Source organism: Psychrobacter namhaensis (assembly GCF_016107545.1).
Lineage (GTDB): Bacteria > Pseudomonadota > Gammaproteobacteria > Pseudomonadales > Moraxellaceae > Psychrobacter > Psychrobacter namhaensis.
On the sequence record NZ_JABASS010000002.1, the window covers coordinates 1 to 57,671 of the forward strand.

The 57,671-nt window shown below is 45.7% G+C and carries 41 protein-coding genes, 1 tRNA gene and 1 pseudogene (1 of these 43 running past the window's edge); 33 read left to right on the forward strand and 10 right to left on the reverse strand.

Annotation, left to right across the window (positions count from 1 at the left end):
* Window positions 1–374 precede the first annotated feature (374 nt).
* The 11 genes and pseudogenes from JFC06_RS01925 to JFC06_RS01975 all read left to right on the forward strand — a co-directional run bounded on the left by JFC06_RS01925 (window position 375) and on the right by JFC06_RS01975 (window position 14,321).
* Window positions 375–450: transfer RNA gene (locus tag JFC06_RS01925), tRNA-Trp, on the forward strand.
* Window positions 451–501: 51 nt separating this feature from the next.
* Window positions 502–987 (forward strand): preprotein translocase subunit SecE, encoded by a 486-nt coding sequence (secE, locus tag JFC06_RS01930; protein ID WP_193006697.1) that lies wholly within the window; start codon window positions 502–504, stop codon window positions 985–987.
* 87 nt (window positions 988–1,074) lie between these two features.
* Window positions 1,075–1,605, forward strand: a complete 531-nt coding sequence (nusG, locus tag JFC06_RS01935) for a transcription termination/antitermination protein NusG (RefSeq protein ID WP_193006698.1) — start codon at window positions 1,075–1,077, stop codon at window positions 1,603–1,605.
* 92 nt (window positions 1,606–1,697) lie between these two features.
* Window positions 1,698–2,129 (forward strand): 50S ribosomal protein L11, encoded by a 432-nt coding sequence (gene rplK / locus JFC06_RS01940; protein WP_193006699.1) that lies wholly within the window; start codon window positions 1,698–1,700, stop codon window positions 2,127–2,129.
* The gene (gene rplA, locus JFC06_RS01945; protein WP_193006700.1) at window positions 2,129–2,830 is read left to right on the forward strand and encodes a 50S ribosomal protein L1; all 702 of its coding nucleotides are present in this window, start codon (window positions 2,129–2,131) and stop codon (window positions 2,828–2,830) included. The genes rplK and rplA overlap by 1 nt, the downstream gene beginning before the upstream one ends.
* Before the next feature lie 109 nt (window positions 2,831–2,939).
* Window positions 2,940–3,002 (forward strand): annotated as a pseudogene (locus JFC06_RS12445) (hypothetical protein); the annotation flags it as partial.
* Between the two features lie 263 nt (window positions 3,003–3,265).
* Window positions 3,266–3,793 (forward strand): 50S ribosomal protein L10, encoded by a 528-nt coding sequence (gene rplJ, locus JFC06_RS01955; RefSeq protein ID WP_193006701.1) that lies wholly within the window; start codon window positions 3,266–3,268, stop codon window positions 3,791–3,793.
* Between the two features lie 126 nt (window positions 3,794–3,919).
* Window positions 3,920–4,291, forward strand: coding sequence for a 50S ribosomal protein L7/L12 (gene rplL / locus JFC06_RS01960; protein ID WP_057761722.1), 372 nt, complete (start codon window positions 3,920–3,922; stop codon window positions 4,289–4,291).
* A gap of 740 nt (window positions 4,292–5,031) precedes the next feature.
* Window positions 5,032–9,150 (forward strand): DNA-directed RNA polymerase subunit beta, encoded by a 4,119-nt coding sequence (rpoB, locus tag JFC06_RS01965; protein ID WP_193006702.1) that lies wholly within the window; start codon window positions 5,032–5,034, stop codon window positions 9,148–9,150.
* A gap of 152 nt (window positions 9,151–9,302) precedes the next feature.
* Window positions 9,303–13,520: a DNA-directed RNA polymerase subunit beta' gene (rpoC, locus tag JFC06_RS01970; protein ID WP_193006703.1), complete on the forward strand. Its 4,218-nt coding sequence runs from the start codon at window positions 9,303–9,305 to the stop codon at window positions 13,518–13,520.
* A 273-nt stretch (window positions 13,521–13,793) separates the two neighbouring features.
* A complete protein-coding gene (locus JFC06_RS01975; RefSeq protein ID WP_198333789.1) occupies window positions 13,794–14,321 on the forward strand; it encodes a DUF6586 family protein in 528 nt (175 codons plus the stop codon).
* Window positions 14,322–14,420: 99 nt separating this feature from the next.
* Here JFC06_RS01975 and JFC06_RS01980 read toward each other — a convergent pair whose 3' ends face one another.
* A complete protein-coding gene (locus tag JFC06_RS01980) occupies window positions 14,421–17,063 on the reverse strand; it encodes a PBP1A family penicillin-binding protein (RefSeq protein ID WP_198333790.1) in 2,643 nt (880 codons plus the stop codon).
* Window positions 17,064–17,255: 192 nt separating this feature from the next.
* Between JFC06_RS01980 and JFC06_RS01985 the strand changes: the two genes are divergently transcribed.
* The 11 genes from JFC06_RS01985 to JFC06_RS02035 all read left to right on the forward strand — a co-directional run bounded on the left by JFC06_RS01985 (window position 17,256) and on the right by JFC06_RS02035 (window position 34,152).
* On the forward strand, window positions 17,256–18,311 hold the full coding sequence (locus JFC06_RS01985) for a pilus assembly protein PilM (RefSeq protein WP_198333791.1): 1,056 nt from the start codon (window positions 17,256–17,258) through the stop codon (window positions 18,309–18,311).
* Complete coding sequence (locus JFC06_RS01990) at window positions 18,311–18,958, forward strand: PilN domain-containing protein (protein WP_198333792.1); 648 nt, start codon at window positions 18,311–18,313, stop codon at window positions 18,956–18,958. The genes JFC06_RS01985 and JFC06_RS01990 overlap by 1 nt, the downstream gene beginning before the upstream one ends.
* Window positions 18,955–19,671: a type IV pilus inner membrane component PilO gene (pilO, locus tag JFC06_RS01995; RefSeq protein WP_198333793.1), complete on the forward strand. Its 717-nt coding sequence runs from the start codon at window positions 18,955–18,957 to the stop codon at window positions 19,669–19,671. Before JFC06_RS01990 ends, pilO begins: the two co-directional genes overlap by 4 nt.
* Window positions 19,671–20,204 (forward strand): pilus assembly protein PilP, encoded by a 534-nt coding sequence (locus JFC06_RS02000; protein ID WP_198333794.1) that lies wholly within the window; start codon window positions 19,671–19,673, stop codon window positions 20,202–20,204. Before pilO ends, JFC06_RS02000 begins: the two co-directional genes overlap by 1 nt.
* A 27-nt stretch (window positions 20,205–20,231) precedes the next feature.
* The gene (locus tag JFC06_RS02005; protein ID WP_198333795.1) at window positions 20,232–22,589 is read left to right on the forward strand and encodes a type IV pilus secretin PilQ; all 2,358 of its coding nucleotides are present in this window, start codon (window positions 20,232–20,234) and stop codon (window positions 22,587–22,589) included.
* Between the two features lie 154 nt (window positions 22,590–22,743).
* Entirely contained in the window at window positions 22,744–23,298 is a 555-nt protein-coding gene (aroK, locus tag JFC06_RS02010) for a shikimate kinase AroK (protein WP_198333796.1), read from the forward strand.
* A gap of 75 nt (window positions 23,299–23,373) precedes the next feature.
* Window positions 23,374–24,483, forward strand: coding sequence for a 3-dehydroquinate synthase (aroB, locus tag JFC06_RS02015; protein ID WP_198333797.1), 1,110 nt, complete (start codon window positions 23,374–23,376; stop codon window positions 24,481–24,483).
* 129 nt (window positions 24,484–24,612) lie between these two features.
* Entirely contained in the window at window positions 24,613–25,722 is a 1,110-nt protein-coding gene (locus JFC06_RS02020; protein ID WP_198333798.1) for a hypothetical protein, read from the forward strand.
* A 904-nt stretch (window positions 25,723–26,626) separates the two neighbouring features.
* Window positions 26,627–31,096, forward strand: coding sequence for a glutamate synthase large subunit (gene gltB / locus JFC06_RS02025; protein ID WP_198333799.1), 4,470 nt, complete (start codon window positions 26,627–26,629; stop codon window positions 31,094–31,096).
* A 194-nt stretch (window positions 31,097–31,290) separates the two neighbouring features.
* Window positions 31,291–32,712, forward strand: coding sequence for an FAD-dependent oxidoreductase (locus tag JFC06_RS02030; protein ID WP_193006715.1), 1,422 nt, complete (start codon window positions 31,291–31,293; stop codon window positions 32,710–32,712).
* 240 nt (window positions 32,713–32,952) lie between these two features.
* Window positions 32,953–34,152, forward strand: coding sequence for an FUSC family protein (locus JFC06_RS02035; protein WP_198334024.1), 1,200 nt, complete (start codon window positions 32,953–32,955; stop codon window positions 34,150–34,152).
* A gap of 244 nt (window positions 34,153–34,396) precedes the next feature.
* Here the strand turns inward: JFC06_RS02035 and JFC06_RS02040 are convergent, their stop codons facing one another.
* A complete protein-coding gene (locus JFC06_RS02040) occupies window positions 34,397–35,533 on the reverse strand; it encodes an ABC transporter substrate-binding protein (protein WP_198333800.1) in 1,137 nt (378 codons plus the stop codon).
* A 326-nt stretch (window positions 35,534–35,859) separates the two neighbouring features.
* Here JFC06_RS02040 and JFC06_RS02045 point away from each other — a divergent pair, with 326 nt between their 5' ends.
* Window positions 35,860–36,657 carry a 3-oxoacyl-ACP reductase gene (locus JFC06_RS02045; protein ID WP_198333801.1) on the forward strand — a complete coding sequence of 266 codons (798 nt, stop codon included), beginning with the start codon at window positions 35,860–35,862 and terminating at the stop codon, window positions 36,655–36,657.
* A gap of 90 nt (window positions 36,658–36,747) precedes the next feature.
* Window positions 36,748–37,011, forward strand: a complete 264-nt coding sequence (locus JFC06_RS02050; RefSeq protein WP_198333802.1) for a hypothetical protein — start codon at window positions 36,748–36,750, stop codon at window positions 37,009–37,011.
* 61 nt (window positions 37,012–37,072) lie between these two features.
* Here the strand turns inward: JFC06_RS02050 and JFC06_RS02055 are convergent, their stop codons facing one another.
* Window positions 37,073–37,903, reverse strand: a complete 831-nt coding sequence (locus JFC06_RS02055) for a Cof-type HAD-IIB family hydrolase (protein WP_227670096.1) — start codon at window positions 37,901–37,903, stop codon at window positions 37,073–37,075.
* Window positions 37,904–38,424: 521 nt separating this feature from the next.
* Here JFC06_RS02055 and JFC06_RS02060 point away from each other — a divergent pair.
* On the forward strand, window positions 38,425–39,018 hold the full coding sequence (locus JFC06_RS02060; RefSeq protein ID WP_198333803.1) for a hemerythrin domain-containing protein: 594 nt from the start codon (window positions 38,425–38,427) through the stop codon (window positions 39,016–39,018).
* 267 nt (window positions 39,019–39,285) lie between these two features.
* On the opposite strand, the gene parC is transcribed toward JFC06_RS02060, so the two are convergent.
* Window positions 39,286–41,604: a DNA topoisomerase IV subunit A gene (gene parC, locus JFC06_RS02065; RefSeq protein WP_198333804.1), complete on the reverse strand. Its 2,319-nt coding sequence runs from the start codon at window positions 41,602–41,604 to the stop codon at window positions 39,286–39,288.
* 625 nt (window positions 41,605–42,229) lie between these two features.
* Here parC and JFC06_RS02070 point away from each other — a divergent pair.
* The 5 genes from JFC06_RS02070 to JFC06_RS02090 all read left to right on the forward strand — a co-directional run bounded on the left by JFC06_RS02070 (window position 42,230) and on the right by JFC06_RS02090 (window position 48,905).
* Entirely contained in the window at window positions 42,230–43,957 is a 1,728-nt protein-coding gene (locus JFC06_RS02070) for an AMP-binding protein (protein WP_193006721.1), read from the forward strand.
* Between the two features lie 614 nt (window positions 43,958–44,571).
* Window positions 44,572–46,269 carry an AMP-binding protein gene (locus JFC06_RS02075; protein ID WP_404672246.1) on the forward strand — a complete coding sequence of 566 codons (1,698 nt, stop codon included), beginning with the start codon at window positions 44,572–44,574 and terminating at the stop codon, window positions 46,267–46,269.
* Window positions 46,270–46,480: 211 nt separating this feature from the next.
* Window positions 46,481–47,197, forward strand: a complete 717-nt coding sequence (gene rph, locus JFC06_RS02080) for a ribonuclease PH (RefSeq protein ID WP_193006723.1) — start codon at window positions 46,481–46,483, stop codon at window positions 47,195–47,197.
* 119 nt (window positions 47,198–47,316) lie between these two features.
* Window positions 47,317–47,820: a hypothetical protein gene (locus tag JFC06_RS02085; RefSeq protein ID WP_193006724.1), complete on the forward strand. Its 504-nt coding sequence runs from the start codon at window positions 47,317–47,319 to the stop codon at window positions 47,818–47,820.
* Window positions 47,821–48,086: 266 nt separating this feature from the next.
* Complete coding sequence (locus tag JFC06_RS02090; protein WP_193006725.1) at window positions 48,087–48,905, forward strand: hypothetical protein; 819 nt, start codon at window positions 48,087–48,089, stop codon at window positions 48,903–48,905.
* Window positions 48,906–49,039: 134 nt separating this feature from the next.
* Here the strand turns inward: JFC06_RS02090 and hemJ are convergent, their stop codons facing one another.
* The 6 genes from hemJ to serB all read right to left on the reverse strand — a co-directional run bounded on the left by hemJ (window position 49,040) and on the right by serB (window position 54,680).
* Window positions 49,040–49,474, reverse strand: coding sequence for a protoporphyrinogen oxidase HemJ (gene hemJ, locus JFC06_RS02095; RefSeq protein WP_198333806.1), 435 nt, complete (start codon window positions 49,472–49,474; stop codon window positions 49,040–49,042).
* Between the two features lie 93 nt (window positions 49,475–49,567).
* On the reverse strand, window positions 49,568–50,728 hold the full coding sequence (gene bioB / locus JFC06_RS02100; RefSeq protein ID WP_198333807.1) for a biotin synthase BioB: 1,161 nt from the start codon (window positions 50,726–50,728) through the stop codon (window positions 49,568–49,570).
* Between the two features lie 274 nt (window positions 50,729–51,002).
* Window positions 51,003–51,509, reverse strand: coding sequence for an SCP2 sterol-binding domain-containing protein (locus JFC06_RS02105; RefSeq protein WP_198333808.1), 507 nt, complete (start codon window positions 51,507–51,509; stop codon window positions 51,003–51,005).
* A 171-nt stretch (window positions 51,510–51,680) separates the two neighbouring features.
* Window positions 51,681–52,082, reverse strand: coding sequence for an AciT family ciprofloxacin tolerance protein (aciT, locus tag JFC06_RS02110; RefSeq protein WP_227670095.1), 402 nt, complete (start codon window positions 52,080–52,082; stop codon window positions 51,681–51,683).
* A 228-nt stretch (window positions 52,083–52,310) separates the two neighbouring features.
* A complete protein-coding gene (locus JFC06_RS02115) occupies window positions 52,311–53,306 on the reverse strand; it encodes a DUF368 domain-containing protein (RefSeq protein ID WP_198333809.1) in 996 nt (331 codons plus the stop codon).
* Window positions 53,307–53,489: 183 nt separating this feature from the next.
* Window positions 53,490–54,680 (reverse strand): phosphoserine phosphatase SerB, encoded by a 1,191-nt coding sequence (serB, locus tag JFC06_RS02120; protein WP_198333810.1) that lies wholly within the window; start codon window positions 54,678–54,680, stop codon window positions 53,490–53,492.
* A gap of 416 nt (window positions 54,681–55,096) precedes the next feature.
* Between serB and JFC06_RS02125 the strand changes: the two genes are divergently transcribed.
* The 3 genes from JFC06_RS02125 to JFC06_RS02135 all read left to right on the forward strand — a co-directional run.
* Window positions 55,097–56,578: a hypothetical protein gene (locus JFC06_RS02125; RefSeq protein ID WP_193006731.1), complete on the forward strand. Its 1,482-nt coding sequence runs from the start codon at window positions 55,097–55,099 to the stop codon at window positions 56,576–56,578.
* 184 nt (window positions 56,579–56,762) lie between these two features.
* Window positions 56,763–56,996, forward strand: a complete 234-nt coding sequence (locus JFC06_RS02130; protein ID WP_021815424.1) for a PA3496 family putative envelope integrity protein — start codon at window positions 56,763–56,765, stop codon at window positions 56,994–56,996.
* 279 nt (window positions 56,997–57,275) lie between these two features.
* Window positions 57,276–57,671, forward strand: partial view of a UPF0149 family protein gene (locus JFC06_RS02135; protein ID WP_198333811.1) — the 5' portion only. It continues 162 nt past the right edge of the window; 396 of the gene's 558 nt are visible here — the first part of the coding sequence; it begins with the start codon at window positions 57,276–57,278; its stop codon lies off the right edge, out of view.

Consider the following 57,671-nt stretch of genomic DNA (forward strand, 5'->3'; position numbering starts at 1 on the left):
TTGAACTAATCGATAAGTCTCAGCAATGAGATTTTGAGTTAGTCATAAAAAAGCCGTTCTCTTAGAGGATGGCTTTTTTTGTGGGGGTGTGGAAGTGCTACATACGTGATAAAGCAAAAATAGAGTGCTTATTTTTCAAACACACTACCGGCTCACATCCACGTTTATTTGTTCTCATTGGTATTGTAATCTGTGACGTTGCTTGCTATATTAACGCTGCTTCTTATAAGCCGTGCAGGTTAGCGGTTTTGACAAAAGACTGACTGACAAACAGCAGTCTGGTATAAGAGGCAAGTTAGGGTAATAAAACAATTTTACCGCTAAGGGCTTGCATTTTATGCTAAATATTGTATAATGCTGTCCTTTACACCCATAGGCGATTGGCTCAATTGGTAGAGCATCGGTCTCCAAAACCGAGGGTTGTAGGTTCGAGTCCTACATCGCCTGCCATCTTCTTATCATTTCTTTGTTGTACCTCACCATCTCCGAAGCGAGTTCTTTATGAGCAATAATCAAGATAACCTCGAGACTAAGTTATCTGATGCCAAGGCGGTTGCTGGTGGAATGCTGTCTAAAGATAAGCATGTTTCAGCGGGTAATAATTCTGCTGTTGAAGTTGCTAAGACGGGCTCAATAAAAGATTTGATTTTGTGGCTTCTTGCCGCAGTGCTTTTGATAGGCGCAACGTTAGTTAATCAGTATTTACCCGGTTATTGGCAACCCGCCAATGATGTCTGGGTACGTATTGGTATCATCGTTGCCCTCATTGTAGTTGCAGTTGTGTGCTTGGCGTTAACGCATCAAGGTCGCGCTTTTAAAATATTGTTAAAAGACGCCGCTGTTGAGCTTCGCCGAGTGACATGGCCAAGTAAAGACGAAACCTTCCAATACACATGGCAAGTTATTGTCGTGATTGCTATTGTCGGGTTTTTCGTGTGGTTACTAGATAACTTTTTTAATTGGTTCGTTGGCATATTTATTGGTTAAGTGTTTTGAAGTTGATCGTGTATTACGATTGCCTTTCATTTAAATACTGCCACTCAAATTTTTACTTATAACGATTAGGAGCGTGATATGCGTTGGTATATTGTCCAAGCGTTTTCAGGATATGAAAAACAAGTACAACGTTCATTAACTGATCGTATTAATCGTAGTGACTTCGCTGAGTCGTTCGGTGATGTGTTGGTTCCTACTGAAGAAGTCGTTGAAATGAAAGACGGCAAAAAACGTAAGAGCGAGCGTAAGTTCTTTCCAGGATACGTATTGATCCAGATGGACATGAACGATAATACTTGGCACATCGTTAAAGACTGCCCACGTATTATGGGCTTTGTAGGTGGCACACCTGAAACGCCAGCGCCCATTACGCAAGTAGAAGCCGATCGTATCTTAAATCGTCTCAATCAGACTGAAACTGACCCACGTCCTAAGACGCTATTTGAGCCAGGCGAAGAATTGTTGGTTATTGATGGTCCATTCACTGACTTTAAAGGGTTGGTAGAGAAAGTGGACTATGAGAAATCTAAGCTACATCTAACGGTAAACGTATTTAATCGACCGACTCAGGTTGAGCTTGAGTTTAGTAAAGTTGAGAAACTGGACTAAACCCGCAAAAATTTCATCAACCGGGGAGCTGTTAATCCGCACTGTGTCTACACAGGATTGATTTGGCGCTATCACCCATTTAGGAGAGTATCATGGCTAAGAAGATTGATGGTTACATCAAACTGCAAGTGCCTGCAGGCAAAGCAAATCCTTCACCACCTATTGGTCCAGCATTGGGTCAAAAAGGCGTGAACATCATGGCGTTCTGTAAAGAATTTAACGCTGCAACCTCAGGTCAAGAGCCGGGTCTACCGATTCCAACTGAGATCACTGTATACAGCGATAAGTCTTTTACCTTCATCATGAAATCACCACCAGCTGCGTACTTACTACGTAAGGCTGCTGGTATTGCTAAAGGTTCAGGTACACCAAACACCGCTAAAGTCGGTAAAGTTGATCGTGCGCAATTAGAAGAAATCGTTAAGACCAAAGATGCAGATTTAACTGCTGCTGATCTTGATGCTGCTGTCCGTACCATCGCTGGTACCGCTCGTTCAATGGGTATTACCGTGGAGGGTGTATAATGTCTAAGCTAACCAAACGTCAAAAAGAAATTCAAAGCCGTATTGATAATGAAAAACAATACACTATGGAAGAAGCCGTTCAAATCTTAAATGATTTACCTGCGCTAAAATTCAAAGAGTCTATTGATATCGCAGTAAACTTGGGCGTTGACCCACGTAAATCTGATCAAGTGGTTCGTGGCGCTACCAACCTACCTGCTGGTACTGGTAAAACCAAACGCGTTGCTGTATTTGCTCAAGGCGCTGCTGCTGAAGCCGCTAAAGAAGCTGGTGCAGACATCGTTGGTTTTGAAGATCTTGCAGAAGAAATCAAAGCTGGCAACATGGACTTTGATGTTGTTATCGCCGCTCCTGATGCGATGCGTGTTGTTGGTCAGTTGGGTACGATCCTAGGTCCACGTGGCCTGATGCCTAACCCAAAAGTCGGTACAGTAACGCCAAACGTTGCTGAAGCTGTGACAAACGCGAAAGCTGGTCAAGCACAGTACCGTGTAGATAAAGCGGGTATTATTCATACCACTATCGGTCAAGTTGGTTTTACTGCTGAGCAAGTAATCCAAAATGCTGAAGCACTAATTACCGATCTAAAACGTGCTAAACCTGCTACTTCTAAAGGTACTTTCATCAAGAAAATCACCTTGTCTAGCACGATGGGTCCTGGTCTAAGTATTGACCCAGTTCCATATCGCACAGCAAAATAATTAAGTATGTGCCTTTATTTGACAATTTCAAATAAAGGCGACAAAAGTCTTTTAAAGAATTAGGTCAGTGTAGCACACGCTATGCTGTCTAAGACCGTAGGTAGAGAGCGGTTTTGCGTTATTAATAGTGATCTTTGGATTATTAGTAATAACCACGAGCTGCTTTTGTTAATCGACAAAAGATGAAAATCTTAGTTGTCCTACGCAGACGGTGACCCACCCAGTTGTTGATAAGAGCCGATAGTTCAATCTATCACTTGATGTCATTCTGATAACGGTGCCGTAATCAGTCGTTATGAGTAGATTTTATTTTTATATTATTTACAAATAACGTGTCGTATCAAGTCAGTCTAAGCCAGACGTTTAATACGTGAAAACTTAGGTTTTTAAGTATTGAAGTACTGAGCTGATTGATAAGATTAAAGGAGTCAACTTATGGCATTAACGCTAGAGCAAAAACAACAAGTTGTGGCTGAAGTGTCTGAAGTTGCGGCTAATGCTTACTCAGCAGTAGCTGCCGAATATCATGGTATTGGTGTTGCAAAGCTTACTAAGCTGCGCGAACAAGCCCGTGAGAAAGGCGTGGTTTTGAAAGTGGTAAAAAATACCCTAGCAAAACGCGCTTTTGAAGGCACTAAGTTTGAGAGCATGTCAGACCGTATGACTGGTCCATTACTTTTGGCTTTCTCTATGGAAGATTTGGGATCTGCAGCTCGAGTCGTTTTCGACTTTAGCAAAGAGAACAAAGCTTTAGAGACCAAATTGGTATCAGTCGGTGGTGAAGTTTATGGTCCAGAAGAGCTAGAGCGCGTATCGAAGCTACCAACTCGCGACGAAGCAATCTCTATCTTGATGGCTACTATGAATGCACCAGTGACCAAGCTTGTCCAGACTATGAACGCTGTTCCTGGCAAGTTCGTTCGCACGGTAGCGGCAATCAAAGACGCAAAAGAAGCTGCTTAATTGCTTGTTTTAACGTAACTTTGACATCGCTGGTTACATTTTTTTGTCAACCCTATTTTTAAATTTGGCAAGTAATCAAAGCGATATTAAAATCAATTAATTTTTATCAGATAACGGAGAGTTCTCATGGCACTATCTAAAGATGATGTGTTAAACGCAATCGCTGAAATGTCAGTAATGGATATCGTTGAATTAATCAGCGACATGGAAGAAAAATTCGGCGTAACAGCTGCTGTTGCTGCTGCACCTGCTGCTGCTGGTCCTGCTGCTGCTGCTGCTGAAGAAAAAGACGAGTTTGACGTTGTTCTTGCCAGCTTTGGCGAGAAGAAAGTTGGCGTAATTAAAGCCGTACGTGAAGCTACTGGTCTTGGCCTAAAAGAAGCGAAAGATTTGGTTGAAAGTGCTCCAGCACCAATCAAAGAAGGCGCATCTAAAGCTGAAGCTGAAGAGTTGAAAAAGAAACTTGAAGAAGCTGGTGCAACTGTTGAACTAAAATAAGTTTAACGCTGTACGAAAAAAAAGCTGGTAATGCCTTGCATTGCCAGCTTTTTTTTACTATAATTCGTAGCTTGACCTTTTGTGTCTGCCAACATACGTATGCAACATCACGGTGGATACCCATCAAAAGGACAGACGATATACATGCAAGCACACATGCCAGTTTTTGAAATCAGTTAATATGAGCTAAACGTCCGTAGATGTTTGGCATTTTTTTGTGTCTGCATGCTTTCCCATTAACACTATAGTTTATACTGATTCTAAAAGTTATAGTTATCCCTATTATTAATTCTAAAAAGCTACTGATCTTAGGTTATCCATTTAGCATGGTTTGCTGTCAGTATGTAGCCTTGTAGACGGTACCCGTCAGTGATGACATGAGTTTTCCATGACGAGCTGTCTAAATGCAAAATGGGGCTTGATGACAGATAGCTTGGAAAAATCCGAGTAGTCATATTTTTTTGTAAGGTTGTTTGTGACTGATGCCGTAAGGGCAATAGACTGTATGATATTGAATTTTTTGGTATGCGTAGTCATATAGACTTATTTACATACCGATTATATGATTAAGTGCAGTGTGCTAAACAAGCACTGATTAGTAAAGTAGTCGTTGATAAAAAGATATGAGTTGAACACGAACACCCGTTTTATATTATCGTTTACGTCGCTAAGTTTGCATTGTATTTATGCAGGTTGGCCGCGCTTTTAATTTGTTTCCACGTTTACTGTAAGGACTCTCGATGGCATATTCTTATACTGAAAAAAAGCGTATTCGCAAAAGTTTTGCTGAATTGCCCACTGTGATGGACATTCCCTATTTGCTGTCTATCCAAGTAGATTCTTATGAGCAATTTTTGCAAGAGCATAAAAAGCCAAAAGCTCGTGAGAATACTGGTTTGCAAGCTGCGTATTCCTCTATTTTCCCAATTGAGAGTCACTCTGGTAATGCTGAGTTACAATTTGTTGAGTACTATTTAGGTACGCCAGAATTTGATGAGCGCGAGTGTATCTTGCGCGGTTCAACGTTTGCTGCGCCTATGCGTGTCAAAATCCGCTTAATCATCAAAGATAAAGACAGTAAAGACAAAGACAGTAAAGCTGCGATCAAAGACATCCGTGAACAAAGCGTTTACATGGGTGAGATCCCGTTGATGACAGCGAACGGTACCTTTATTATCAATGGTACTGAGCGTGTCATCGTATCACAGCTACATCGTTCACCAGGTGTCTTCTTTGATCATGATAAAGGCAAGTCACACTCAAGTGGTAAAGTACTGTATAACGCCCGCATCATCCCTTACCGTGGCTCATGGTTAGATTTTGAATTTGATGCGAAAGATTTAGTATTTGCTCGTATTGACCGTCGTCGTAAGCTATTGGCTTCTATCATTCTGCGGGCACTGGGTCTGACGACTTCTGAAATCTTAGATCTGTTCTTTGATAAAGTAAGCGTTTACAAAGGCGAAGAGCAGTTTGAGATTGATCTGGTGGCTGATCGCTTGCGTGGCGAGATGGCACAGTTTGATATTGTTTCACCTGAAGGTGAGGTGATTGTTGAGCAAGGCAAGCGTATTAATGCACGCCGTATTCGTCAGCTTGAAGAAGCAGGTATGACGAAGATTGCTGTGCCTGATGAATATCTCTATGAGCGTATTTTGGCGGAAGATATCGTCGTGAATGATGAAGTCATCGCTCGCGCCAACACGCTCATTGATCATGAACTATTGGTTAAATTAAACTCGTTTGAAGCCAGTGGCGCTATTAAAGAGTTCAGCATTCTATTCACGAATGACATCGATCAGGGTAGTTATATCGCAGATACGCTACGTGCTGACAGTACGTCAACCCGTGAAGAAGCGCTGATTGAAATCTATAAAGTCATGCGTCCAGGTGAGCCACCAACGGTTGAGACGGCTGAAAAATTATTTGAAAGCATGTTCTTTAATGCCGATCGTTATGACTTATCAAATGTCGGTCGTATGAAGTTCAACCGCCGCCTTGGTTTAGAGTTTGATAATACGGATGATCCGGATGTTCAACGCGAACGCAGTGTGTTAACCAACGAAGACATCGTTAATGTCCTAAAAGAGCTGATTGAAATTCGTAATGGTCGCGGTGATGTTGATGATATTGACCATCTTGGTAACCGCCGTATTCGCTCAGTAGGTGAGATGGCAGAAAACCAATTCCGTGTTGGTCTAGTACGTGTTGAGCGTGCGGTCAAAGAACGTTTAAGCTCAGCGGAATCAGATAACTTGTCGCCACAAGATTTGATTAACTCTAAGCCAGTTGCGGCTGCGGTGAAAGAATTCTTTGGTTCAAGCCAGTTGTCACAGTTTATGGATCAGAACAACCCGTTGTCTGAAGTTACCCATAAGCGCCGTGTATCAGCACTAGGTCCTGGTGGTCTGACGCGTGAACGTGCAGGCTTTGAAGTACGTGACGTACATGATACGCATTATGGCCGTGTCTGCCCGATTGAGACTCCTGAAGGTCCAAACATCGGTCTGATCAACTCACTAGCGACATTTGCTAAAACCAACAGCTTTGGTTTCTTAGAAACGCCTTATCGCCGTGTGGTTAATGGTCAAGTGACCGATGAGATCGAGTATCTATCAGCGATTGAAGAAGTGGGTACGGTCATTGCACAGGCCGACTCCCCAATGACCAAAGACGGCGCGTTAAGTGACGAGATGGTTAGTGTACGTAGCTATGGTGAATTTGTTCGTATGCCAGCTGACAAAGTGACGCATATGGATGTGTCGCCAAGCCAGGTTGTATCGGTCGCAGCAGGTCTGATTCCATTCCTAGAGCATGATGATGCTAACCGTGCCTTGATGGGCTCGAACATGCAGCGTCAGGCTGTTCCTACGCTACGTGCTGATAAGCCGTTAGTAGGTACTGGTATGGAGCGTCACGTTGCTCGTGACTCTGGTGTTTGTGTGATCGCTAAGCGTGGCGGTGTGATCGAAGATGTTGATGCGTCACGTATTGTCGTTCGTGTCAACGAAGACGAGATGACTGCTGGTGAAGCGGGTATTGATATCTATAACTTGATTAAATACACACGCTCTAACCAAAACACCTGTATCAACCAACGTATCATTGTTAACCAAGGCGACGAGATTGCCTTAGGTGATATCTTAGCTGATGGTCCATCAACGGATCTTGGTGAGCTAGCACTTGGTCAGAATATTCGCATCGCATTTATGCCGTGGAATGGTTACAACTTCGAAGATTCAATCTTGCTGTCTGAAAAAGTGGTGAAAGAAGATCGTTTTACCACCATTCATATCCAAGAATTGACGTGTGTGGCTCGTGATACCAAGCTAGGTACAGAAGAGATTACAGCTGATATTCCAAACGTTGGTGAAGCAGCACTATCAAGCCTTGATGAAGCAGGTATCGTCTATATCGGTGCTGAAGTTGACGCTGGTGATATCTTAGTTGGTAAAGTGACGCCAAAAGGTGAAACGCAACTAACGCCAGAAGAGAAACTACTCCGGGCTATCTTTGGTGAAAAAGCGGCTGATGTGAAAGACACGTCACTACGTGTACCGACTTCTAGTAAAGGTACGGTTATTGATGTACAGGTCTTCACCCGTGACGGCGTCGAAAAAGACGCGCGTGCAAGAGCGATTGAAAAGTCGCAACTTGACAGCTACCGTAAAGATTTAAAAGAAGAGCTACGCATCTTTGAAGAGGCGGCTCGTGGTCGTATTGGTACGCTGTTAGATGGTCAAAAAGTCAGTGGCGGTGCGGGTCTAAAAGCTGGTACGGTGATGGCATTGGCTGATATGAAAGACATGAGCCTTGAGACGTTATTGGATATTCAACCAGTAGAAGAGGAAATCTCTGAGCGTCTCACGCAAATCGCTGATTACTTGGTTGATAAGCAAAAAGACATCGATGTGAAATTTGCTGAGAAAAAGCGCAAATTGACCGCTGGTGATGACTTGCAACATGGCGTACAAAAAATCGTTAAGGTTTATCTAGCGGTTAAGCGTCGTATTCAGCCGGGTGATAAAATGGCTGGTCGTCATGGTAACAAAGGTGTGGTATCGCGCATCATGCCAGTTGAAGACATGCCTTATGATGAAAATGGTAATACCGTTGACATCGTATTGAACCCACTGGGTGTACCATCTCGTATGAACATCGGTCAGGTTCTAGAGACGCATTTGGGAATGGCAGCAAAAGGCTTGGGCGAGAAGATTGACGGTATGCTCAAATCTCAAGCAGCGATCAAAGAGCTACGTGACTTCTTGGACAAAATCTATAACCAAGTCGGCGGTGAGCAAGTTGATCTTGATAGCTTGAGTGATGATGACATCATGGCGCTAGCAGACAACCTACGTGGCGGTGTACCGATGGGTACGGCAGTATTTGACGGCGCAAGAGAAAGCCAAGTCAAAGACTTGCTAGAGCTTGCTGGTATGGATCGCGATGGTCAGCAAACCTTATATGATGGTCGTACTGGTCAGAAATTTGACCGTAAAGTGACGGTTGGCTACATGTACATGCTCAAATTGAACCATTTGGTTGATGACAAAATGCATGCGCGTTCAACGGGTTCTTACTCACTAGTCACGCAGCAGCCACTTGGCGGTAAAGCTCAGTTTGGTGGTCAGCGCTTTGGTGAGATGGAAGTGTGGGCACTAGAAGCTTATGGTGCGACCTATACGTTGCAAGAGATGTTGACTGTGAAGTCAGATGACGTTGAAGGCCGTACCCGTATGTACAAAAACATTGTTGATGGTGAGCAGTACATGGATCCAGGTATGCCTGAATCGTTTAACGTATTGACCAAAGAAATCAAATCACTGGGTATTAATATTGAGTTAAAACAAAGCAACTAACCCCGTTGTTTAACTTAGTTGTCCACTAAAGGCAGCCTGCTTTATTGCTGCTGCTTTTAGTGATTTGTCTCAACCCTATTCATTGCCTTCATTCATCTTATCTGCGTCAATAGATTGCAGTCAGATGATTATAAAGATAACGGAGAAGCAACTTGAAAGATTTACTCGATATCATGCAAAGCCCTGCCGGCAACGGTAATCAAGAGTTTGATAGCATTCAAATTACTTTAGCCTCACCTGACGTGATCAAATCATGGTCACATGGCGAAGTAAAAAAGCCTGAAACCATTAACTATCGCACGTTTAAGCCTGAACGTGATGGTCTGTTTTGTGCCAAGATTTTTGGCCCAGTAAAAGATTTTGAATGTCTATGTGGTAAGTACAAGCGCCGTAAGTTCCAAGGCGTTATCTGTGAAAAATGTGGTGTTGAAGTCACCACCGCTAAAGTCCGCCGTGATCGTATGGGTCATATTGACCTAGCCAGTCCTGTGGCACATATTTGGTTTTTAAAGTCATTACCTAGCCGCATCGGTCTATTGCTAGACATGACGCTTCGTGATATTGAGCGCGTACTGTATTTTGAAAGCTACATCGTCACTGAGCCTGGCCTGACTTCTTTAGAAAAGTACCAGTTGCTGGATGATGAAGATTATTACAAAGCCCTAGAAGAATTTGGTGACGAATTCACGGCCAAAATGGGTGCTGAGGCGGTTCAAGACTTATTAAAAGATATCGACATGGATATCGAAATTGATGAGCTGCGTGAAGCGATTCCGCAAACAGGTTCTGAGACTAAGCTTAAAAAGATGTCTAAGCGTCTTAAACTGTTAGAAGCGTTCCGCGATTCTAATAATAAGCCTGAGTGGATGGTAATGAACATCTTACCAGTACTACCACCAGATTTGCGTCCGCTAGTACCGCTAGAAGGCGGTCGTTTTGCGACATCAGATCTAAACGATCTTTATCGCCGCGTGATCAACCGTAACAACCGTCTAAAGCGTCTGCTTGAGCTGAGCGCGCCTGACATCATCGTACGTAACGAAAAGCGTATGTTGCAAGAATCAGTGGATGCGTTGCTTGATAACGGTCGCCGCGGTCGTGCAATTACCGGCAGTAACAAGCGTCCATTAAAATCTTTGGCTGATATGATCAAAGGTAAACAAGGTCGTTTCCGTCAAAACTTACTTGGTAAGCGTGTTGACTATTCTGGTCGTTCGGTCATCGTTGTTGGTCCAACACTACGTCTGCATCAGTGTGGTCTACCGAAGAAAATGGCACTAGAATTATTCAAGCCATTTACTTATAACAAGCTATTGTCTCATGGCCTCGCGACCACGATTAAAGCGGCCAAAAAGATGGTAGAGCGTGAAGAGCCACAAGTGTGGGACATGCTGGCCATGGTTATCCGTGAGCATCCAGTACTGCTTAACCGTGCGCCAACGCTTCACCGTTTGGGTCTACAGGCATTTGAGCCAGTATTGATCGAAGGTAAAGCGATCCAGTTGCATCCGCTTGTTTGTACCGCGTTCAACGCTGACTTTGATGGTGACCAAATGGCCGTTCACGTGCCATTGACACTAGAAGCACAGCTTGAGTCACGTGCCTTGATGATGTCTACCAACAACATCTTGTCACCTGCGAACGGTGATCCGATCATCGTACCATCACAGGATGTGGTACTAGGTCTGTATTACATCAGCCGTTCATCTATTAATGCTAAAGGCGAAGGCATGGTTTTTGCCACCGTCAATGAAGCATTGCGTGCGATTGGCTCAAACGATTTACATGTAAACGCTAAAATTAAAGTGCGTGCGACCGAAACGCATGTTGATGAAGATGGTAACGAAACCAAAGAAATCAGCATGAAAGAAACGGTTGCTGGTCGTCTACTTATCTGGAACATCATGCCTAAAGGTATGGCGTTTGATGAGTGTAACCAAGAGATGACGAAGAAAAATATCTCTCGTCTGATCAACTCTTGCTACCGTAAAGTCGGCGTGAAAGAAAGTGTCATGTTTGCTGACCAATTGATGTATCTTGGTTTTGCTCAAGCGACGCTATCTGGTGTGTCTATCGGTATCGATGACATGGTCATTCCACCGCTGAAAAAGCAAATCATTGAAGTGGCAGAAGGCGAAGTGCGCGAGATTGAAGATCAATTCGAGCAAGGTTTTGTGACCGCTGGTGAGCGTTATAACAAAGTGGTTGATATCTGGTCACGTACCAATGACAAAGTCGCAAAAGCGATGATGGACAACTTGGCGACCGATAAAGTCATCAACGCCCAAGGTGAAGAAGACGAGCAGAAGTCATTCAACTCAATCTTCATCATGTCAGACTCTGGTGCTCGTGGTAGTGCGGCTCAGATTCGTCAGCTCGCAGGTATGCGTGGTCTAATGGCGAAACCAGATGGCTCAATCATTGAGACACCCATTAAGGCTAACTTCCGTGAAGGTTTGACCGTACTACAGTACTTCATCTCAACTCACGGTGCGCGTAAAGGTCTAGCAGATACGGCACTGAAAACGGCTAACTCAGGTTACCTGACCCGTCGTTTGGTTGATGTGGCACAAGATTTGGTTATTACTAGTGATGACTGTGGCACAGAAGAAGGCTTGCTCATGAAGCCGCATATCCAAGGTGGTGAAATCATCGAGAAACTCGGTGAGCTAGTACTTGGGCGTGTGACTGCTCGTGATGTGACTTATAACGATGATGACTCAAAAGTCTTGATCCCAGCGGGTACCTTGATCGATGAGCATTGGGTAAATGTACTTGATAATAATGCGATCGATGACATCTGGGTACGCTCAGTCATTACTTGTGATGTTGAGCATGGCGTGTGTTCACAGTGCTATGGTCGTGATCTTGCCCGTGGTCATAAAGTGAATATCGGCGAGTCAGTCGGTGTCATGGCAGCGCAATCTATCGGTGAGCCTGGTACTCAGTTAACCATGCGTACTTTCCACGTGGGCGGGGCAGCAAGCTCAGCGTCTGTGGACAACAGCATCTCTGTACGTAATGCTGGTCAAGCGCATTTTGAAAACATGAAAACGGTACAACACACAGACGGTCACTTGGTCATCGTATCGCGTTCAGCGGAAATCGCCTTGACCGATGAGCTTGGTCGTGAGCGTGAGCGCTATAAAGTACCATATGGTTCAAGCGTACTTGTGAAAGATGAAGAGCAGGTCGAAGGCGGTCAAACCATCGCTAAATGGGATCCGCACACGCATCCTATTATTACAGAATTCGCTGGTACAGCACGTTTCAGTGATATCATTGATGGTTCAACGGCGACGGTCAAAGTCGACGATGCAACTGGTATGAGCTCATTTGAGATTCTAGCGACTCGTGACCGTTCAAGCTCAGCGAAAGACTTACGTCCTGCGATTATCTTGAACACTGACGAAGGCAAAGAAGTGGTTTACTTCTTACCAGCTGAGACCATCATTCGCGTCAGCGATGGTGAAAAAGTTGCAGCAGGTTCGATCTTGGGCCGTGTACCACAAGCATCTTCTGGTACCAAAGATATTACCGGTGGTCTGCCACGTGTGGCTGACTTGTTCGAAGCACGTCGTCCAAAAGATCATGCCATCATGGCAGAGATGACTGGTGTGGTGAGCTTCGGTAAAGAGACCAAAGGTAAAAACCGCTTCATTATTACCAATGAAGATGGTGAGGTTCATGAAGAGCTGATCCCGAAATGGCGTCAAATCAACGTCTTTGAAAACGAGACAGTAGCACGTGGTGAGATTATCGCTGATGGTCCACAAAACCCGCACGATATCCTACGTCTAAAAGGTCAGACTGCGCTTGCTGATTATATCGTTAACGAAGTACAGGACGTTTATCGTCTGCAAGGTGTAAAAATCAACGACAAGCACATCGAAGTTATTATTCGTCAGATGTTGCGTAAAGTTGAAATCACCGATGGCGGCGATTCAAGCCACTTCAAAGGCGATCAGGTAGAGTATGCGGATATCAAAGCATTGAATGCGAAGCTAGAAGCGGAAGATAAATTCCCAGTACAGTATGAGCGTCAATTGTTAGGTATCACCAAAGCCAGCTTGGCCACTGAAAGCTTTATCTCAGCGGCTTCGTTCCAGGAGACAACCCGTGTCCTAACTGCTGCTGCCGTGACTGGTAAAGTGGATGAGTTACGTGGCCTGAAAGAAAACGTGGTCGTTGGTCGCTTGATTCCTGCCGGTACTGGTCTTGCTTATCACAAGACACGTAAAGAAAAAGCGGATCAGAAACTACAAGATAAAGATCTGAATGCCGCCTTTGATATGGGCGCAAGCACGGATAGCAAAGATTTTGCTAGCTTTGATGAAGCCTTTGCTCAAGAGTTAAATCAAGACAATTAATCGTATTAACTGTTCTTGATACTTTCTTAATGTGATAAAAAAGCCAGCTTGCAAGCTGGCTTTTTTGCGTTTTTAAACATTTAAACCGTCAAAAAATTGATCCTAACTCTACATTTGGTAGGCTGAGTAGAGATGACGTGGTCACGTTGTAGTTCGGCTGTTATAATTTCTAAGAAAATCGGTCCAGTTAATAGTACACTTAGAGCATCACGTGATAAGTTATGACTGTACCAACTGGTCAGTGTTTATTGTCAATACAAGGATAAATAGCAAATGGCAGGTAAAACCCGTGTTGCCAAATATCAAGCAGATCGAACCAATCAAAAACTGTATTTCTGTCGTCTGTCCTGCCAAGCGGCAGGCAGTACCAATGACAAGCAACTGTATCAAGCGCACTGTGAGACCGCGATTTTTCATCTGCACGGCGCTTTTTTAGCATTCATACAAGAGCTTGGTCATTTTTATAGTCTAAACATGACAGCGCCCACATTAATAGATATCGAGCAAGCCTTAAGCGAGCGGACACAGGTGTCGCCGGAAATTCAGCGCTTGCAGCAGTTACAACAACAAGGTTTTCTGGCCAATATAGAGCGTGCTTATCAGCGCTGTTTATATGCGGTACCGCCCGATACTGTCGTTGATGAAAAGCCAAGTGGTGATACGGCGGGATCAGCGGATCTGATTGTCAATGTTGTGACTTTGTCAAACCAGTGGTTACCGGATGAGGCGACCATACGCGAATGGCGCCAGCAGCTTTTAGAGCTTATCGAGCAGTTACGTGCTGGTATGGTTGAGTTTTAGGAGGGATAGAATTTTTAAGGGTTAAAAAAAAGGCGTGTTTAGTGTTTACTAAACACGCCTTTTTTTAGTGTGAGTTGCCACCGTGCTTAACGGTATGATTTACTCGGGTATTGGCGGCATCTCATCAACGGGTGTCACCGAGAGTGGATTTTGCGGGGCACTATCATTATTACGGTTGTCACTTGATTTTGCTGCCTGTAGGTTACCTGTCTCTTCAGTTGCTTCAGGGGCTGATGGTTTACGCTGCTGAGTTTGGGTTTTGACGGGCTGTAAGGTGCTGGTGTCAGAAGCCTCATTATCACTCGCCACACCATCATCAGTCATTTCTATCACTTTTTGCTGCTGCTTTTGAGACTTTGAGCGGTTATTGATAGATACCCACTGATTCGGTGTGTCTTTGAGCTGAGCTTTCATAAAGTCCATCCAGACGGGCAAGGCTGCCACACCACCATACTCACGGCGGCCCATAGTGGCTGGTTGATCGAATCCCATCCATACCACGGTAACATTGGTAGGATGGAACCCTGCAAACCATGCGTCTTTAGCTTCGTTGGTTGTGCCGGTTTTGCCGCCGATATCATCACGACCCAGAGCTTTTGCTCGTACGGCTGTACCGCGTTGCACCACATCGCGTAAGATATCGGCCATCTCAAACGCTACTCTAGGCTTTAAGATTCTCGGGGCTTGTTTGGCCACTGTATGCTGCACAGCAGGCGCTTGTAAGCGATCTGCCTGTGGACTAGCATCAGTTACGTCTACATTGATTTGGGTGTTTTGGGCGTTTTCTTCATTGCTCTTTAATGCTTGGCTTTCAGCAGTTATTGCCGCATCAGTAGTACTGTTTTCGCCTTCATTTGACTGACGACGCTCTTCGATTAGCGTTTTATTGAGGGTTTCGAGCTGTTCGTTAAAACATAAAGAGCACGCTTGGCGCGGGTTGGCTTGAAATAACAGCTCATTCTTATAGTTATAAATTTGTTCAATAAAGTAAGGTTGTATGCGGTGACCACCATTGGCGAAGGTGGAGTAGGCCGTTGCCATCTGTAATGGCGTTGCTTGCCCTGCCCCTAGTGCTAATGACAACGTCGTCGGCAACTTCTCTTTATCAAGACCAAACTCATCCAACAGGCTGCGCACATCAGAGATACCGATGGCTTGTAGCAAGCGAATAGAAACCAGATTGCGAGACAAATACAGCCCGCGCCGTAGCGTGATGTCTCCTAAAAAACGTTCGTCAGAGTTTTTAGGTTTCCAGTCTCCTACTTGGATTGGGCGATCCGAGACAATACTGTCTGGACGATAGCCTTTTTCTAACGCCGCTGTATAGACGAGGGGTTTAATGGTTGAACCAGGTTGCCGCCAGCCTTGTAAGGCGCGGTTAAACTTACTATGGTTAAAGTCAAATCCACCGACCAAGGCATTTACCGCCCCAGTTTCTGGATCTAAGGAGACCAGACTGCCTTGTATGTTTGGTATTTGACTCAGCTGCCAACTGCCATTAGCGGTAGGTATCACTCGAATGATATCGTTTTGACTGACAATTTGACTGGCGCTCGTAGGAGGGTAGCCGATACGATCAGCAGAAATGTATTTGGCGGCCCAGCTCATCTCAGGCCAGTTAACAGTTATATTTTTACCTGATTGCAAGGTTGCATCAAAGCTTTGAGCGCGAACCTCAGTGACTTTGGCAGGATACATATTGCTATAACGGCGGAAATTCTCTAAAGGCTCGTCATTTGCTTCTGCCCCGCGCCAGCCGTGACGATGCTCGTAAGCGACCAAGCCTGTTAGAATAGCCGCTTCTGCCGCTGTTTGTGCTTCGCTATCTACGGTAAGACGTACGCGCCAACCACTGTGCATCACTTGCTCACCGTAGCGTTCGACCAAGGTAGCGCGAGTCATTTCTGCCAAATATGGCATATTAACGTCAAGCTTCTCTTGATAAAGGTTGATACCTACTGGTGAATTAACGGCTTCGTCATATTGAGCTTTGGTGATATAGCCTAGCTCGTGCATACGGCCAATGATCCAGTTGCGACGAGTCAGCGCGCGGCTAGGATTGGCCACAGGGTTGTATTTAGATGGCGCTTTTGGCAGACCGGCCAACATGGCCATCTCAGCAATAGTCAGATTTTCTAGTGATTTACTGTAGTATTTTTTGGCAGCAGCGCGGACGCCATAAGCGCCTTCACCCAAGTAGATTTTGTTGACATAAAGCGTCAAGATCTCATTTTTACTGAGTTCATCTTCGATCTTACGAGCCAAGAACAGTTCAGTCAGCTTACGATTTAGGGTGCGTTCTGGACTCAAAAAGTAATTTTTGGCCACCTGCATGGTGATGGTAGAGCCACCTGTTTGGCTATCATCATCAGTCACCACTTCGGTAACCGCACGGCCAAGACCCTTAATACTAATACCACTGTGCTGAAAAAAAGAGGCATCTTCTGCCGCTAAAAAAGCATGGGTGAGATCTTCAGGAATCTCATCAAAGGTAACAGGGAGCGATAAGCGATTGCCGTATTGACCGATTAATTTATCGTCACTACTATAAACCTGTAATGGCATCTCAAGATTTGCTGTCTTAATCTCTTGTGTGCTAGGCAAAGTAGGGGATAAATACATTGCCATACCGTAAAAACCGATAGGCACAGCAAGCGCTAAAACCACTGCTAACGCTAAGCAGGCGATAAAAAGTCCCACTAAAAAATGAATGAGACGTGCGGTAGCAATTTTTTTGGTCATAGTAAGGCTTATCAATTAAAATTTGCAACAGGTAAGGCATTATACCTTGAACAAAATAAGAGGTCATAATAAATGTGTAAGTTAGCCTTAACAGCCAATTTAAACGCTTGAATCTATCTATTAAGTAAAGTATTGTGTTCAATTATTACAAATAACTATCAAAGTGTACACTTAATATAAGGTATAGAGCTTGTGAGGCTATTTACTTCCAAAAGTCAACATTTGATTGGCGTGGATATTTGTGCCACCTCAGTAAAGTTGGTTGATATACAGCGCCAACAGGGCATGTTTCACTTAAAATCTTATGGTATAGAAGGACTTCCGGAAGGAGTAGTCGTCGATAAGCTTTTAGTAGACACTGAAGCGGTTGGCAATGTGATTGCGACTTTGGCTAGGCGATGTCAGGCGACGGGTAGTCAGGCCGCCACGGCAGTATCAGGATCCGCAGTAATTACTAAGATTATTGATATGGACGCGGCGTTAAGTGATGTTGAGCGTGAAGCTCAAATACGTTTGGATGCCGATCAATACGTGCCGTATCCTTTAGAAGACGTGAATTTGGATTTTGAGGTGTTAGGCCCGTCTTTGTTAAGTGATGAGATGGTACAAGTATTACTTGCGGCCTCGCGCTCAGAAAATGTCGATCAACGTGTCGATGCTTTAACTTTCGGTGGTATGCAAACCAAAGTGATGGATATTGAATCCCATGCGATTGAGCGTGCGTTTGGACTGATGGTTGATAACTTACCAAATAATCCAGAGTTGGTGGCCTTGGTAGATATCGGCCATAATCAAACGACTTTGTATGTTGCTAAGAATGGCGAGTTTATCTATAGTCGCGAGCAATTATTTGGTGGCGTACAGTTGACAGAAGCGATTCAAAACCGTTATGGGCTCACGGCTGAAGAGGCAGATATCAGTAAGCGTGAGCGCACCTTACCTGATGATTACTATATTGATGTACTAACCCCATTTATCGAAAATACCATTCAACAAATCACTCGTTCACTACAGTTTTATTTCTCCTCAAGCCAGTACAGTAGTATCGATCATGTGGTACTGGCTGGTGGCAGTAGCTCTATCGCTGGTCTGGCAGGCATGGCACAACAAAAACTTGGTGTGACGGTCAGTATCGCCAATCCGTTTGTCAATATGACCATTGCGCCAAATATCGACAATGAACAACTGGCTATTGAGGCACCAAGCTTGATGGCGGCGTGCGGTCTTGCGTTAAGGAGCTTTGACTAATGGCTCGTATTAACCTTTTACCTTGGCGACAAGAAGAGCGCGAACGTCGCAACAAAGAATTTATAACATTGGTGGTCGCGGTGACTTTGCTCACTCTGTTGGTCGCCTTTGCTTCGTGGAGCTATTTTAACAATGAGCTTGATGAACAGCTTGATGCCAACGCGTTGATCGAACAAGAAAATGCTCGTTTAGACACAGCCCTCACTGAGATTGATAGTCTGGAGCAGCGCCGTGAAGACATTATCTCACGTATGCAGGTGATCCAAGACTTGCAGGGTCGACGCCCTGTGCCAGTACGTTTGTGGGATGATCTTGCTAAAGCCATTCCCCCAGCATTGTACCTCAACAACCTCAAACGTGAAGGTGATACGCTCACTTTGACGGGTCTGGCAGACAACCCAAACGTAGTCTCAAGCTTGATTCGCAATCTTGATAACAGTAAGTGGATGGGTAACTCTGCGGTGAGTAACATTCAACAAAATATCAGTGCGTATGAAACAGCGCCAGCGCTTAATAATACGGTTACTGCTGGCGAGGCGCCGCGCCCTGTTTATCCTGAAGACAGTTATGTACAGTTTGTGGTAACGACGAAAGTGCAGTCAGAGACAGCCACATCTGCTGATGCTGAGCTGGGAGGTGATCTATGAAGCTTAGCCGCAAAAAAAGCCTGATCAAAACCAGAAAAACGGCGGTGACACCAAAGAAGCAGTTTGATCTAAATGAGTTTCGGCGCAGTTTTGAGTCTTTAGATTCCGAAAACTATGGCAGCTGGCCCCTTTCAGTAAAAATAACCGTTATTGGGCTTATCATTGTCTTTATAGCGGCACTAGCGTGGGCGCTACCGATTAGCAGCAAGATTGATGAGATCAGCGCTGCCGAAAGTCAGCAGCAGACCTTGCTTGAGAGCTACCGTGAAAAAGAGTCACGCGCGCGCCACTTAAAAGCGTATCAAGCACAAGTTATCCAAATGGAGACGGAATTCAACACCTTACTCGATCAGCTACCAAAAGATACCCGTGTGTCAGAGTTGGTAGAAGGGATCAATATGACAGGGGTGGGCAGTAACATCCGTTTTCAAGACATTTCCGTCGAACCTGAGATTGAGAACGAGTTCTTTATTGAGCAGCCTATTCGCATTGCAGCTTTAGGTGAATATCATCAATTTGGCAGCTTTATCAGTGGTCTTGCGGCCCTGCCACGAATTATTACCATGCACGACTTTGAGGTGAGTAATCCGCAGCCAACACTGGACGTCTTACCAGAGCTTAATCTGGTGCTACAAACCAAAACGTATCGCTCAAAAGAAGCGGCGCCTGAGGATGAAACTGGCGCTGCGACTGATAATGCAGGAGGCAACTAATGAGTAGCCACAAATTGCCCATGCTACTGGTGTTAAGCGTTACTGTGTTATCAATGACGGGTTGTACTGACCGTATTGCCATGGCAGAGCAAGCAATGACTGACATACGCAATCAGCCTGCACAGCCTATTGAGCCGCCGCCCAAGGCGGAGCTGGTAGAGGACTTCGTTTACAGTGCTAGTGCGCAGCGTAGTCCATTTTTGCCACCAAGTTTGGTCAATGTAGAAGGCCCGACTACCTCAATTGACGGTGTGCGCCCTGATATTACTAGGGTAAAAGAACCGCTTGAGCAGTATGAACTATCGCAACTGGTTTTTCGTGGTGTGGTGGTTTCCCCCGAGGGACAGCGCTATGCGCTGATACAACGTCCTGATGGCTCGGTTGCTAGTGTTAAAGTAGGTGATTATCTTGGATTAAATGACGGCCGTATTGTTGAAATCACGCCGACCCAGATTAATTTGATTGAAATTGTGCCAGACAGCCGTGCAGGGTTCATTGAAAAACCCCAGTCGCTGGTATCCCCCATAAGCTAAGTCGGCAGATTTTTTGAGGAATAAGTAATGACAGTACGCAATAACAAGGTAATGATGATGAGCAACCGCGTGTCCTCTGCTTTTGCCATTTCAGCATTGGCAATCAGCATGGTAGCAGTGAGTAACAGTGCCCATGCTGTACAGCGTATTAACAACGTCACTGTGGTACAAACAGCGCCCGCGGTGACGCAACTGCGTTTGGGCTTTGCAGGCTTACCAGTATTACCGGCGGCTTATCAGCTGGATGATCCTAGCCGTTTGGTACTAGATTTCGAACAAGTGCAAAACGGGCTGGCCAGTCGTTTCAATGAGTACAATGTTGGCGTGGTCAATGATGTTACGACGTTAAGTAGTGACAGTACCACGCGTCTTATCATTGGCCTCAAGCAGTCAGGCAATTATACGACAGCGATTGAGGGCAATGATTTGTTGCTGACCATTACGGATCCCAATCGTCCAGTCGTGACCAGCGACCCTATTCAAGACGTGCTCAACGACAGTGACGATCTGACGACCACAGCTGTTGTCACACCAATCGTTGAGACCAGTGTGGCGCCTGTGGCTGCCGTCCGCACCACCAGTCGGGCAGTAGAAAAAAAGACCGTACCAGCCGATACGATGGTGGTTAGAGTCAATCCTCTACTCAATCCGCAGCTTGCCGCGTCACAAGTGAGTAAGCAGTACAGTTATGATGGTCTAAGCGCGGTCAATTTTTCGGCCGGGAATGATGGTGGTGGCAATGTCAGTATCGCCCTTGCCAACGAAGCCATTCCTGTAGATGTACAACGCCAAGGTAATAAGCTGGTCGTACGTTTGACAGGCAGTACGGTTCCAAGAAATTTACTACGTCGATTAAATATTAATAGTGGTCTTGTTAGTAGTATTGATACCAAGAACCAAGGCCAAAACGGTGTCATCACTATCAATATGGTCGATGATTACGAGTATCAAGCTTACCAATCGGGCAATCAGTTAAACATCAGTATTAATAAGCCTGAACTGCTACGTGAGCCGACGCTTGAAGAAAAAGTGTATAGCGGTGAGCGACTGTCTATGGAGTTTCAAGACGTTGAGATTCGTAGCGTTTTAGATATTTTAGCGCAGTTTACCGAGATGAATATTGTTGCTAGTGATTCGGTGTCTGGTAATATCACCTTGCGCCTGATCAATGTCCCATGGGATCAAGCACTTGACATTATTTTGAAAAGTAAAAACCTAGGGAAACGTGAAAATGGGAATGTCATCTTGGTGGCGCCCGCGACTGAGCTTGCTGAACAAGAAGCACGTGAGCTTGAGGCACAGCAAGCAGTTGAGTCTTTTGCCCCCCTACGCACTGAGTACATTCGCTTAAGTTATGCAAAAGCCCAAGATGTACTGACTCTTATTTCTCAAGGTAGTGGCGCGTCTAGCGGTGGTAATAGTGGTATTGCCAATCGCGTTGACGACAATAATACGCTGTTATCCAATCGTGGAACGGTCACGGTCGATGAGCGCACCAATACGTTAATCATTAAAGATGTGGCTAAAAGTATTGAGAATATCCACAAATTAATCAGTAAAATCGACATTCCAGTCCGTCAGGTAATGATTGAAGCACGTATTGTTAGTGCCACTGATAGTTTTAGTAAAGAGATTGGGGTGCGTTGGGGTATCTTGTCAAATGGTGCGGCCAATAATCGTAATCTATTGGTTGGTGGTAGTAATCAAACATTGGCGGATCTAAAAGACTTTGACATAGAAACGACAACGGTCAATGGCCAAACGGTTTCTTACCCTTCTTATGATATTACCCGTCCTGACAATCTAAACGTGGATTTAGGGGTGGCCAACCCAGCGGGTAGTATCGCTTTTGGTTTGCTCAGTATGTCTGATGTGATGCTCGATCTTGAGCTGTCAGCATTGCAAGCCGACAACCGCGGTGAAGTGATCTCTACGCCAAAGATTTTGACCGCAGATAAGCAAACAGCGAAAGTGTCTTCTGGTACCCAGATTCCTTACCAAGAGGCATCCGCCAGTGGCGCCACGACGACCAGTTTTAAAGAGGCGGCACTCAGCCTAGAAGCCACACCAAACATCACGCCTGATGGTAAGATTGGTTTGCAACTGGTCATTACAAACGGCACACCAACTATTATTAACAATCAGGTCGCCATCGCTGAGGACTCTATTTCAACCAACGTTATTGTTGAAGACGGTCAAACGGTTGTACTGGGCGGTGTCTTTAAAAACCGTACCAATAACGGCGTCGATAAGGTGCCTTTTTTAGGAGATTTGCCGTATATTGGTCGTGCGTTCCGTCGTGATGTGCGCAGTAACAATAAAGAAGAGCTGTTGATATTTGTCACACCAAAATTAATCAACGATGGTATCAGTCGCTTGGATTAAGCCGTCTTTGATTGTTTTTTGTCCAAAAAAGCAAGCCGAAACGCTTGCTTTTTTTATGTATAAATTTTTAAAGTTTGCGAACAATAATCACAGCGCATTACTAGCCAGAATATCAATGACGTTGTATCATACCTAATTTAGCTGAGTGAGTGTTATGGTGGAGGAATTACCGTCGGTGTTTTTAGTAGGACCGATGGGAGCAGGGAAGACGACGATCGGCAAATTGCTTGCCAAGCAGTTAGGACGCACCTTTGTAGACAGCGATTGGTATATTGAGTCACAAACAGGTGCCGATATTGCTTGGATATTCGCTAAAGAAGGTGAGGCTGGGTTTCGGGAGCGTGAGACGCGAGCCATTGATGAGCTCACTCAGAAACCCCACATTGTCTTAGCCACCGGTGGCGGCGCCGTGATGAGTGCTGAAAACCGCGCGTTTTTAAATCAACGCGGCATTGTGGTTTATCTGAATGCACCAGTCGATGTGCAAATGGCTCGTACGGCCAAAGACAAATCACGACCATTGTTACAGCAGCCTAATCCCAGACAAATACTGCAAGACCTGTATAGCACACGCGATCCACTATATCGTCAAGTTGCGCATATCATAATGCCCACTGGGCACACGTACCCGCGGCACATGGTCAACCAACTCTTACAGCAGCTAGCGTCCTTTAATATCTCTAGCGCAGCAGGCTCTAAAAAAGAGTGATAAGAGACAAAGATAAACCGAGTTATTAATTACAGTCAGCTACTTTTATCTCATTAAAATGCTTAGGGAGTGCTCATGGCCAAGCCACTGTTTCATGATGGATTAACCGTTCATACGCAAAGTCATGACTATCCAATTGTCATTACTGAAAAAATGGCGACAGAAAAAAACAGCATGGCAAAGCAAGTCGCACCCTATATCAGCGGTCGCCAAGTATTGATTGTCACCAATGACACCGTTGCGCCTTTATATTTGAATGCTTTAGCAGAAGAGCTGGCAGAGCAATTTACCGTCAAGGTTTGCGTCCTCCCTGATGGTGAGCAATATAAGAACCAGACCAGTATCAACCAAATCTACGATGCCTTGATGGCGGCGCATTTCAATCGTGATGTCACACTGATTGCGTTGGGTGGCGGCGTGGTTGGGGACATGACAGGTTTTGCGGCGGCCAGTTTTATGCGGGGGGTGAGTTTTATCCAGATTCCAACCACGCTACTGTCGCAAGTGGATTCGAGCGTTGGTGGCAAGACGGGCATCAATCATGCGCAAGGCAAAAACATGATTGGCGCTTTTTGGCAGCCGCAAATGGTGCTTGCGGACATGAGCACGCTCAAAACACTGCCCGCGCGTGAGCTGTCGGCAGGACTTGCTGAAGTTATTAAATACGCGCTTATCATGGACGAAGCATTTTTGACGTGGCTTGAAAACAATTTGCCTGCGATGATGGCATTGGATTTGGCCATACTTGGCGATGCAGTAAAGCGCTGCTGTCAGTATAAGGCCGATATCGTCGCACAGGACGAGAGAGAGTCAGGCGTGCGGGCGTTGTTAAACTTTGGGCATACTTTTGGGCATGTGATTGAGACGCACCAAGGCTACGGTAACTGGCTGCATGGTGAAGCAGTCGCTGCTGGGATGGTACAAGCCGCCGAACTGTCGCAAAAAATGGGCTGGTTAACGGCCGAGGAAGTTGCCCGAGTTAAACGTGTGTTAACCTTGGCCAATTTGCCTATCACACCGCCGTCTATCGAGGTGCAAACTGCTTTAGATTTGATGGGTCATGATAAAAAAGTGAAACACGGACAAATCCGCCTTATTTTGTTAAAATCACTAGGTAAGGCCGTATTGACCAATGATTTTGATGCCAAACTACTAACTGACGTATTGTCACCACCGAGAGCATAACGCCTCAACATTTCATGGCTCCTCATTGCTCACTGACTATAAACATACCTATTATACTGGTTAGCCGTCATTTTACTCAAACACGCATTGACGTGTGCGGTTGAACATATTCTCACCAAGGACATTTCCATGGCAGCCTCAAGATCGACGACTCGTACCGCTCGCCAATCATATCGCCGGCAAGCACTGATTTGGCTGATAATGACCTTGCTGTTGGGGGTAGTGACGGCGCTAGTCTGGATGCTTAGTCAAACGCCAGCGCTGGGTGCTAAGATCGAAAATGCCCCGATATCAGCACCGGAGACATTAAGTAATGAGCTTGAACAGCCCTTAAAAATTGAGTCGCTACATGAGCTTGATACCGATGTGCAGCCCATCAGTTTTGATGCGACGGTTCGTGACTTGCGCAACTATCCTGATGAGTTTAAAGACAAGCGTTATTTGCTGGCCAATAAAGGCAAATGGACGGTGCAGGTAATGAATGTCACTGAAAACGAGGTGATTGTCAGTTACCTAGAAGGCCGCGAGGACCGTGATAAATTTGCTTACTTCCGATATCTCGATGATGCAAATCAAGTACGTTATATGCTGACTTATGGGATCATGAGCAGTCCACAAGAGGCTGTCGGCGCCGCAAAACTCATAGACTTTAAGTTGCCTGATAACGTGCGGGTGTTACCAGAAGAGATCAATCGCTACGTCAGTATTATCGATAATTATGAACGCCCTGATCCAGTAAAAGACTTAAGCACAAAACGCACACGTTCCGTGAATTTGAACCCAACTAAACGCGAAGTCCCCGTGCGTCAGCAAACGCAAAATGCTAGCAGTGGTGATAGTAACCAAGCAGCAAGCAACAATGAAAATCGTAGTAGCCAAGACACCGAAAATGACAATAATGAGGAAAGTATTCGCCAGTCAGCTGATACTTCTGCTACTTTATCCGTGAGTGAAGAGCGTATCGTCGGTTATGAAGGACAAGCGCCAGCTGATAAGACGTCTAAAGACAAAGACAGTGTGAAAAAACCTGCGCAGGACACCAAAAAACCAGCGGCATCCGCGACTGATAGTAACAGCACGAAAAAACCCCCAGTAGTGCCAACGCCTAAGCCGCCAAGTAATACGAATAATACAAATTCTGTCAGCAAAAGTGATAACACCAACGCCTCTAAAGCGAATAGCTCTCCTAAGACGAGTAGCGATAGTATAAAAACCCTAATAGAAGATAAAAGTAACTAGTGGCTAGCTGGTAGTTCACAGCAGTGACAACGTCGCGGTGATGATAAAAGGTAAAACCCACTAACAAAAACAGTTGGTGGGTTTTTTTATGCAAGTTTATCAATGTTTGATCAACGCTATAATAAGTGTGCAGGGATAACACAGCTACCTGAGTTAGGGTAACCAAGCCTTGCAATTATTACTTTACGTTAGAGAGTAACTGCGATTTTGAGATATCCTATAACCAATAGTAATAAGTTCTCTTACAAAATATGGTCGATGAATCGAGAGAAAAGACTAGATTTTTTGCCCATCATTAACTAATATAACTGTGGGCGACGTTCTGTATAGTTATCGTAAAAAACTATTTATCTAACAATCATTTAGTAAGACTCTTTTATTCATAAGATATTTTACTAAAACTTGTTGTCTCAAGCGCAGCTGCTTGTCATGCATAGCGAAGCTACTGCAAGTGGCGCAACCTCTCTTATTGTCACTCTTTTTAGGGTTAATAAAGCGCTTGAATACAGAGCGTCAGATATTCAAAATTAATCAAATGTACTGTTGTTCGATGCCCAGCCAATCAGCTTGAAACGCTAGGCATAATACAATGACAAGCGACACTCATAATAACGACGTTACGTTATTGATGATTAAGTAACTGGCATATAGGGACGTGTTTCGCCCCATTGCCACGGGCTACTACTTACTATCTGTTAATACACTAATTACCTGTTAAGACATCATCTACTGACTAGGAGGGTCAAGGATTTTACCTTACTCTCAAAGCATGATGGCTATGAGCGTCACACCATTTATTAATTCGGATATACGAATATTAATTACCAGCCCGTTCTGCCTACGGGTGTCAGCTTATGTGCCGCATTGGTTACCTAAGTTACCCGTTTACTTAAAAGGACCAGCTATGTCAATGATTTCCTCGCAAACCCACCTGGCCACGCCAGATGACTTTTCTGATAATTGCGGTTTTGGTTTGATTGCTCACATTGAGGGTGAGGCCAGCCATGATTTGGTAAAAACTGCTATTCATAGCCTCAGTTGTATGACTCACCGCGGCGGTGTTGCGGCTGACGGTAGAACTGGTGACGGTTGTGGTTTATTACTGGCAACGCCTACTGAGTTTTTTAAAAAAATCGCAGCTGAGCAGCAGTTCACACTTACCGAGAATTTTGCAGTGGGTATGGTGTTCGTCAATTTAGACGAGGCTAAGGCCAAGCATAGCCAGCAAGTACTAAGCGAGGAGATCGAGGCACAAGGACTAGAGGTTGCAGGTTGGCGCGATGTGCCGCTTGATTTAAGTATTGTTGGTGAGATTGGTCGTGAGACACTACCAGATTTTAAGCAAGTGTTTGTCAATGCCCCCAATGACAATGAGCTGGCAGCGGACGATTTTAACCGTAAATTGTTTGTCGCCCGTAAAAAAGCGGAGCAACGTTTGGTCGATGATGAGCTGTTTTATGTTTGCTCATTGAGTTGCCAGACGATTATTTATAAAGGTTTGGTGATGCCATCAGACTTGCCAGCGTTCTTTTTAGATCTACAAGATGAGCGTTTGGCGTCGCATATCGTGGTGTTCCATCAACGCTTCTCAACCAATACCTTGCCACGCTGGCCGTTGGCACAACCATTCCGTTATCTTGCCCACAATGGCGAGTTGAATACCATCACAGGTAACCGCAACTGGTCGGAAGCACGTACGCCAAAACTAAAATCAGAAAAATTGCCCAATTTGAATGAGTTGACGCCTTTGGTAAATCGCACGGGTTCTGACTCATCAAGCTTGGATAACATGCTTGAAGTGCTGATGTCAGGCGGTATGAATTTGTTCCATGCGATGTCGATTCTAGTGCCACCCGCTTGGCAGAATGTCGATAGCATGGACATGGACTTGCGCGCGTTTTATGAGTTTTACTCGCAGCATATGGAAGCGTGGGACGGCCCAGCAGGTTTGGTGATTCAAGATGGACGCTATGCCGTTTGTATGCTCGACCGAAATGGTCTGCGTCCGTCGCGGTGGGTGACCACCAAAAATGGGTATATCACGGTCGCCTCTGAGGTTGGCGTTTGGGATTACTCGCCGACAGACGTATTGGCAAAAGGCCGCGTTGGACCTGGTCAGATGCTGGTCATTGATACGTTGACCGGTCAAATCTTAGATACTAAGGCAATTGCAACCTTACTTAAAGAAGCCCATCCGTATCGTAAATGGTTACGTGAAGAAGCCACTCGTGTTCGTGATGATGAGCGTTTAGAAGAAACATTGGCGGCGCAGTCTTGCCGCGGTGAAAAGCTAAAAGCCTTGCAAAAAATGTATCACATTACCAATGAAGAGCGTACTGAAATCATTCGTCCCAATGCCGAAAATGGTCAAGAGCCAGTCGGATCGATGGGGGATGATACGCCCATGGCGGTACTATCGCAGCAAATTCGTCATGTTGGTGACTTTTTCCGCCAGCAGTTTGCACAGGTGACCAATCCACCGATTGACCCACTGCGTGAATCCATTGTGATGTCGCTACAGACGTGCTTAGGTGCTGAAACCAACGTGTTTGCGCCGTCTGCGAGAGATGCCCATCGTATTATTCTATCGTCACCGGTGTTATCAGCCAGCAAGATGCAGCAGCTTGAGACTTTAGAGGATCCTGCGTTCAAGATGGATCGTATCGACTTGAACTATGATCGTACGCTAGAGTTGTCTGATGCCATTACTGCCATCTGTGAGCAAGTGGCGAGTAGCATTCGTGCGGGCAATACACTGATTGTGTTGTCTGACAAGGCCATTGATGTAGATAAAGTACCGGCCAACGCTATCATGGTGACGGGTGCCGTACATCATTACCTCATTGCCCAAGGTATTCGTACCGATGCCAATCTCATCATTGAAACAGGTCTTGCTCGTGATTCGCATCAAGTAGCCGTATTGATTGGCTTTGGTGCGACCTGCGTTTATCCATACTTAGCCTACGATGTCATCGATGACTTGGTCGCAACGGGCGAGCTGCTTGGTGATCCGATTCAAGCGCGGGTGAATTTCCGTAAAGGCTTGGATAAAGGCTTATTAAAAATCTTATCAAAAATGGGCATCTCTACCGTGGTTTCTTATCGCGGTGCCCAGTTGTTTGAAGCCGTCGGCCTCTCAGAAGAAGTCGTAAGCTTGTGCTTTAAAGGTGTGCAAAGTCGTATTAAAGGCGCAACCTTTGCAGACTTGGCGGCGGATCAAGCACAACTGGCTGCTAATGCCTTTAAACGCCGCGCACCACTCGATCAAGGTGGGTTGCTCAAGTTTGTCTTTAACAAAGAGTATCATGCCTTTAATCCAGACGTAATCAACAGCTTACATACAGCGGTACGAACGGGCGATTATGTCAATTATCGTCATTATGCAGATCTGGTCAATAGCCGTCCAGTTGCTACCTTGCGCGACTTATTGCAGTTAAAGACGGACAACAGTATCGATGTCAATGAGGTCGAAGACATCTCCAAAATTTTGACCCGTTTTGACTCTGCTGGCATGTCGCTTGGCGCCCTATCTCCTGAGGCCCATGAAGCCATTGCTATGGCTATGAACACCATTGGCGGACGCTCAAACTCTGGTGAGGGCGGGGAAGATCCGGTGCGTTATGGCACGCTGCGCAACTCAAAAATCAAACAGGTTGCCTCAGGCCGTTTTGGCGTGACCCCTGCATATTTGCGCTCAGCAGAAGTGATGCAGATTAAAGTCGCTCAAGGTGCTAAACCGGGTGAAGGCGGCCAGCTACCGGGTGGTAAGGTCAATGCCTTGATTGCGCGCTTGCGATACTCTGTACCGGGGGTGACGCTGATTTCTCCACCACCGCATCATGATATTTATTCTATCGAGGATTTGGCGCAGCTGATTTTCGATTTAAAACAAGTCAATCCAGATGCCTTGGTGTCGGTCAAGCTGGTCTCTCGTCCAGGGGTTGGAACAATCGCCACGGGCGTGGCAAAAGCCTACGCTGACTTAATCACCATCTCAGGTTATGATGGTGGTACAGCAGCGTCGCCGCTATCTTCTATTCATCACGCAGGCTCACCGTGGGAGTTGGGGCTTGCTGAGACTCACCAGTCGCTACGTGTTAATGGACTACGTGATAAAGTACGAGTGCAAACCGATGGTGGCCTAAAAACGGGGCTTGATGTCGTAAAAGCCGCTATCCTTGGGGCAGAAAGCTTCGGCTTTGGTACCACACCGATGATTGCGGTTGGTTGTAAATACCTACGTATTTGTCATTTGAATAATTGTCCAACAGGCGTTGCCACTCAGAAAGCCAGATTGCGCGATGAGCACTTTATTGGTGAAGCTGAGATGTTGATTAACTTCTTTAAGTTTGTGGCGACAGAAACACGCGAGTGGCTCGCAGTACTGGGCGTACGTAGTATGGAAGAGCTGGTCGGACGTACTGATTTGCTGGACGTATTAGAAGGGACGACTGACAAGCAGCGCCACCTTGATCTAACCCCATTGCTGTTTAGTCATCCGGCCAGTGCTGGTAAAGCGCAAACATGTCAGGTAGAGCGCAATGAGCCATTTGACAAAGGCTTGCTCGCCGAGCAGATGATTAGCGATATGCTATTGAATATCCGCCAAGGCACAGGCGGTGAGTACAGCTATGATGTGGGTAACTGTGATCGCTCTATCGGCGCTCGTATTTCTGGCGAAATCGCGCAGCTATGGGGCAATCTGGGTATGAGCGACATGCCGATTAAGTTGCGTCTGACAGGCACCGCAGGGCAAAGCTTAGGCGTCTGGAATGCGGGCGGCCTGAACATTGAGCTTGAAGGTGATGCCAATGACTATGTCGGTAAAGGCATGGCAGGCGGGGAGATCGTCATTTATCCACCGAAAAACTCAAGCTTTACCGCACAAAACACGGCCATTATCGGTAACACTTGTCTATATGGCGCCACTGGTGGCAAGTTGTATGCCGCTGGTACGGCAGGCGAGCGCTTTGGGGTTCGTAACTCGGGTGCACACGCGGTCATCGAAGGCACAGGCGACCACTGCTGTGAGTATATGACTGGCGGTATCGTCACGATCCTTGGACGTACAGGTCTCAATTTTGGGGCAGGTATGACCGGTGGTTTTGCTTATGTGCTCGATATGGAAGGCGACTTCTTTGATCGCTGTAATCATGAACTGATCGATCTGAATCGTATTTCAAGCGAGCAAACAGAAGAACATCGCATCTATTTGCAACGCGTGATCGAAACTCATATAGATAAAACCGGTAGTGCGTGGGGCCAGACGATATTGGATGACTTTGAACACTACGTTCGTAAGGTTTATTTGGTAAAACCAAAAGCTGCGAACATTGCAAGCCTTCTTAAAACTACTATGGCAGACCCACAATAGCTGATTGGTCATCGTTGATCGATAGCAGCTTTGAGTAGGTTACCCAATAATAGGTTTTTAGATACGTTGTAACTCACAGGTTTTAAGCAGGTAAGTGACAGCAACAGCCGACATGCTTTGATTTTATTGTTCATTGAGCATCGCTGGCTGTCACCGCCCACTGTAAAAGAGCCTTATATAAAAGAGATAGCACCATGGCAAAACGCATAGAAAATAGTTTTCAGTTTTTAGATGTACCACGGCTTGAGCCGATCAAAAAAGACATCGCAACGCGCTCAACGGAGTTTGTCGAAATTTACACACCGTTTGAGAGTGAAGCAGTGGCGCAGCAGTCGCACCGTTGTCTTGAATGCGGTAATCCGTACTGTGAATGGAAGTGTCCCGTACATAACTACATTCCTAATTGGTTAAAACTGGCCACCGAAGGGCAGATATTTCAAGCGGCTGAATTGTGTCACCGTACCAATACCTTGCCTGAGGTTTGCGGACGCGTCTGTCCACAAGATCGTTTATGTGAAGGGGCTTGTACGTTAAATGATGGCTTTGGGGCCGTCACCATTGGCAATGTAGAAAAATACATCAATGATACTGCCTTTGCTCTCGGCTGGCGTCCGGATATGTCTGATGTGGTTTGGACGGATAAAAAAGTCGCCATTATCGGTGCAGGACCCGCAGGCCTAGGCTGTGCAGATATCTTAGTCAGAAATGGTGTCAAACCAGTCGTCTTTGATAAGCGTCCTGAAATTGGGGGCTTACTTACCTTTGGTATTCCAGAATTTAAAATGGAAAAAGATGTGATGCGCAATCGCCGTGTCATCTTTGAAGGCATGGGTATTGAGTTTCGTCTGGAAACAGAAATTGGTACAGATATTAGTATCGATGAGCTGCTCAGCGATTATGATGCGGTGTTTATGGGTATGGGCACGTACACTTATATGCGAGGTGGGTTTGCTGGTGAAGAGCTCGAAGGCGTTTATGATGCGCTAGATTATCTGATTGCCAATGTCAATCGTTGCAATGATTGGGAAAAGAACCCCGAAGAGTATATCGATTTCAAAGGCAAAAGAGTGGTGGTACTAGGCGGCGGTGATACGGCGATGGACTGTAACCGTACCAGTATTCGTCAAGGTGCTGAGCAAGTGGTCTGTGCCTATCGCCGCGACGAAGAGAACATGCCAGGCTCGCGCCGTGAAGTGGTCAATGCTCGCGAGGAAGGGGTTGAGTTTTTATTCAACCGTCAACCAACTGAAATCATTGGCTTAAACGGTAAAGTCAAAGGCGTAAAAGTCGTGACGACTCAATTGGGCACGCCCGATAACCGAGGTCGTCAACGCCCTGAGCCCATTCCAAATTCAGAAGAAATTATCCCTTGTGATGCGGTGATTATGGCCTTTGGTTTTAGACCAAGTCCGGCGGATTGGTTTGAGGGTCAGCAGGTCGAAATGAGTCTCAATGGTCTTGTACTGGCACTTGAAGATCAGCCTTATAAGTTTCAGACCAAAAACCCGAAGATTTTTGCAGGCGGTGACATGGTACGCGGGTCGGATCTGGTCGTGACAGCGATTTGGGAAGGTCGGCAAGCGGCTGAAGGGATATTGGACTTCTTAGAAGTATAATTTAGCAGTACACTTTAGAAGTGCCATCAAACCTCTCTGCGTTTCATTATTCATAGTTTTATTATTCATAAGTAGGCTTTGAGCTCGAACGTCTTTTGTCTTTTAATAGGCAAAAGGCGTTTTTTTTGACAATTGCTTTGTAAATGAAGGCGCTACTGCTAGCATGTGAATACTTAGCGCCTCATTCCTACCCCTTATCCGACCATCAACTAAAAAGAGTAGCCCGACGTGAAATTAACTATGTGGCAACGATTTACCGCACCGTTTGTTGAGCCTTATGTTCGTTATCAACACGCGGATATCTTGCATGCGACACGGTTGGGTGTGGCTGTGATACTTGCCTTGTTAGTCAATAAGGTCACAAACCTTCCCCATGGGGAGTGGACGACCATTACGGTTTTTATTATTTTGGGACTATTACAATACCAAGGCGCGATCTATACCAAGGCTAAAGAGCGGGTAATGGGCACCTTGTTGGGCATTGGTGCCGCTCTTGGTGTGTTGTGGTTCAGTCAAAACGTGGGTGCATGGTTGTGGGTAGATTATGCGCTCATTGGACTGATCAGTGGCATCATTGGCTATCTGGCGGTCAGGCAACTGGGATACACGGGGCTGCTGACTGGGATCACGATGTTGATGATTGTCTCAGATTTGGGCCATAGTAGTATTGGACAAGATGGGATTTACCGCGCTCTAAATATTTTACTTGGGACGGGGGTCGCCGTGGCAGTGACACTGGTCTTGCCATTAAAGTCGACCCTGATGTGGCGTTTTTTATTGAGTAGTAACCTCGATGCCTGTAGTAGTCTCTATGCTAGCGTGGGCAACCACATTGACACGGCGGACGGGATGACGCAAGATTTGGCTCAACCGCCGAACCCAGTGGCGTTTTCAGTCGATGGAGTACCGGTTAACAAGACGTTAGTCACAGCGCTACAACAGATCAATAAACGCTTGCTGGCCGTGCGTCCACATATCGCTGCGACAGCCAGTGAGTCAGGGATTAAAAAAGAGACATTGGAGACGATCCAGCGTACTCACCGGAATATTATCGGAACGATTGATTTACTATTGAGTGCAGCGCCGCGCTTGGCCAATATCGACATCGATGATGAAAATCACACTTTATTGATACATTATCAGCATGAGCTGACCCAAGCCATGCAGCATATGGCAGCAGTACTGCGTAGTCCAAGCGATGAGATGTTTCGCCCCATTACTCGTATTGCCGTCTCAGAGTACCCAAGCGTACAGCACTTGGCGTTTGAATGGCAGGGGTATTTTTGGTTGACGCAAACCTTGCAAACCCAATTGCAGCAGTTGAGTGACTTGCTACAAACCACCAAACCGCACTGGTATGCAGCGTCTGGCCTGAGCTATCAGCGTCGTGAGCAGCGCCGGATAAAACAGCAAGGCGGCGAGACTGACTTACATTTATAATATACAGTCGATTCTATTTAAAACCGATACAGAGTGAATGGGATAAATTTTTTGTAGCCTCTGTCACGCCTGCGAACAGCAAGCAAGAAAAATGTATCCCATTAGCACGATGATATTAACGTATCGATTTTATTTTCAACTGATTATAGTGGATCTTAAATAAAAAAACGCTGACCCTTTAACGTCAGCGTTTTTCGTTGTTAGCGGCATAGTTATCGCTAAAAAGCAGTCACTAAAGAAGTCACTAGCGCCCCGTTTTTAGCTTATCCCAATACTGCTGGTACACTTGTAGTGCTTCATCGCCCACATCTTCTTGGAACTCAGCGTTGGCTAGCACGTCTTTACTAGGATAAATAGTGGCATTATTACGCACATCTTCGTCCATCAGCTCACGTGCTGCCATGTTTGGTGAGGCATAACCAATCTCTTCACTGACGATTTTGGCATTTTCAGGACGTAGTAAGTAGTCGATAAATTTGTGCGCCGCATCGACCTGTTTTGCATTTTTTGGAATGACAAAGTTATCCATCCATAGTATCGCGCCCTCAGACGGGTACTTATAAACCAAGCTGGTCAAACCTTCATCATTGGCCATAACCGCCTCGCCATTCCACGTCATACCCAGTGCAGTTTCGCCTTCGATATAAGGCATACGTGTCGCATCGGAGTTAAAGGTTTTCACATTTGGCATCAACGTGGTGAGCTTCTCGTAAGCCGCTTTGATCTCGTCAGGATCGCTACTATTGCCTGAATAGCCAAGTGTCAGTAGTGCCATACCAAACACTTCGCGCACATCATTGGTGAGCATTACCTGACCTTTATACTTAGGATCCCATAGGTCATTCCAGCTGTTGACCGTCGCAGGATCCACAGTATCGCCATTAATAGCCAGTCCTGTGCTGCCCCACATATAAGGGATAGAGTATTTATTTTCTGGGTCAACTTTGGTGTTGGTAAATGACGTATCTAGATTTTTAAAGTTACTCAGTTTCGATTTATCCAATTCTTGCAGTAGTCCTTCTTTGGCCATCTTTTCGACATAATAAGTCGATGGGATCGCAAGGTCATACTGACTAGAGTCATCGAGCAGCTTGAGCTTAGCGTACATGGCTTCATTAGAATCAAAGGTGGTGTAATTCACATTAATACCAGTCTCTTCTTCAAAACCATCCAGAATCTCTTGTGGCATGTATTCTGACCAGTTATATAAATTAAGCGTCACATCGCTCGTGGCGGCACTACCATCAGCCGCAGCGTTGTCAGAGTTGCTACAGCTAGCAAGAGCCAAGCCAACCGTCATTGCCAACAGGGCTTTTGGCATCAGACGACCGACAGAGGCAGCCGTGCGTGCGGGTAGGTGGGACGATGATAAATGGGTCAAAATATCTCTCCTAGATAAGGTGATGCAAATCGATAACCATCAGTAAAGACTGACAGGTAATAAATGTTTGATAAAATGGTCACCCTATTATGGTCATTGTGGTCAAAAATTTAAAGGGGCGTGTCTAACAGTCGTTGAGCCGCCTTGATCCGTTGCTCAGCGCTTTGGTTTAAATGATTGAATGACCAATCCAACAGGTATATACGGCCCTATTTATAGCGAGCTTAGGACGCGGCAATGACAGCAGATAATCATGCTATGATAAGTGCAGATTTGGGCGGCGCTATGCTCTTGACTAACCATAACATAATAATGGATGACCCATCATGACTCAGACCAACGCGGTGATACCGGCTTTTTTGCTGAATAAAGTGGTTATTGTCACTGGTGCCAGTCGTGGACTTGGCGCACAAATCGCTCAGAAGATGGCAGGAGCGGGCGCAAGTGTGTGCGTCAATTATCTCAATAGTCAAGAAGCGGCTGACACAGTAGTTGCAGATATCGTCGCGGCAGGTGGGCAGGCATTTGCTTATCAAGCCGATGTGACAGAGCTTGAGCAGATGCAAGGTATGGCAAAGGAGGTGACGGCGCGCTATGGTCGTATTGATATACTGGTCAATAATGCGTTGCCAAGCTACCAATTTAATCCTAGTGCGGACTATACCAGTATTGAAACCGTTCAGTGGTCGCATTTTACCCAACAAATAGATGGCATCGTAAAGGGTGCGGTCAATGCCGTGCAGGCAGTCCTGCCCCAGATGAAAGCGCAAAAGACAGGCAAGATCCTCAACATTTCAACCAATCTGGTCTACAACCCTGTGGTCACTTATTATGACTATACGACGGCCAAATCTGCCTTGATTGGCTTGACTCGTAACCTAGCGGCTGAGCTTGGGCAGTATGGTATTCGGGTCAACTTGCTGGCAGGTGGCCTGTTAAAAACGACGGATGCCAGCCGTTTAACGACCGAAGCGGTTTTCGACTACATTGCGACGACCACCCCGCTGCGTCAAGCAACCTCAGTGGATGACTTTGCCAATTCAGTTCTGCTAATGGCCTCTGATCTAAGCGCGGCTATCACGGGACAGTCCATCGCTGTCGATGGTGGTTTGACGATGCCTTAGTATTTACGTCTAAACGCGCTATGAGTTAACGAATCAATGATAACCACCCTCATGCACAAAACACGTCACTGAATATAGAAGAGAGAAAAGATGAACAACCACAAACGTGCTGGATTTATTACCGCGGTGATCGGCATAGTCGCTTTTATGATACTGTTCAACGCAGGCTCACAGGCGTCTATCGTCAATTGGCCTGTTGAGACCTATTTAGGGTTGGCGTTTACGATTGGTTGGTTGAGCCACGTACCAGTTTGGTTGGCTCATACACTGGCAGCGTTGGTACTTATCCTTATCATCGTAGGGTTTTATAAAGTTGGTAGCTGGGTTTATGGTCTGCTAGCAAAGCGCCGCTAAAGGTAGGGGCTGAGAGAGTAGTTTATGCGTCCTTATTTGCAAACTCACCCGACCCAAGTTGTCAGGGTGTGACATGAAATTGCTCAAGCACCGCTTGTATCCCGCGCTCTTCAATCGTTCCAGTGACAAAATCTGCTCGTGCTATCAAATCAGGCTGAGCATCCCCCATCGCCACCGCATAGCCGACCAAATCAAACATCTCTAGATCATTCATACCATCGCCAAACGCCATACACTCGCTGACATCTACCGCGTAGTACTCACACACGTCTTTGATGCCTCGTGCTTTGGAGGCATCCACAGGCAATATGTCTGCGCCGATATGATGCCAATGCACCAGCTTTAAACCGTAGTGGTCAAAGTTCACGTTTTGCATTTTATCAATTTGATTGTTAAAAAATACAGAACACTGATACACAGGGGTTGATTGATAATAGACCGGATCGACGATAGAGTTTGGCGTTCTGGCATTGTAATCGCGTAAACGCTCGTTTTCGTCTGACCATGCAATATGAGTGGCGGAGTCAAACTTATGAATCAACGCGCTCTGTTGGCAAAGATGTACAATTTTTTCCGTCTGCTCAGCAGACAAAGGGTAGTGGCTGATGCGTCCGTTTTTATCAAAGCTGTATTGCCCATTCATACAAATAATAGCGTCTAAGACACCCACATCAAGTAGCGCTAAAATATCATCAGGTATGATGGCTTTAGAGCGTCCAGTCGAAATCACCAGCTTGATATCCGTCTTGGCTAGCTGCTCAAGAGTCGCTTTGTTATGCTCGGCGATCATACCGCCCCGGCTCAGGGTATCATCAATGTCAAAAAAGATGATTTTGGGTATGGGCAGTTTGTGTTTCATACCGGCTGTAGCCGCTTTATCAACAATAAACATGATTGTCCTTTATGTTTTAGATCCTATTATCGTCAGTTAAAAAATACCAGAATGAGGCAAAAAAGCGTGCGACTGGTATACCTGTTCTTTGCTTACTGCGACGTTGCAGTCTATTGTATTATTTTTAAATCAAATCGACTATATCAAGGGTTATCAAGGCCCACTCGATCATGGCTAAGCGGCTTGGTCGATTGTTGTTATTCGTTTTATCCTACAGGCTCATCAGCAAAAAATAACGGGTTTTTTGACTAGGTTGTGTAACGTGCTGGTCAGTAAGGTTCTACCGCCGGCTGTGGGTAGAATCCTAATACGTAACTAAATACATAGTTGATATTTTGGTTGATATTCTGTTTTTTAACTCTATATATATCCTACATGTATAGTCAATTATTTTTAGATTTTCTAATGAATATCTTACGTTATTTTCTATGCTGAGAGTGTGGTTAGAGGCACTTGATTGACCATCACCCAAGCGCCCATACAAGACACTGAATCAGTAACACAACCTATAGGAACAAACCATGACGGCTTCTACTCAAAAATCAAATCATCAAGACAGCGCTGATGGGGAAGTGTCTGGGCCAACGCCGCGGCACCCTGACAGCCGGCTTGAGGCAGATTGGCTGTTTTTGTATGAGCAACTCCCACCCAATCAGTGGTACAGCGCAGACTATGTTTATAAAACATCGGGATGGTTAAATATTCACGCCGATATTCGTAAGCGCCAGCGTATTCTTATCCAAATCAGTGACGCCTATCATTTGGGTGACATGGAGTGGTCAGAGTACCGCGCACAACTCTCACCGCGGATTCATCAGTATATTTTTAAGTTGCATCAGCACCATAGCATTGAGGACAAGGGGTATTTCCCACAGTTTATTCGTATGTATCCGCAGTTAAAGTCGGGGTTTGAGGTGTTAGATCGTGACCATCTGCATTTAGACTCGCTACTTAACGAGTTGCAAGGACTAAACAGTCAGCTTGTGATAAGTGAGGGAGAAGATAAGGCGCTAGGTGGACAATTGCATCAGACCTTAGTCGACGTGAGTGATCTACTCTCACAACATCTGACCGATGAAGAGGACTTGGTGATCCCTATTTTGGGATTAAATTAGGGGGGTGGGGCGAGTCAAATCTGTACTATATATCAGAGAAATAGCCAAGTATCAGAGAAATAGCCAATAGGGCTGTGAACAGGTAACGTGCTAAACAAAGAAGAAAGCTTTTGAGGCAAAGAATGTTTGTGAACGTTGGATAGCACTTAGTTTAATGCAAAAGAACGCGTTATCATCGCAATGATAAACTCTCCCACAGTAGAACTAGCTATTATGGGAGGTTTTTGGAAGTTGCTTTTTGTGTTATCGATTACGGTCGTACTTTCATTACCCAACCTCAACCGATGTCACATTCTGAAAGCCTCGTGGCAATTGGCCGCCACGATTACCACGAGTGCCTGTATAGTTGGCCAAGTCGTTTGGTTTTAGCGTCACATGGCGTTTGCCTGCGGTAATGACTAAGCTGTCCTGCTGACTCAGTGGCGTGATAGCCAGTACCTCTTCGCCATCTTTTAGCTTAATCAGTTTGTTGCCTTTACCGCGCGCTTGTTCCGGCAAATCATCAAGAGCAAATATCAATAAGTAGCCCGCATTGGTCACGACAGCGATCTGGTCAGGTGCCACGCGTGCGTTGCTGCTTTCACTGTCAGTATTGTCACTGTTATTGGCAGTTATATCCACTGGCGCATCGATACGCGCCACGGGCAGTAAGCGGCTGTCAGCGGCTAAATTGATGATTTTTTTCCCCGCTTTTTGATTGCTGTCTAAGTTGCCCAGCGTATTGATAAAGCCATAACCTGCTGAGCTGGTGAGGATGATGCGTTGATCATCATTACCGGTTAACAACTGCTCAAAACTGGCGCCTGCTGGCGGCTTTAACACACTGGTCAGCGGATCACCTTGACCACGGGCAGAGGCGAGGTTATGTGCATCAATACTATAACTGCGCCCTGTACTGTCGAGCACGTAGATTTTCTCATTGGATTTACCGCGCACATGTGCTTGGTAAGCATCGCCTGAGCGATAACTCATGCCAGGTGCATCGACGTCATGCCCTTTGGCCGCACGTATCCAGCCGGCTTTTGATAGGATGGCGGTCACAGGCTCACTCGGTACCAGGTCGGACTCTTTGAGCGCTTGTGCTTCCGCGCGTTCTGCTAATGGCGATACGCGCTCGTTGCCGTGTTCTTTCATGTCGGCCGTCAGCTCATCAATCATCAGATTGTTAAGGCTCTCTGAATTGTCCAAATATTCCTGAATAACGGCACGTTCGGCAGCCAGCTCATCTTGCTCACGCCTCAGCTCAATCTCCTCTAACTTTGCCAGCTGACGCAGACGAATGTCCAAAATCGCATTGGCTTGAATGTCGGTGAGATCATAATCTTGCATCAACGACAACTTTGGATCGTCATCTTCACGAATAATGCGAATCACTTCATCAATATTGAGATAAGCAATCAGCAAACCTGCAAGAATATGCAAACGCTTATCGATTTTATCAAGACGATACTGCAAACGGCGCGTGACCACAGAGCGACGACAGATGAGCCATTCTTCTAAGATTTCTTTGAGGTTTTTGACTTGCGGTTTACCGTTTAGGCCAATCATATTCATATTGACGCGGTAATTACTCTCAAGGTCAGTGCTGGCAAACAAATGGCTCATGACACGATCGACATCGACGCGCGCTGATCTCAGCTCAAGCACGATACGGCAGGCGTTTTCGTGGTCTGATTCGTCATGAATATCGGTAATCCACGGCAGCTTTTTGTCGGTCATGAGCTTGGCGATTTGCTCTTGGATTTTATTGCCCGAGACTTGGTAGGGCAGCGCATCAATGATGACGAGGTTTTTTTCTTTGCTATCGACATGAAACGTGGCGCGCATCTTATAGCTGCCACGACCGCTCTCATACATGGCCTGCAAGTCTTTTTTACTGGTGATGATCTCGGCAGGCGTTGGCAAGTCAGGCGCGGGTATCGACTGGGTCAGCTGTTTAACAGACAGCTCGGGGTTTTTTAGCAAACGAATGACCGCGCGTACCACTTCATTTAAGTTATGCGGCGGAATATCGGTTGCCATACCGACCGCGATACCCGTGGTCCCATTTAATAATATATTAGGCAGGCGTGCAGGTAGGGTGGTTGGCTCCTGCATGGTGCCATCGAAGTTGTCTTGCCAATCAACCGTCCCTTGTCCGAGTTCAGCGAGCAAGGTATTGGCATAGGCGGACATTTTGGCTTCGGTATAGCGCATTGCGGCAAAGGACTTTGGGTCGTCAGGACTGCCCCAGTTGCCTTGACCGGTGATGAGCGGATAGCGATAGCTAAACGGCTGTGCCATGAGTACCATTGCCTCATAACAAGCGCTGTCACCGTGTGGGTGGTATTTACCCAGCACATCACCAACTGTGCGCGCCGATTTTTTCGCCTTGGCTGAGGATTTTAGCCCCAGCTCGCTCATGGCATATACGATACGGCGCTGTACTGGTTTTAGCCCGTCAGCGATATTGGGCAAGGCCCGATCCATGATGACGTACATGGCATAATTGAGATAGGCTTGCTCGGTGAACTCTGCCACTGAGCGGGTATCCATCGGTTCATTAGGGATGATTGGGGCAATTGTAGGATCAATAACATCGGACATAAAATAGGATTCACTTATGAGTTTTAATAGGTGTCAATAATTGGTTCAATCGAGCAAATAGAATAGTGCTATCGTAAAGGATATTGGCAGAATTAAAAAGGTATAAGTCAGAATAGACGACAGCGCGTGACGTGCCTAGAGGGGATTGATTGATACTTTTACAACGTCAGTTCAGCAGTGGTTCATTGAACGGTCTTTTATCATTCTGTCTACTGATAATCTGAGTATGTAGTGAGTGGTGAATGCGTTGATCAGCGGCGAGCAAGCGCAGTAACTGGGTATCAAGCTAAATGAATGAGTATTTATAGATAAATGTTCGCAAAAAACCACTGGTTATTTTACCTATAATTATGGTTAAATGATTGATATTTATGATTTTATTGACCGTCAAGCCAGTTTGCGCACTCAAGTAGCAATCTTTTATATTGAGTAGTCTGTATAAAGTGTGTATGTTAATTAACAAAGGGCTATTTACCGCTATATTGTTTGCTCGTCATCATACGATTACATCACGATTTGGCTTATCGCTATGAAGAGAAGCCAGCCACTGATTCTTCGTATTTTTATCACACTGTGATTTGCATGGGTTGACGATAGCGTACTATTTACTAGGAGAAAAAAGATTATGGAAAATCACGGTAACCTCACTCGTCGCAATGATAAGGTCTGGGTCAAAACTTACGAAAAGCTTGGTATTCAGTACGATATTGAGATGCCGCCCGCTGACACATCATTGATCGATATACTAGAACAAAACTTCATCAATCATGCAGGCAAGACCGCTTTTGTCTGTATGGATGTTAAGCTCTCGTACGAAGAATTAGATCGTTATAGTAAACAAGTTGCGGCCTATCTACAGTCACTTGGACTCCAAAAGGGCGATAAAGTGGCGGTGATGATGCCCAATATTTTACAGCTACCTGTTGCTGTATTGGGTGTGCTACGTGCTGGCATGACGTTGGTCAACGTCAATCCCCTTTATACCACCAAGGAGCTTGCGCATCAGTTAGAAGACTCTGATAGCAAAGCGCTGATTCTGCTTGAAAACTTTGCCAAAACTTATGAAGATATCGGTAAAGATTTGGTCGATCATGTGATAGTGACGTCAATGGGCGATCTAATGAGCCCAATCAAAGGCTTCATCGTCAATGCCGTGGTTCGACATGTCAAAAAGATGGTGCCTGATTACCATATCAAAGGCAGCGTTAAATTTAAAAAAGCCCTAAACCGCTTCTCTGCTGAAAACTACAAGCGTCCCAATAACATTGGGCTGGATGATGTGGCTGTTCTTCAATATACGGGTGGTACGACAGGTGTGGCCAAAGGCGCGATGCTCACGCATGGCAACTTAGTGGCAAACTTAATCCAGTGTGACACTTATCTGGGCAATGCTTTTGATAAGTTTGAGAAACAAAATGAGCAACCCGTCATTATGACGGCCTTGCCACTCTATCATATTTTCTCGTTTACCGTCTGCGGTATGTATGGCTTATACCGTGGTTGTATCGGTCTGCTGGTGCCAAACCCGCGTGATTTACCAAGCTTGATTAAAGCCTACAAAGATTATCCACCAGCGTTTTTCCCAGCGGTAAACACGTTATTTACTGCACTTGCTAATAATGAGGAGTTCCAAGGGCTGGATCATAGCAAGCTTGAGATGTCGATGGGCGGCGGTATGGCGGTACTCAAAGACACGGCGACTAAATGGGAAAAAGTCACGGGGAATGTCATCGTTCAGGGGTATGGACTGTCAGAGACTTCGCCAGTTGCGTCAGCGAACCCACACGGTACGGGCGAGTTTTCAGGAAACATTGGCCTGCCAATGCCTGCCACTGATATGGCTATTTTGGACGAAGAAGGCAATGAAGTGGATCTTGGGGAGCGCGGTGAGATTTGTGTCCGTGGCCCGCAGGTAATGAAAGGCTATTGGAAGCGTGATGACGCCACTGCCGAAGTCATGACCTCTGATGGTTATTTCCGTACAGGCGACATTGGCGTGATGGATGAAGACGGTTATTTCAAAATTGTTGATCGTAAAAAAGACATGATATTGGTATCGGGCTTTAACGTGTATCCGAACGAAGTAGAAGACGCCATGTCAGACCATCCAAAGATTTTGGAATGTGGTGTCATCGGTGTCGATGATGAGAAGAGTGGCGAAGTACCGAAAATTTACGTCGTCCGTAGTGACGAGAGCTTAACAGCTGAAGAGGTTATCGCTTATGGTAAAGAAAACCTAACTGGCTATAAACGTCCTCGTCATGTTGAATTCATTGATGAGCTGCCAAAATCTAATGTTGGTAAGATACTACGTAAAGATCTGCGCGCGCTTGAAGAAAAAAACCACGGCTGATTCACTAACCCTCATATGTAGATGTTCGATGATGAGTACGGCTAAGTAGTAGGTACTCATAAAACGTCATGATAACCAATGCCGTAATAACCAAAAATGATAAGGTCGCTGATAGGCTACCTTGTCATTTTTTCGTCTGTACGGTTTTTTTTGACGTGGCGGTCCTGCCAGTATAGATAGAGAATTTTTAGCAAAACTGCTATAGTGCTCACCGACGTATTTTTTTATTTGTCTACAAAAAGACGGCAATTTTGCTCTATATGTTTGGTAAAACGATGATGATAAAGGCAACGCTTGATTCAGTGCAGCTGAGTCATTTCGAGCTTTATCATGGACTTAATATGGTGCTTTGATTGACAAAGCTTATGAATAACAAACCTTATCGTGTTACCACGTTTCTTATTCACAAGCTTATGCTGTCATTGACCATTCACAAAAAATAATGGTGTTTTCATTAGATTATTCTACGTTCTTAACGGTAACCTTTAGGGAAAATTATGACCGACAGTATCAATAAAGAGACAGCAAACGGTAAAACTGCGACTAGCAATAAAGGCAATGCGACTAACAATGTTCATGAAAGCAACGTTTATCAAGACAATGCCTTTCCTACCATGCCAACGATACCTAGCGATAGACCGTGGCTAAGTGCGTATGAGCGCTATGGCATTGACGCTACTATCGATATGCCGGACGACAATACCTCTTTACTTGATGTGTTTGAGCGTAACTTTAGCCGTTATGGACAAAAAACGGCTTATATCTGTATGGGTGCGACGATTAGCTTTAAGCAACTCGACTTGTATAGCCGCCAGATTGCCAGCTATTTACAGTCATTGGGATTGGTCAAAGGCGATAAAGTTGGCGTGATGATGCCCAATATCTTGCAATACCCCGTGGTGGCTTTGGGCATCATCCGCGCAGGTATGGTATTGGTCAACGTCAACCCTCTATATACCAGCCGAGAGCTGTCGCATCAGCTGCATGATAGTGGGGCTAAAGCCTTGTTTATCGTCGAAAATTTTGCGAAGACCTATCAAGAAGCGGAAGACAAAGGGCAGGTGCAGCATGTTGTCGTTTGTAAGATAGGCGACATGCTAGGGATGGTCAAAGGGACAGTGGTTAACCTAGTCGCTCGCCATATCAAAAAAATGATACCTGCTTATAGCTTGCCAAATAGCGTGAGTTTCAAGCAGGCGTTAAGTGCGGTATCAGCCAGCAAGTACAAGCGCCCTGATATGAATCTAAGCGATGTGGCTTTATTGCAATATACGGGCGGTACGACTGGTGTGGCTAAAGGCGCGATGTTGTCGCATGGCAATCTAGTCGCCAATATGCTACAGATTAGCGCCTTAATGAACAGTGCGTTTGAAGAGGATGTCGATGCCAGCGACGTTATCTTGACAGCGTTACCGCTATATCACGTGTTCTCCTTTATGGTGTGCGGCATGTATGGCATGTATCAAGGTTATGCCGGTTTGCTTATCCCAAACCCACGCGATCTTGACGGTTTGATTAAAGAGATGGGTAAATACAAACCCTCTTTTATCCCTGCCGTGAATACTTTGTTTAATGGTTTGGTACATAAAGAAAGCTTTGCAGACTTAGATTTCTCTAACCTAAAAGCCTCGATTGGCGGTGGTATGTCCGTATTACCAAGCGTGGCTAAAGAGTGGCACAAAATTACGGGACTACCTATTGTAGAAGGGTATGGTCTGTCGGAGACGTCTCCTGTGGCCGCTTTTAACCCCATGACCATTGCAGAGTTTACCAATAAGATTGGTATTCCTGCTTCGAGCACGGATATGATCTTGATCGATGATGACGAAAACGAAGTCGCGCTCGGTGATCGTGGCGAGATATGCGTCAAAGGTCCACAGGTCATGATGGGATATCAAAATCGTCCAGAAGAAACGGCCGACACCTTCACGGCTAATGGTTACCTAAAAACGGGTGACATCGGTATCATGGATGAAAAAGGCTTCATTAAAATTGTTGATCGTAAAAAAGACATGATTTTGGTGTCAGGTTTCAATGTCTATCCCAATGAGATCGAAGAAGCCATGAGCGAGCATCCAGCAATCACGGAATGCGGCGCCATTGGTGTGCCAAATGATGACCGCGGTGAAGAGCCAAAACTGTTTGTGGTCAAAAAAGGCGAAGTGACAGAGCAAGAGTTGCTCGATTTTGGCAAAAAGCAATTGACGGGTTACAAGCGTCCACGCCATATCCAGTTTGTGGACGAATTACCAAAATCAAACGTTGGTAAAATCTTGCGTAAAGAGTTGCGTAAGATGGAAGGGTTAGAGTAGTTTTTACGGCGATTGTTGTTGATCAAGACAGCTTTTTGCCTAAGTGCAGTGGCGTCATAGCTTAAGCGAATCTTGCTATTGCGCCGCTGTCACGTTAGGATATCTCAATATTTAAGTCTGGTGTTTTGCCAAACACCCATTGCTCAGCCGAGTAGCAATAGACCTCTTATTTTTATGACACTGCTTTTAAAACATCGTACTAGGAATTTTTATGCGTATTGACAATCGTGAGCTTGACCAACTTCGCTCGATCAGCTTTGAGCGCCATTATACTAAGCATGCCGAGGGGTCAGTATTAGTGAGCTTTGGCGATACCAAAGTACTGTGTACGGCTAGTGTCGAATCTGGTGTACCGCGCTGGCTAAAAGGCAAAGGTAAAGGCTGGATCACTGCTGAATATGGCATGCTGCCACGTGCGACCAACACCCGAAATCAGCGTGAAGCGGCACGCGGTAAGCAGTCAGGTCGTACGCAAGAAATTCAGCGCTTAATTGGCCGTAGCTTACGCGCTATGATTGACTTGAGTAAGCTGGGTGAAAACACCATTTATCTTGATTGTGATGTGCTACAAGCTGATGGGGGTACTCGTACCGCTAGTGTGACTGGGGCGGCGATTGCGCTTATTGATGCATTAGAAAGCATTCAGAAAACCAAAAAACTAAAAGCTGATCCGCTGATTGGTTTGGTTGCGGCCGTTTCTGTCGGTATGAAAGATGGAGAAGCGTATCTGGATCTGAACTACGAAGAAGATGCCAGCTGTGATACCGATTTGAACGTCGTTATGACACAAAAAGGTGAGTTCATTGAGCTGCAAGGTACCGCAGAAGAAAAGCCATTTACCCGTGCGCAAGCAGACGACATGCTGGCAATGGCCGAAAAAGGTATTGCAGAATTGATTAAAATGCAGCAAACCGCGCTTGGCTGGTAACTTAGTTTTTATCTTCAACCCACTGTCTTGATGATTGGTTCCAATAACTGCCTGTTAGCGCTTGATAGGCAGTTTTTTAATAGACAATTACCCGAACATCCTGCAATAGGTAGTAATGCATGCTTAAGCTGACTGATGATGGCGCCAAAATCACCTTAGAGGGTCAGCCGCAAACGGCGGACAACGGCATGTTTTGGTTTGGGTTTGCGTTACTCGTAGGGGCAGTTGCGGTGGCTTTGGCCATGAGCTTATTGTCTGAGCGTTTGGCGATTGGTGCGCTCGCGCTTCTTATCATTGGTAGTTTTGTTTTTAACAAGCAGCGCCAAAAGCACAAAAAAGCCATGAGCGGTATGATTAGTAGTGGTACGTTGTGGGTGCGTGCAGGTGAGCTGGTGCATGACGGTCAAGGTAAGCGTGAGCACATCCACATAGCTGATGAGGACAAAGTCGTGCTCATCGGTGATGAATTACAGATCGTCGATCGTCATGATGTCCGCAAATACTCTATTAGTGGTTTTGAGAGCCGCCAAGAAGCAACCGCTACTAAAGCCATCCTAGAAGGACAAGCACTGACAAAACGCCATGTAAACATCAAAATGAGCAATGATGAGAGCCGCTCTTAGCGGTTGGTTTGTTCATTGATGTCCTTTTATAAACGCTTATCTTATCTCATGATAATGTAACGCTGTCTGTTTGATTCTATTTTTATCCCGCCTAAATGTCTGCTTTGGTTTAACCATTGGTCGGTGCTTTTATACCTATTATCGGCTATTTGAGATGAATAGGGCTTGCAGATCCGTGTCTAAATGGTTTATAAGTAGGATTGAAAAACCCCCATTGCTACGTTTGTTTTTGTTGTCATTTGTCTCTTATTGACAAGGAGTTAGTCATGTCGCGTTTGCCCATGCTGCGTATTACAGCGTCGTGCAGTTTATTGTTACTCACCTGTGGCATAGTAGGACAAGCCCATGCAGATAGCATGAGTGCACTCATTGCCCAAAAATCCGCTCAGCAAAATATCAGTGCTCGCTATACGCCGTCTTATTCAGCGGTGCCTTCTGTTAGGGTTAGTACGCACTCCACCATTCAACGTGCTCGCTCACCTCAAAACGCTGTAGACATTCAGCAAAGAGACAGCGGCAGTTATTCTCATAGTAACCATTATTCTAGTATGAATAACGATGGTAATCAGGCCATGTCAAACACTGCTTATCGTTATCCTGTGGTACAACGGCAAACGCCTTCGGCACTACCAGCGTTTTTATCGGGGCGTTATGACAACGTCGATAGTGAGTATTTACCGCTGCTAAGTGATGCTGAGACGCAAAGTAGTGTGGCTGCACGCGAGGTCGTCAGTACAGCTCGTAAAATGGCGCTCAATGAGCGTACGATTATTCGAGGCGGCTGCTGGGACTATCTGAATGCCGTGTTCAATCGGGCAGGGGTAACCCGTGATACTGTTCATAAAGGCACTTACGGACAAGGCCCTTATGCCAGTAGCGGCGAGATTGAAGTCGGTGATTGGCTTTACTATATCAACCATGGCTACAATGGTGTGGAGCATAGTGGACTGTTCGTGGGCTGGGTCGATGAGCGTGCTAAGCAGGCTCTCATACTCAGCTACGCTGGTGAAAACCGCCGCGAACCAGCGCGTTATCGCGTTTATGATCTGAGCAATGTCTATCAGATCATGCGCCCTAGTGTTTAGAGTTGTATTGCTATTATTGATTTACTCGTCAATTCACTCGTCAACTCGCTTAGTCTACTAAGTACAGTGAAGGCATAAAAAAAGCGTCTACCACGTGTATGAGTGATGGACGCTTTTTTGTATGAACAGTAAGATTAAAACGGTTTTACCACGACTAAAATTACAATAATGACTAAGGCAAAGACTGGCACTTCATTAAACCAACGCCAAAATTTATGGGTTTTATAATGCGGGTTATCCATCAGCTTTTTACGATAAAAGCCGCAGGCACCGTGATAGCCAGACAGCAGTATCACTAATAGCAGCTTAACGTGCAACCAGCCCTGAGTTTTATAAACCTCCCAGCCAATAATCAGCATCCACAGACCAAAGACCCATGTCGCTATCATCGATGGTGTCATAATACCACGATACAACTTGCGCTCCATAATAATAAAGCGCTCATGACTGACGCTATCGTCGCTCATCGCATGATAGACAAACAGACGCGGCAAATAAAATATCGCGGCAAACCAGCAGACCATCGAGATAATGTGCGCCGCTTTAATCCAGTTAAAATAGTCTGGCATGACAGTCCTCTTTTATATGCCCAAGCAGATTGGGGCGGTAAATCGTGCTGGCAAGCTTAGCGCAGATGATCCAATAATGGTAGCGTTAAAAAACTACTCTGCCAACACAACTTGTGATTGATGACCACTCATCGCATCCATGACAGGCACTTGCTTTGGTGGTCTAGGAGCCGCAAATTGTGCGGTTAAGCCAAGCTCACGCATCAGTCTGTTATCGCTTGACTGGCTGGCATTGCCTGTGGTCAGCAGCTTATCGCCATAAAAGAACGAGTTGGCACCAGCCATAAAGGCCAAAGCCTGCTCAGAATCAGACAAGCTTTCGCGTCCAGCAGACAGGCGCACATAACTGGTCGGGCAGCAGATCCGCGTCACAGCGATGGTGCGTATCCACTCAAGCACCGATAGCTGACCCTCTTCAATCACTCGATCGCCAATCGGCGTGCCTGCGATAGGAACCAATAAATTCACCGGAATAGACTCTGGCGCTTTGGGCATTTTGAGCAGCTCATGCACCCAGTCAATGCGGTCATCACGGCTTTCACCCATGCCCACGATATTGCCACTACAGACATTGATGCCTGAGTTGCGCACGTTGGTGAGCGTGTCTAGACGCTCATCGTAGCTGCGGGTGCTGACCACTTGCTCATAGTAGCGGCGTGACGTGTCTAGGTTGTGGTTGTAATAATCCAATCCTGCATCGGCCAATTGGGTGGCTTGCGCGGTATCGAGCATACCAAGGGTCATACAGGTCTCAAGTCCTAATGCTTTGACTTCTTTGATCAACTCAACCACATAAGGCATGTCTTTGGCGCTGGGATGTTTCCAAGCCGCGCCCATACAAAAGCGCGATGAACCAGTGGCTTTGGCACGTTTGGCCGCGGCAATCACCTTGTCAACTTCTAAGCGCTTTTCTGCTTGCAGCTTAGTCGTGTCGCGGTGATGACCCGACTGGGAGCAGTAGCCACAATCTTCAGGACAGTTGCCTGTCTTGATGGACAGTAAGGTGCTGATTTGTACCTCATTGGCAGCAAAGTGCTGACGATGAACCGTTTGCGCTTGTAGCAATAAGTCCATCAAAGGTAAGTCAAATAACGCAGCGATGTCTTCACGGCTATACTGTTTGCTGGCTTGCAGGCTTTTAGTAGCGTCTGTTGCAAGGCGGGCCAACAAGTCATTATTGAGGCTATTTTGATTATCAATTGGGTCAGTGGGGCGACTGGCATTCGGTTCTGCAATGCTAAGTAATCCTGCCATGGTATAAATCCTTTTATAATAATAGTAAATCGTGTCAATTTAATCTAAATACTTGGAGCGACGGTCGTTTTTGCGACAATAAAAAAGGTTGCGGTATAGTATAACGCAACCTTTTTAGAAAGTCAGAACCCTGCTAGAGAGTATTTAGCATCAACACAATAAAGCCCATAAACCGTAACCATTTGTGACGCCATGATCTCATCATTGGTAAATTATGGGGATGATAAGTCAGGTAAATACTAGGTTATAGCAACACTAAGTTATGACAGTAGAGTTACTTGCCCAACTTGTGTTTCGCCACTCCGATCCAGTGATTGGCAAGCTGCTGAGCTTTATACGCATAAGGTTTGGCTTTTTGGATGTACGGTTTGTACTCTTCTGGAATGGTCGGCACGATATGCTTCGCAAGCTTGTTAAACCACATCATAAGACTGTAGTCACCTTCAATGCTCAAATTGCCTTCTTGTACCGCAGTCATAAAGGCTGGCAGATCGCCTTTGGTCAAAAGCTTGACGCCAGTCATAGAGTCTTTAAAGTTGATCGTAAGGTCGGCTTTTTCTGCATGACCGCTGTGTTGGCTAAATTGGCCATTATCAAAGCGATAATAACGCGCGACATCAGACTCGTCGCTGGCAAGCTCAATGGTGACTTTGCGATCAGCAAAAAGCGCTTTAACGTCTTCGTCATTGCTATCAGCAAGCATAGACAAACGGTAGCCAATCACGGCCAATAACACATCTAATGGGTCGGACTTGATATCTAATACAGGCACAGTAAACATAAGGAAACTCCTAAAGAATGAGACGCAAAATCATGCGTACTTTATAACAATTTTTGGCACAAATATATAAGTAGATTATAAACGATGAGTCAGGCTCAATTCTTTAGGAGTTACGTAGAGTGCGTTAAGTATCTTGTAACATTCGTGGGCATTAATATTATTAGAGCAGGCTTAATAAAAGCGTGGCTGATAGTCGTCATCATAAACAGGGGTGTGCTCAATATAGCGCGCCGCTTCTAGTTTGCGCTGTTGTTGTACTGATTGACTAACATCCTCATAACGTAGCGCCCGATATAGTACCCAAACCGTTAAAGGCAACCAACTAATACCCATGGCGACCACATAGCGGTGCCACTCTGATAGCTCAGACAGCATAGGGCGAGTTGCTAAGGTGCTCTGGATGGCTTCCACGCCTAGCCAATACGCCATCCCACCAAACAGATACCACAGTAGCCAACGTTGTGATGATAAAGCGATTGCCACTACCGAGCCCGCTAGGACGCTATAACCAAGCAATGCAGCATTGCTCCATGTGTCTATGGCAATAAAAGAAAATACAGTGAGTAACATCATTCATCTCGCTATTCATAAGGTGAATTCCAATGGGGCTATTATGAAAGTTTGGGGAACAAAGCTAAAGAGGGGAGAGGCGACTTTGCGACAACCGTTGACGTTTGATTTTTTAGCGCGTTTTGAGGTTTTTCTCGTGCAGATTTTGAGCTAAGCACCACAAAGATGGCGCTTAGTTTTGCAAACAGAGAGAGTTATAGAGAGGGGTTTATTCTGAGCTGACGGTAGCGCTTAAACAGGGTTGCGACGGTTGCCCCACCACGATAACAGTAACACCAAAAATGCGCCCAGTAGCATCAGCCCTAGCGTGGTTAGCCAATGGGCGCCAGTAGGATAGTGCCAAGGCATGACGTTGTTTATCGCCTCGCTATTTAGCGTGCCCAAGGCATCCGTTTTCCACGGCCACACTTTGACCAAAGACCCTGCGATAAAGCCTGTCAGTAGCGCTAACGTGGCTTGATAGTAGCGGGATAACAACCATTTAAGGGCACGGGTAAACAACAACAGACCAGTGGCCATACCCGCAATAACAGTAAAGATGATACTAAAATTCAGAGTATGCACGGCTTCTAATACCGCGTCATAAGCACCCAACAACAGTAAAATAAACGATCCTGATATACCAGGCAATATCATGGCACAAATCGCGATAGCCCCTGTTATAAACAAATACGGCAAGCTGGGTGTGGTGGTGAGTAAGGGTAAGCTACTGATGACCACAGCGAAGATAAGCCCAGTGGCAAACAATGCCACCCGGCCTACATTCCAGCGTTTAATCTCACTTAATAGGATAAAGACTGTGGCGATGACCAGCCCAAAAAAGAACGACCAGATATACAGCGGCTGATTGTCCAGCAAGTGTTTAATAATGCCAGCTAAAGTCGCAAAACTGCTCGCAATACCGAGTAACAAAAACAGTAAAAATGTCGCATCGACCGCTCGCCAAACAGCAAGCAGCCCTTTAATGCCGCCTTCTTGTCGAAATATCTGCCAGAGATTTGGGCCAATGCTGCCAAGCGCATTAATCAAGCGCTCATAAATCCCAGCAATCAATGCAATGGTACCGCCAGAGACACCAGGCACGATGTCCGCTGCGCCCATGCACATTCCTTTGATATAAACCCCCAGTAATTGCTTGGGCGTATCGGCGGGTTTAGGAGGAGCATTCTTATCCAATAGTGGTGGCGCTGACGGCTCGTTCGGCCGTGGTGATTGTGGTGCCGTCATGGACAATCCTTCATTATTTAACAATAAGTGTTGAGGGTTAATGGTGTGTCGCGTTTATGGCCGCGCTAAAACAGGGACGCTAAAAATGGCTGTATGAAGCTGATGGCATGAAAAAAGCATAAAAGCCAGATTAATGATAAAAACATCAATCTAGCTTCGGGTATTGTTTTGAGAGTGTGGTCACTACTGTGTCGGCGCTAAGGCTGGATAGCCAAGCGCATAAAGGGTGCCTTCAAGCCCAGTCACGTTGATCGCGGCATCTGCACGAGCTTGGACGATGGGCTTCGCATGGTAAGCGATGCCTAGATCGGCAATGCTCATCATCGGTAAATCATTGGCACCATCACCAACGCAGACGACTTGTGACATCGCGATACCCAAACGCTCAGCTGTATGTTCGACGATAGCGGCTTTTTTGGCACCATTGACGATGGGCAGCTGGACATGACCTGTGACTTCATTTTCGTCGATGTCTAAGGCATTTGCATGAACTTCGTCAATGCCCAGCTGCTCAGCGATGTAGCGAGCAAAATAGGTAAATCCGCCTGAGACGAGCACCGTATGATAGCCTAAGGCTTTTAGCGCGCTAATGGTGGTGCGAGCGCCCATGGATAGAGTTAGGCGGCCACATATCTCATCAAGCACCTCGGTTGAGATGCCTTTTAATAACGCTACCCGTTTGGCAAAAGACTCATCAAACTCAATTTCACCGCGCATGGCAGCTTCAGTGATGGCGGCAACCTCCTCACCGATGCCTGCGGTTTTGGCCAGCTCGACGATGACTTCTTGCTCAATTAAGGTTGAATCCATATCAAAGCAGGCAAGCTTATGGGTACGGAGCATATGACCGACAGACAAAATATGGCAATCAACCACATCTAGGTGGTCGGTATTATTTGCATGATTAGCGTTTTTATACGCTTCAGTTAAATCGTGACGCAAGCGCGTCGTCAGCTGGTCATCAATGATGTGCGCGGCAGCGGTTTTTTTACCGGGGTGCATGAGCGTATCAGTCACTGGAACCAGCAAGTAGCGGAATACTTGCGACTGGGTAAAGGGTAGACGCTGCGCGTTCCCTGCCATCGGCTCTGTATCAGAAACGCTGATATTGACAAAACTGGCATCGGTATCTTCTGCGACGGTGACCAAATGCCAGCTTGGCTGCTCATCGACCCATGACTGTACATACTGATGGATATCAAGAGTGGATATTTTGTTAGGTAGTACGACAATGAGAGCAAACACAGGGAGAGACTGTAGCGCGTCAAAATCTTGTAAGTTGGTGCCTTCAGGTAGTAGTGATGCAATAGAATCGACGGCTTGTTGCCATGCTTTGCTGTCTTTTGGTAACGAATAAGATGTATTGTTTGGCATGGCTCAATTGTCCCTTGTATGCTCATATAAGATTAGGAATAATACCAGTTTTACTGGGCAGCGCCTATAGATGACACACAAAGTATCATGGTGGTGCAAAAACGGCTGTTATGGCTTAAAAGACCGTTAAAATTGAATACCACTATTATGATAAATTTATAAAGTTGCTCACGCTATAAGGTTTATTATGGTGATATAGTAGAGCGTAACAGGTGACTGTATTTCTGATAGTGTTATCAGTTACAGCGAGTCCAAAGTGCGCCAGCTTACGTTAAGTAACAACATCTTAGACAACAGCACTTGCTTTGAGTAACGGTTTGTAAAGATGTACGCAGTACCATTTTTTTTAACTTAGCCAAAAAATGAGCGATAGCCTTGTTTTTTAATTTCTTTTATCCAAAAAAGTTTAACATATCATGACGTATTTAGCGCCGCGGCAAGGGTTGTTTGCCATTATTCTTCTGGTTAGTTTTTGTTTACAGACTCTGCTATTGGTCATCAGTACAGATCAGCAGCTGAGCAAAAGTCGTGCGTTAAAAGGCGAGCAGATGGTCGCCCAGCTGATTGATGAAGCACGGTTGTCTTTAGAAAATAAAGACCGTGTCAGCTTAAGTGTCATTGCTAATCGCTATACTAGCGAGCAAGACGTGACACGCATATTGATTAAAGACAATAACGACGATGTCTTGGTACCTGTTGGCAACGCGCCAATGCAGCAAGGGGATACCATTCGACAGATTGCCACCAATGGCGATGCGGTGATTGGCAGTGTGTCGTTGACGCTAAAAGATATTAGCAAAGGCGAGATTATCGCCATGCAATGGCCGTTTGTCATCGGTTCCATGCTACTGCATTTATTACTTTGGCTGATTTATGGTTATCTTGCTCGTCCAACCAAAGAGCAGATCAATGCCCTAAGCCGTGACATTCAAGACTTGCATCGCGAGCAGTATATGCAGATTGACCCGCGAAGCTATGATCGTGACTTTGAACGTCGTTCAACGGATAGAGACACGGTCGGTTCTACTGAGAGCACAACAGACAGTGAGACAACCCCTATGCACAAATTTGATGTGCACAGTGAAGTGAATCAATATTTAAAAACCCAGCAAAATCAAAACGGGGCGAGTGATACCGGTGGCGCTAGCGCCAGCACTACTGAAAGTGCAACTGCAGAGCGCACGGATCATCAGTCAGCCAGCAGACAAAATGAGATAAGCAGCGCTAATGCTAGCTCTAAAGATAGTAGCGCTCATAAGTCTAGTAGCGCCTCTCGACTGTCTGCCACCCGCTCGTTTGACAGTGTGAGAGTGCAGATTGTGTTTCATGATGAGTTCAATATGCTTGAGCGTCTGGCACCGGCTCAGCGTTTGCCTTATCTGGCGTTATGCACACAGCTGTTGAATCAAGCGGTGACCGAGCTACTCAAGCAGCCACTATTGCTGGGTGTGAGCGTGATGAATGAGCCACGTTTTGAAGATAATGGCGCAAGCGTGTTGTTAAAAGCGGACAACAGCCATGCAAAAGTTGCGCTCGCTGGTGTGATGCTTGGCAAACTGTACTTAATGCTCAACAAGATTATCCATGATAAGCATATTGAGCTGTCACGTTTTGCCTTGCCTGCCAAAGCGGGGGTCAGTGATGACGCGCAGTCAGAGGCGATGACGCAACTGCTACACAGTATCGGCAAAAAAGAGCAAATGCTGATCTTACTACCGAATGCAGGTACCAAGCAGATCAGTCACCATGTACAAGTACATAGCGTCATGCGTCCGACAACCGTCTATGAGCGCGAATGTGCCATATTTGATGGTGGTAATGATGCGATGATTCAGCGTTTAGCGGATGTCCGTAACGCCGTATTAATGGTAGAAAATGATGGCGAGTCATCTACTTAACCACACTGGGGCTTAGTGGTTTATACACAATTGTCTGCTGTAGGACTGGTATCGTTATGTTGGCTCTGAATACAAAATAGGCCATAGTGATAAAAAGGATTGACAACGCTTAACAGAGACTTTATAAGGCATATATATATTGATGTATTATTAATACCCTTGCTAAAAAAGATAGGAGTTTTTCATGAGTGACGCTGATATTGACGACGATTTTGATGATGATTTTGTCGACGATGATGATGCAAAGATGGTGGAAGAGGCCGAAACGAGTGTACGTACACGCTTAAGTAGCCTAGAGAAGCGTCGGTTGATTGACAACTTGCTAGAAGAAAAGCGTTTGGCCAAAGAGCTAAAAGACGATCTAGATGATATAGACAACTTCGATGAAGATGGCGATGACTGGGATGACGATCTTTAGGCGTTAGACTCAGTTGTGATGGCAGTGAAGGTAGCCAAGTCATGTAAGCCGACTAACGCGCTTTATTACTGGATATTTATCTGGCTGCGCTAAGCTGATGGTGTCCTATTTGCCACTTTTTACAGTTGCTAGTAACCCGCTCTATTCAATGTTCTTACTTTATAATGGTGGTTTGGGTGTTTATCCAAACGACCTTTATCCTCAGATTTTCCGCTATCCTGCATTCATCCAATCATTTATTGCGACTGACGCAATCCATCTATTAAGGACCACTACCTCATGAGTAATCAACTAAGCTTCGATGAACTACTAGACTATTTAGACAATCAAGAGAGCCAGTTTGTGCTCGATAGTGTCGCGGCCCATGGTTTTTTGACCGCGACAGTGATCGGACGCCCGTTGCCAAACTGGATGGATGCCTTATTTGAAGGTCATACCAGTGAGATTCCAGACAATGTCATCGACGGTATCCAGCGCTGGCGTGACGCTATCATGGCGGAGCTAAAAAACGAGACGCCTATCGAGCTGCCGTTTGGTGAAGACGCGGGTAACGAAGAAGTGGCGGTCGATTTTTCAGATGAGTCAGACATCGTTGCTTGGTCGATTGGCTTTGTCGATGCGATGTATGGCGATGAAGCAAGCGACTGGTTTGAGGACGAAGAGACCGCAGAAGAT

Excerpts from the sequence above, each read along its gene's own strand:
- JFC06_RS02045 (WP_198333801.1), top strand. The coding sequence starts at position 35,860 with ATGACTCAGACCAACGCGGTGATACCGGCTTTTTTGCTGAATAAAGTG.
- gltB (WP_198333799.1), top strand. The coding sequence starts at position 26,627 with ATGTCAATGATTTCCTCGCAAACCCACCTGGCCACGCCAGATGACTTT.
- JFC06_RS02125 (WP_193006731.1), top strand. The coding sequence starts at position 55,097 with ATGACGTATTTAGCGCCGCGGCAAGGGTTGTTTGCCATTATTCTTCTG.
- JFC06_RS02070 (WP_193006721.1), top strand. The coding sequence starts at position 42,230 with ATGGAAAATCACGGTAACCTCACTCGTCGCAATGATAAGGTCTGGGTC.
- JFC06_RS02085 (WP_193006724.1), top strand. The coding sequence starts at position 47,317 with ATGCTTAAGCTGACTGATGATGGCGCCAAAATCACCTTAGAGGGTCAG.
- rplJ (WP_193006701.1), top strand. The coding sequence starts at position 3,266 with ATGGCATTAACGCTAGAGCAAAAACAACAAGTTGTGGCTGAAGTGTCT.
- rpoB (WP_193006702.1), top strand. The coding sequence starts at position 5,032 with ATGGCATATTCTTATACTGAAAAAAAGCGTATTCGCAAAAGTTTTGCT.
- JFC06_RS02105 (WP_198333808.1), bottom strand. The coding sequence starts at position 51,509 with ATGTTTACTGTGCCTGTATTAGATATCAAGTCCGACCCATTAGATGTG.
- bioB (WP_198333807.1), bottom strand. The coding sequence starts at position 50,728 with ATGGCAGGATTACTTAGCATTGCAGAACCGAATGCCAGTCGCCCCACT.
- JFC06_RS02115 (WP_198333809.1), bottom strand. The coding sequence starts at position 53,306 with ATGACGGCACCACAATCACCACGGCCGAACGAGCCGTCAGCGCCACCA.
- pilO (WP_198333793.1), top strand. The coding sequence starts at position 18,955 with ATGAAGCTTAGCCGCAAAAAAAGCCTGATCAAAACCAGAAAAACGGCG.
- JFC06_RS02130 (WP_021815424.1), top strand. The coding sequence starts at position 56,763 with ATGAGTGACGCTGATATTGACGACGATTTTGATGATGATTTTGTCGAC.
- rplK (WP_193006699.1), top strand. The coding sequence starts at position 1,698 with ATGGCTAAGAAGATTGATGGTTACATCAAACTGCAAGTGCCTGCAGGC.
- JFC06_RS02055 (WP_227670096.1), bottom strand. The coding sequence starts at position 37,903 with ATGTTTATTGTTGATAAAGCGGCTACAGCCGGTATGAAACACAAACTG.
- JFC06_RS02020 (WP_198333798.1), top strand. The coding sequence starts at position 24,613 with ATGGCAGCCTCAAGATCGACGACTCGTACCGCTCGCCAATCATATCGC.
- hemJ (WP_198333806.1), bottom strand. The coding sequence starts at position 49,474 with ATGCCAGACTATTTTAACTGGATTAAAGCGGCGCACATTATCTCGATG.
- JFC06_RS02060 (WP_198333803.1), top strand. The coding sequence starts at position 38,425 with ATGACGGCTTCTACTCAAAAATCAAATCATCAAGACAGCGCTGATGGG.
- aroK (WP_198333796.1), top strand. The coding sequence starts at position 22,744 with ATGGTGGAGGAATTACCGTCGGTGTTTTTAGTAGGACCGATGGGAGCA.
- JFC06_RS02030 (WP_193006715.1), top strand. The coding sequence starts at position 31,291 with ATGGCAAAACGCATAGAAAATAGTTTTCAGTTTTTAGATGTACCACGG.
- rph (WP_193006723.1), top strand. The coding sequence starts at position 46,481 with ATGCGTATTGACAATCGTGAGCTTGACCAACTTCGCTCGATCAGCTTT.
- aroB (WP_198333797.1), top strand. The coding sequence starts at position 23,374 with ATGGCCAAGCCACTGTTTCATGATGGATTAACCGTTCATACGCAAAGT.
- JFC06_RS02000 (WP_198333794.1), top strand. The coding sequence starts at position 19,671 with ATGAGTAGCCACAAATTGCCCATGCTACTGGTGTTAAGCGTTACTGTG.
- secE (WP_193006697.1), top strand. The coding sequence starts at position 502 with ATGAGCAATAATCAAGATAACCTCGAGACTAAGTTATCTGATGCCAAG.
- JFC06_RS01980 (WP_198333790.1), bottom strand. The coding sequence starts at position 17,063 with ATGACCAAAAAAATTGCTACCGCACGTCTCATTCATTTTTTAGTGGGA.
- parC (WP_198333804.1), bottom strand. The coding sequence starts at position 41,604 with ATGTCCGATGTTATTGATCCTACAATTGCCCCAATCATCCCTAATGAA.
- rplA (WP_193006700.1), top strand. The coding sequence starts at position 2,129 with ATGTCTAAGCTAACCAAACGTCAAAAAGAAATTCAAAGCCGTATTGAT.
- JFC06_RS01990 (WP_198333792.1), top strand. The coding sequence starts at position 18,311 with ATGGCTCGTATTAACCTTTTACCTTGGCGACAAGAAGAGCGCGAACGT.
- aciT (WP_227670095.1), bottom strand. The coding sequence starts at position 52,082 with ATGATGTTACTCACTGTATTTTCTTTTATTGCCATAGACACATGGAGC.
- JFC06_RS02005 (WP_198333795.1), top strand. The coding sequence starts at position 20,232 with ATGACAGTACGCAATAACAAGGTAATGATGATGAGCAACCGCGTGTCC.
- JFC06_RS02035 (WP_198334024.1), top strand. The coding sequence starts at position 32,953 with ATGTGGCAACGATTTACCGCACCGTTTGTTGAGCCTTATGTTCGTTAT.
- nusG (WP_193006698.1), top strand. The coding sequence starts at position 1,075 with ATGCGTTGGTATATTGTCCAAGCGTTTTCAGGATATGAAAAACAAGTA.
- rplL (WP_057761722.1), top strand. The coding sequence starts at position 3,920 with ATGGCACTATCTAAAGATGATGTGTTAAACGCAATCGCTGAAATGTCA.
- JFC06_RS01975 (WP_198333789.1), top strand. The coding sequence starts at position 13,794 with ATGGCAGGTAAAACCCGTGTTGCCAAATATCAAGCAGATCGAACCAAT.
- JFC06_RS02090 (WP_193006725.1), top strand. The coding sequence starts at position 48,087 with ATGTCGCGTTTGCCCATGCTGCGTATTACAGCGTCGTGCAGTTTATTG.
- JFC06_RS02050 (WP_198333802.1), top strand. The coding sequence starts at position 36,748 with ATGAACAACCACAAACGTGCTGGATTTATTACCGCGGTGATCGGCATA.
- serB (WP_198333810.1), bottom strand. The coding sequence starts at position 54,680 with ATGCCAAACAATACATCTTATTCGTTACCAAAAGACAGCAAAGCATGG.
- JFC06_RS02075 (WP_404672246.1), top strand. The coding sequence starts at position 44,572 with ATGCCAACGATACCTAGCGATAGACCGTGGCTAAGTGCGTATGAGCGC.